Annotated in this window: 47 protein-coding genes and 1 other RNA gene (1 of these 48 cut by a window edge); 19 read left to right on the top strand and 29 right to left on the bottom strand. The window is 67.0% G+C overall.

All coding sequences use genetic code 11. The features are described 5' to 3' along the window. Positions 1-468, top strand: the 3' portion of a protein-coding gene (locus tag PO768_RS07630; RefSeq protein WP_272645572.1) for an alpha/beta hydrolase. The gene continues 213 nt to the left of window position 1, outside the view; 468 of the gene's 681 nt are visible here — the last part of the coding sequence; the start codon falls outside the window, past its left edge; the stop codon is at positions 466-468. On the opposite strand, the gene PO768_RS07625 is transcribed toward PO768_RS07630, so the two are convergent. Continuing rightward, positions 454-1,404, bottom strand: coding sequence for an AraC family transcriptional regulator (locus PO768_RS07625; protein ID WP_272645571.1), 951 nt, complete (start codon positions 1,402-1,404; stop codon positions 454-456). The two genes, PO768_RS07630 and PO768_RS07625, sit on opposite strands and share 15 nt — an antisense overlap. A 135-nt stretch (positions 1,405-1,539) precedes the next feature. Here PO768_RS07625 and PO768_RS07620 point away from each other — a divergent pair, with 135 nt between their 5' ends. Next, positions 1,540-2,610: a porin gene (locus tag PO768_RS07620; RefSeq protein ID WP_272645570.1), complete on the top strand. Its 1,071-nt coding sequence runs from the start codon at positions 1,540-1,542 to the stop codon at positions 2,608-2,610. Here the strand turns inward: PO768_RS07620 and PO768_RS07615 are convergent. Further along, positions 2,598-3,026, bottom strand: a complete 429-nt coding sequence (locus tag PO768_RS07615; protein WP_137943587.1) for a MerR family transcriptional regulator — start codon at positions 3,024-3,026, stop codon at positions 2,598-2,600. The two genes, PO768_RS07620 and PO768_RS07615, sit on opposite strands and share 13 nt — an antisense overlap. Before the next feature lie 61 nt (positions 3,027-3,087). Here PO768_RS07615 and PO768_RS07610 point away from each other — a divergent pair, with 61 nt between their 5' ends. Then, positions 3,088-4,146 (top strand): MBL fold metallo-hydrolase, encoded by a 1,059-nt coding sequence (locus PO768_RS07610; RefSeq protein WP_272645569.1) that lies wholly within the window; start codon positions 3,088-3,090, stop codon positions 4,144-4,146. Between the two features lie 255 nt (positions 4,147-4,401). Here the strand turns inward: PO768_RS07610 and PO768_RS07605 are convergent, their stop codons facing one another. The 6 genes from PO768_RS07605 to PO768_RS07580 are packed head-to-tail and all read right to left on the bottom strand — an operon-like array spanning position 4,402 to position 11,452. Then, positions 4,402-5,238 carry a M48 family metallopeptidase gene (locus tag PO768_RS07605; RefSeq protein WP_272645568.1) on the bottom strand — a complete coding sequence of 279 codons (837 nt, stop codon included), beginning with the start codon at positions 5,236-5,238 and terminating at the stop codon, positions 4,402-4,404. Between the two features lie 13 nt (positions 5,239-5,251). Continuing rightward, positions 5,252-5,872, bottom strand: a complete 621-nt coding sequence (gene gmhB / locus PO768_RS07600; protein WP_272645567.1) for a D-glycero-beta-D-manno-heptose 1,7-bisphosphate 7-phosphatase — start codon at positions 5,870-5,872, stop codon at positions 5,252-5,254. A gap of 46 nt (positions 5,873-5,918) precedes the next feature. Beyond that, positions 5,919-8,102 carry a glycine--tRNA ligase subunit beta gene (gene glyS / locus PO768_RS07595; protein WP_272645566.1) on the bottom strand — a complete coding sequence of 728 codons (2,184 nt, stop codon included), beginning with the start codon at positions 8,100-8,102 and terminating at the stop codon, positions 5,919-5,921. Between the two features lie 3 nt (positions 8,103-8,105). Beyond that, the gene (gene glyQ / locus PO768_RS07590; RefSeq protein ID WP_137943582.1) at positions 8,106-9,044 is read right to left on the bottom strand and encodes a glycine--tRNA ligase subunit alpha; all 939 of its coding nucleotides are present in this window, start codon (positions 9,042-9,044) and stop codon (positions 8,106-8,108) included. 54 nt (positions 9,045-9,098) lie between these two features. Beyond that, on the bottom strand, positions 9,099-10,565 hold the full coding sequence (lnt, locus tag PO768_RS07585; RefSeq protein ID WP_272645565.1) for an apolipoprotein N-acyltransferase: 1,467 nt from the start codon (positions 10,563-10,565) through the stop codon (positions 9,099-9,101). Next, positions 10,565-11,452, bottom strand: a complete 888-nt coding sequence (locus PO768_RS07580) for an HlyC/CorC family transporter (protein WP_262970257.1) — start codon at positions 11,450-11,452, stop codon at positions 10,565-10,567. The genes lnt and PO768_RS07580 overlap by 1 nt, the downstream gene beginning before the upstream one ends. 122 nt (positions 11,453-11,574) lie before the next feature. Here PO768_RS07580 and PO768_RS07575 point away from each other — a divergent pair, with 122 nt between their 5' ends. The 5 genes from PO768_RS07575 to hslU all read left to right on the top strand — a co-directional run bounded on the left by PO768_RS07575 (position 11,575) and on the right by hslU (position 17,249). Beyond that, positions 11,575-12,615, top strand: coding sequence for a CobW family GTP-binding protein (locus PO768_RS07575; protein WP_262970258.1), 1,041 nt, complete (start codon positions 11,575-11,577; stop codon positions 12,613-12,615). A gap of 149 nt (positions 12,616-12,764) precedes the next feature. Beyond that, entirely contained in the window at positions 12,765-13,493 is a 729-nt protein-coding gene (dksA, locus tag PO768_RS07570; RefSeq protein ID WP_272645564.1) for an RNA polymerase-binding protein DksA, read from the top strand. A 42-nt stretch (positions 13,494-13,535) separates the two neighbouring features. Beyond that, positions 13,536-15,329 (top strand): hypothetical protein, encoded by a 1,794-nt coding sequence (locus PO768_RS07565; protein WP_272645563.1) that lies wholly within the window; start codon positions 13,536-13,538, stop codon positions 15,327-15,329. A 61-nt stretch (positions 15,330-15,390) separates the two neighbouring features. Beyond that, positions 15,391-15,942, top strand: coding sequence for an ATP-dependent protease subunit HslV (gene hslV, locus PO768_RS07560; RefSeq protein WP_262970260.1), 552 nt, complete (start codon positions 15,391-15,393; stop codon positions 15,940-15,942). Next, a complete protein-coding gene (hslU, locus tag PO768_RS07555; protein ID WP_269841275.1) occupies positions 15,939-17,249 on the top strand; it encodes an ATP-dependent protease ATPase subunit HslU in 1,311 nt (436 codons plus the stop codon). The genes hslV and hslU overlap by 4 nt, the downstream gene beginning before the upstream one ends. Here the strand turns inward: hslU and PO768_RS07550 are convergent. Next, on the bottom strand, positions 17,246-18,013 hold the full coding sequence (locus PO768_RS07550) for a type III pantothenate kinase (protein WP_272645562.1): 768 nt from the start codon (positions 18,011-18,013) through the stop codon (positions 17,246-17,248). The genes hslU and PO768_RS07550 overlap by 4 nt on opposite strands. Before the next feature lie 142 nt (positions 18,014-18,155). Here PO768_RS07550 and PO768_RS07545 point away from each other — a divergent pair, with 142 nt between their 5' ends. From PO768_RS07545 to PO768_RS07535, 3 genes are all read left to right on the top strand, one after another. Then, positions 18,156-19,694, top strand: coding sequence for a methyl-accepting chemotaxis protein (locus PO768_RS07545; protein ID WP_272645561.1), 1,539 nt, complete (start codon positions 18,156-18,158; stop codon positions 19,692-19,694). 28 nt (positions 19,695-19,722) lie between these two features. Further along, the gene (locus PO768_RS07540) at positions 19,723-21,279 is read left to right on the top strand and encodes a methyl-accepting chemotaxis protein (protein ID WP_272645560.1); all 1,557 of its coding nucleotides are present in this window, start codon (positions 19,723-19,725) and stop codon (positions 21,277-21,279) included. A gap of 145 nt (positions 21,280-21,424) precedes the next feature. Beyond that, the gene (locus PO768_RS07535; protein WP_272645559.1) at positions 21,425-21,679 is read left to right on the top strand and encodes a hypothetical protein; all 255 of its coding nucleotides are present in this window, start codon (positions 21,425-21,427) and stop codon (positions 21,677-21,679) included. Positions 21,680-21,707: 28 nt separating this feature from the next. On the opposite strand, the gene cobA is transcribed toward PO768_RS07535, so the two are convergent. The 8 genes from cobA to PO768_RS07495 all read right to left on the bottom strand — a co-directional run bounded on the left by cobA (position 21,708) and on the right by PO768_RS07495 (position 32,034). After that, entirely contained in the window at positions 21,708-22,496 is a 789-nt protein-coding gene (gene cobA, locus PO768_RS07530) for a uroporphyrinogen-III C-methyltransferase (protein WP_272645558.1), read from the bottom strand. Then, a complete protein-coding gene (locus tag PO768_RS07525) occupies positions 22,493-25,249 on the bottom strand; it encodes a nitrate reductase (RefSeq protein WP_272645557.1) in 2,757 nt (918 codons plus the stop codon). Before PO768_RS07525 ends, cobA begins: the two co-directional genes overlap by 4 nt. 4 nt (positions 25,250-25,253) lie before the next feature. After that, positions 25,254-25,634 (bottom strand): nitrite reductase small subunit NirD, encoded by a 381-nt coding sequence (nirD, locus tag PO768_RS07520; RefSeq protein ID WP_272645556.1) that lies wholly within the window; start codon positions 25,632-25,634, stop codon positions 25,254-25,256. A 3-nt stretch (positions 25,635-25,637) separates the two neighbouring features. After that, positions 25,638-28,079 (bottom strand): nitrite reductase large subunit NirB, encoded by a 2,442-nt coding sequence (nirB, locus tag PO768_RS07515; RefSeq protein WP_272645555.1) that lies wholly within the window; start codon positions 28,077-28,079, stop codon positions 25,638-25,640. Positions 28,080-28,159: 80 nt separating this feature from the next. Next, the gene (locus PO768_RS07510) at positions 28,160-28,972 is read right to left on the bottom strand and encodes an ABC transporter ATP-binding protein (protein ID WP_272645554.1); all 813 of its coding nucleotides are present in this window, start codon (positions 28,970-28,972) and stop codon (positions 28,160-28,162) included. A 13-nt stretch (positions 28,973-28,985) separates the two neighbouring features. Beyond that, positions 28,986-29,894: a nitrate ABC transporter permease gene (gene ntrB / locus PO768_RS07505; protein ID WP_137944831.1), complete on the bottom strand. Its 909-nt coding sequence runs from the start codon at positions 29,892-29,894 to the stop codon at positions 28,986-28,988. Between the two features lie 10 nt (positions 29,895-29,904). Then, positions 29,905-31,125: a CmpA/NrtA family ABC transporter substrate-binding protein gene (locus PO768_RS07500; RefSeq protein ID WP_262970269.1), complete on the bottom strand. Its 1,221-nt coding sequence runs from the start codon at positions 31,123-31,125 to the stop codon at positions 29,905-29,907. A gap of 297 nt (positions 31,126-31,422) precedes the next feature. After that, a complete protein-coding gene (locus tag PO768_RS07495; protein ID WP_272645553.1) occupies positions 31,423-32,034 on the bottom strand; it encodes an ANTAR domain-containing response regulator in 612 nt (203 codons plus the stop codon). 169 nt (positions 32,035-32,203) lie between these two features. Between PO768_RS07495 and icmF the strand changes: the two genes are divergently transcribed. Continuing rightward, the gene (gene icmF, locus PO768_RS07490; protein ID WP_272645552.1) at positions 32,204-35,494 is read left to right on the top strand and encodes a fused isobutyryl-CoA mutase/GTPase IcmF; all 3,291 of its coding nucleotides are present in this window, start codon (positions 32,204-32,206) and stop codon (positions 35,492-35,494) included. Between the two features lie 9 nt (positions 35,495-35,503). Here icmF and PO768_RS07485 read toward each other — a convergent pair whose 3' ends face one another. Genes PO768_RS07485 through PO768_RS07460 form a run of 6 tightly spaced genes read right to left on the bottom strand, consistent with a single transcriptional unit; the run spans position 35,504 to position 45,861 of the window. Further along, a complete protein-coding gene (locus tag PO768_RS07485) occupies positions 35,504-38,557 on the bottom strand; it encodes a type I restriction endonuclease subunit R (protein ID WP_272645551.1) in 3,054 nt (1,017 codons plus the stop codon). Continuing rightward, positions 38,554-39,288 carry a hypothetical protein gene (locus tag PO768_RS07480; protein WP_272645550.1) on the bottom strand — a complete coding sequence of 245 codons (735 nt, stop codon included), beginning with the start codon at positions 39,286-39,288 and terminating at the stop codon, positions 38,554-38,556. The genes PO768_RS07485 and PO768_RS07480 overlap by 4 nt, the downstream gene beginning before the upstream one ends. Further along, on the bottom strand, positions 39,263-40,675 hold the full coding sequence (locus PO768_RS07475) for an AAA family ATPase (protein ID WP_272645549.1): 1,413 nt from the start codon (positions 40,673-40,675) through the stop codon (positions 39,263-39,265). Before PO768_RS07475 ends, PO768_RS07480 begins: the two co-directional genes overlap by 26 nt. A 19-nt stretch (positions 40,676-40,694) precedes the next feature. Then, entirely contained in the window at positions 40,695-41,921 is a 1,227-nt protein-coding gene (locus PO768_RS07470) for a restriction endonuclease subunit S (RefSeq protein WP_272645548.1), read from the bottom strand. Next, positions 41,918-43,876, bottom strand: a complete 1,959-nt coding sequence (locus tag PO768_RS07465; protein WP_272645547.1) for an ATP-binding protein — start codon at positions 43,874-43,876, stop codon at positions 41,918-41,920. Before PO768_RS07465 ends, PO768_RS07470 begins: the two co-directional genes overlap by 4 nt. Continuing rightward, positions 43,873-45,861, bottom strand: coding sequence for a type I restriction-modification system subunit M (locus PO768_RS07460; RefSeq protein ID WP_272645546.1), 1,989 nt, complete (start codon positions 45,859-45,861; stop codon positions 43,873-43,875). Before PO768_RS07460 ends, PO768_RS07465 begins: the two co-directional genes overlap by 4 nt. Before the next feature lie 188 nt (positions 45,862-46,049). Here PO768_RS07460 and PO768_RS07455 point away from each other — a divergent pair, with 188 nt between their 5' ends. The 4 genes from PO768_RS07455 (at position 46,050) to PO768_RS07440 (ending at position 49,651) form a co-directional block, all read left to right on the top strand. Further along, positions 46,050-46,322, top strand: coding sequence for a hypothetical protein (locus PO768_RS07455; protein WP_272645545.1), 273 nt, complete (start codon positions 46,050-46,052; stop codon positions 46,320-46,322). Between the two features lie 12 nt (positions 46,323-46,334). Beyond that, complete coding sequence (locus PO768_RS07450) at positions 46,335-47,003, top strand: glutathione S-transferase family protein (protein ID WP_272645544.1); 669 nt, start codon at positions 46,335-46,337, stop codon at positions 47,001-47,003. Between the two features lie 36 nt (positions 47,004-47,039). After that, positions 47,040-48,038: a metal-dependent hydrolase gene (locus tag PO768_RS07445; protein ID WP_272645543.1), complete on the top strand. Its 999-nt coding sequence runs from the start codon at positions 47,040-47,042 to the stop codon at positions 48,036-48,038. 65 nt (positions 48,039-48,103) lie between these two features. After that, entirely contained in the window at positions 48,104-49,651 is a 1,548-nt protein-coding gene (locus tag PO768_RS07440; RefSeq protein ID WP_171018406.1) for a methyl-accepting chemotaxis protein, read from the top strand. A 13-nt stretch (positions 49,652-49,664) separates the two neighbouring features. Here PO768_RS07440 and PO768_RS07435 read toward each other — a convergent pair. Together PO768_RS07435 and PO768_RS07430 are read right to left on the bottom strand one after the other, a co-directional pair. Next, a non-coding RNA gene (locus PO768_RS07435) (sX9 sRNA) lies at positions 49,665-49,741 on the bottom strand. Between the two features lie 62 nt (positions 49,742-49,803). After that, on the bottom strand, positions 49,804-50,292 hold the full coding sequence (locus tag PO768_RS07430) for a hypothetical protein (protein ID WP_272645542.1): 489 nt from the start codon (positions 50,290-50,292) through the stop codon (positions 49,804-49,806). Between the two features lie 98 nt (positions 50,293-50,390). Here PO768_RS07430 and PO768_RS07425 point away from each other — a divergent pair, with 98 nt between their 5' ends. Both PO768_RS07425 and PO768_RS07420 read left to right on the top strand, forming a co-directional pair. Further along, positions 50,391-50,738, top strand: coding sequence for a rhodanese-like domain-containing protein (locus PO768_RS07425; protein WP_272645541.1), 348 nt, complete (start codon positions 50,391-50,393; stop codon positions 50,736-50,738). Further along, positions 50,735-51,340 (top strand): class I SAM-dependent methyltransferase, encoded by a 606-nt coding sequence (locus tag PO768_RS07420; RefSeq protein WP_272645540.1) that lies wholly within the window; start codon positions 50,735-50,737, stop codon positions 51,338-51,340. Before PO768_RS07425 ends, PO768_RS07420 begins: the two co-directional genes overlap by 4 nt. Before the next feature lie 9 nt (positions 51,341-51,349). Here PO768_RS07420 and PO768_RS07415 read toward each other — a convergent pair whose 3' ends face one another. From PO768_RS07415 to PO768_RS29205, 3 genes are read right to left on the bottom strand one after another with little or no spacing between them, the layout of a single operon-like run. Continuing rightward, entirely contained in the window at positions 51,350-52,450 is a 1,101-nt protein-coding gene (locus PO768_RS07415; protein WP_272645539.1) for a calcium:proton antiporter, read from the bottom strand. Positions 52,451-52,491: 41 nt separating this feature from the next. Further along, positions 52,492-53,574 (bottom strand): porin, encoded by a 1,083-nt coding sequence (locus tag PO768_RS07410; RefSeq protein WP_272645538.1) that lies wholly within the window; start codon positions 53,572-53,574, stop codon positions 52,492-52,494. A 40-nt stretch (positions 53,575-53,614) separates the two neighbouring features. After that, complete coding sequence (locus PO768_RS29205; protein ID WP_336297753.1) at positions 53,615-55,690, bottom strand: 4-oxalomesaconate tautomerase; 2,076 nt, start codon at positions 55,688-55,690, stop codon at positions 53,615-53,617. A gap of 80 nt (positions 55,691-55,770) precedes the next feature. Between PO768_RS29205 and PO768_RS07395 the strand changes: the two genes are divergently transcribed. After that, complete coding sequence (locus tag PO768_RS07395; RefSeq protein WP_266006128.1) at positions 55,771-56,691, top strand: LysR family transcriptional regulator; 921 nt, start codon at positions 55,771-55,773, stop codon at positions 56,689-56,691. Between the two features lie 4 nt (positions 56,692-56,695). Here the strand turns inward: PO768_RS07395 and PO768_RS07390 are convergent. After that, the coding region (locus PO768_RS07390) for a lytic transglycosylase domain-containing protein (protein ID WP_272645537.1) at positions 56,696-57,220 on the bottom strand (525 nt) is incomplete at its 5' end.

Below are 57,220 nucleotides of genomic sequence, written 5' to 3'. Positions count from 1 at the left end.
GCCTGGTACGACATCCGCGGCACGGCGCTGGACCGCCAGGAGGACGAAGCCGGCCTGCGCGCCTCGCAGCAGGCCATAGCAGCCCTAATCGCGCGCGAGATCGAGCGCGGCATCCCGGCCTCGCGCATCGTGCTGATGGGTTTCTCGCAGGGCTGCGCGATGGCCTTGATGACGGGGCTGCGTCACCCGCAGCGCCTGGCCGGCATCATCGGCCTGTCCGGCTATCTGCCGCTGCTGCCCAGCACGGCGGCCGAGCGCCACCCGGCCAATGCCGACCTGCCGATCTTCCTGGCCCACGGCCTGCGGGACCCGGTCGTGCCGCTGGAGCGCGCCCACGCGGCCCGGGCCGAACTGGAGCGCCTGGGCTATGCGCCCGAGTGGCACGACTATCCGATGGAGCACTCGCTGTGCAACGAGGAGGTCTCGGACCTGAACGCCTGGCTGCTGCGGGTGCTAGCCCCGGCCTGAACGGCGCCCCGGCAGCTCGCCATAGCGCTGCCGGTAATAGGCCGCGAAGCGGCCCAGATGGGCAAAGCCGCAGCCCAATGCCACCTCGGTGACGCTGAGCTCCGGGTCGGCCAGCAGGCGTGAGCGCGCCGCCTCCAGACGCAGCTGGCGCAGCACCGCCATCGGCGCCATGCCCAGGGTGCGGTGGCACAGCAGGTTTAGCGAGCGCAGGCCCAGGCCGGCCGCAGCGGCCAGCGCGGCCAGGCTCAGCGGCTCGGCCAGATGGGCGCGCATATGGCGCTGCAGCGCGGCCAGGCGCGCGCCGTCGCTGTCGGCCTCGGCCGGCTCGATCCCGAGCAGGGCGGCCGGGCCGCGATGGGCCTGCACGAACAGGGCGAGCGTGCGCTCGTAGTGGTCCAACCAGCCGGCATCGGCCTGCTCGCCCATGTCCAGCGCGCCCAGCAGGCCCTGCAGCAGCAGGGTCCATTGGGCATTCAATGGCGCCGACCAACCCTGCAGCGGGGCCAGGTCTTGCGCACCGGCGTGGCTGCGCAGCAGCGCGCCGGGCAGTTTCAGGATCAGGCGCTCAGCCCCTGCCGAGCAGCGCAGCCGCACGCGCCGGCGCGGCGCCAGCACGGCGGCCTGGCCGGCGCGCAGCCCCAGCATCCGGCCGTCGACCTCGATCTCGGTATGGCCGCGCAGCACCAGATGCACCAAGGCGAAGTCGTCGAAGGGCACGGAGTCGATCTCGACGGCGGCGCCATAGCGCAGGCCATAGAGCTCCAACTGCGGCGACTGCAGCTTGAACAGGGCCGTGTCGGCCGCGCCGCCGCGCCAGCGCAGATCGTGGGCGCAGAGCTCGCGGGCCATCAGCGCATGGCTGGCCACCCGCGCCGGCGAGCGCAGCACGCAGCGCCGGTACAGCGGCGCCAGATCGAGGGCTGGGGTCGGGAGCATGCGCGTTTATAGGCCAGAGTGGCCGCTGCAAGAACTGGATTTGCCCTAGGGCAGGCGCTGCAAAAAGCGGCTAGCGGCCGCCCTGCTCGCTGCGCAGAATCGGCCGCCATCCCTCCCAACGCAGACACCCACACCATGCATGCACGCCTCGCCCTCATCGCCCTGCTGCTGGCCGCCGGCAATGCGCAGGCGCAGAACGTCACGATCTACGGCATTGCCGACCTGGCGGTCGAGCACCTGACCCGTGTCAACGCCGCCGGCGACTCGATCCAGCGCATGCCCAATCTGAGCGGCTCGGTGCCCTCGCGCCTGGGCCTGCGCGGCAGCGAAGACCTGGGCGGCGGCCTGCGGGCGATCTTCCAGCTCGAAAGCGGCATCGGCATGGACACCGGCGGCCTCGGCAACGGCGGCCGCTTCTGGGGCCGCATGGCTTTTGTCGGCCTCAGTGGCTCCTGGGGGACGCTGAGCCTGGGCCGCATGGCCAATATGACCTTCGCCGCCGCCGGGATCGAAACCCTGGGAGGCAATCTGTACTCGAACGCCTCGCTGGACCCCTATATCCCGAACGCACGCAGCGACAACAGCATCGGCTACCAGGGCCAGTTCGGCGCTTTCAGCCTCGGCGCCACCTACAGCCTGGGCCGCGACACGGTCAACGGCCTTGGCCCGGCGGCCACCAACTGCGCCGGCGAGGCGGCAGACAGCAAGGCCTGCCGGCAATGGACGCTGATGGGCCGCTACGACAGCAAGCAGTATGGTCTGGCCCTGGTGCACGACCGCATGCATGGCGGCCCTGGCGCCACGATGGGCCTGGGCAGCAGCGCCTACACCGACACGCGCAACACCATCAACGGCTATCTGATGCTGGGCCAGACCAAGCTGACGGCCGGTGCGCTGCTGCGCGAACGCCGCACGGGCACGAACTTCGAGTCGACCCTGCTGTTCGCCGGCGTCAGCCACCCGCTGAGCCCGCAGCTGACACTGGACGCCCAGCTGAGCCGGCTCGATGTAAAGAACAGCGCCGACGATGCCCAGCTGCTGGCCTCCCGACTGGTCTACACGCTGTCCAAGCGCAGCGCGGTCTACGCGATGGCCGGCCAGATGCGCAACCGCGGCCGCTCGGCGCGGTCACTGCGCGCCGGCGCCACCGTGGGCCTGGGCCTGACGCAGAGCGGCGTGGCGATGGGCATGCGTCAGGTGTTCTGACGCTTGCTCTCGGCCAACAGCGCTTCGCAGCGCTCCTCGTGCTGGCTGATCTCGGCCAAGGTGACCTCGATATCGTCGAGCTGCTGCTCCAGCTGGCGGCGGTGCTGGCGCAGCACTTCGAGAAAGGCGGTCAGCTGAGGCGCGGCGTCGGACTCGGAGTCATACATGTCCACCAGCTGCTTGACCTCCTGCAGGCTCAGGCCCAGGCGCTTGCCGCGCAGGGTCAGCTTCAGGCGGGTGCGGTCGCGGTGGGTGTAAACGCGGTTGCGACCGTCGCGGCTGGGTTCGAGCAGGCCCATGTCCTCGTAAAAGCGGATCGCGCGCGGCGTGATGTCGAACTCGGCGGCCAGCTCGGTGATGGTGAACAGGCGGCCGGAGCTCTCGGCGGAGGGGGTCGAGCGAGGGGCAAGGCTCATGGCTACACTGGCGCTGAAGGATGACGTTAACGTAAACGGAAGTCTAAGGCACGAGCACACCATGGCGAACCCACGCGAATCCGAACTTTCCTACCCCCTGGGCGACGCCCTGCCCGAGCCCGGCGCGGTGCTGGAGATCGCCCCCGGCGTGCGCTGGTTGCGCATGGGCCTGCCGTTCGCGCTGGACCACATCAATCTCTGGCTGCTGCGCGACGAGATCGATGGTCAGGCCGGCTGGAGCATCGTCGACTGCGGCATCAGCAGCGACGCTACCAAGGCGAACTGGGAACAGGTGTTTGCCAAGCATCTGGACGGCCTGCCGGTGCTGCGGGTGATCGTCACACACTTCCATCCCGACCATATGGGCCTGGCCTATTGGCTGACCGAGAAGTGGAACTGCCGCCTGTGGATCAGCGCCACCGACTTCCATCTGGCGCGCCTGGCCAGCGGCTCGACGGTGGGCATGGGCGGCGAGGCGGCCGCCGCCTTCTTCGCCAGCCACGGCCTGAGCGACCCGGAGGCCCTGGCCAAGATCCGCGGCCGCGCCAGCTACTACCCCAGCATGGTGCCGGCCGTGCCGAGCAGCTTCCGCCGCCTGATGGGCGGTGCCCGGCTGCGCATCGGCGGCCACGACTGGAGCTGCATCGCCGGCTTCGGCCATGCGCCCGAGCACATCAGCCTGCATTGCGAGACGCTGGGCTTGTTGATTTCCGGCGATATGGTGCTGCCGCGCATCTCGACCAATGTCTCGGTGGTCGATGTCGAGCCCGAGGCCGACCCGCTGAGCCTCTATCTGGCCTCGCTGCAGCATATGCTGGACCTGCCCACCGACACCCTGGTGCTGCCTTCGCATGGCAAACCCTTCCGCGGCCTGCATGCCCGCGTGGACCAGCTGCGCGAACACCATGACGAGCGCCTGGCAGAGGTGGCCGAGGCCTGTGCGGCCAAGCCCTGCCATGCGGCCGAGCTGCTCGATGTGCTGTTCAAGCGCAAGCTGGATCTGCACCAGACCACCTTCGCGATGGGCGAGTCGGTCGCGCATCTGAACGCGCTGTGGCTGGCCGGCCTGCTGCTGCGGCGACTCGATGATGATGGCGTGTACCGCTTCTCGGCGGCATGAGGCCTTGGGAGAGTCAGTGGCCGCCGCCGACCGCGTGAGCGGGCGGCGGCGGTCTGATCTTTGACGACGCATCCACTTTTCGGTGCAGCTGCCAGGGTCTACCCAGGAATCCTGGGGTCCGTGGTGCCACCGGGAGAACAGCAAAGACTGACGCCGGACTCAGATGCTTCGTGATGACAGCTTGTGGGACGCAGTGTGCTTGCCCGCCCGTCGCGCCACAAGCCCCCCTGAAGAGGGAGATGCCCGGCAAGGCGCTCAATCGCCCAGTTGGGGAACGGCCTCGTCACGCAGCCGCTCGCGGACCTGCTCATAGTCAGGCACGACCGAGCGCACCACCTCCCAGAAACGCGCGCTGTGGTTCATCTCGCGCAGATGGGCCAGTTCATGGGCGACCACATAGTCGATGATGGCAGGCGCGAAATGGATCAGCCGCCAGTTCAGGCGGATCGCGCCGCTGGCACTGGCGCTGCCCCAGCGGGTCTGGGCCGAGCTCAGGGACAGCCGGGTGTAGCGCACGCCCAGCGCGGCGGCGAAATGGGCGCAGCGTCGCTCGAACAAGGCCCGCGCCTGGCGCTGCAACCAGGCCTGGACCGCGTCGCGCATCTGCTCGGGCGTGACGTTGGACGGCAGGCCCAGATGCAAGACACGACCCTCGGCATCGTAGTGCGCCAGCCCGCCCAGCCGCAGCCGCAGCGGCGCGCCCAGATAGGGCAGGCTGGCGCCATCGGCCCAGACCACACGCGCCGCCTGCAGCCGCTGGGTGCGTTCGCGCTGCTCGACCAGCTTGCGCAGGATCCAGCCCTGCTTGTCGCGCAGCGCCTGCTCGATATCGGCCACGCTGACCCAGCGCGGCGCGCTGACCTTCAGCCCCTCGGCGCTGACGGTGAAGCCGATGCTTCGCCGGCGTGCGCGCCTGAGCTCGTAGCCGACGCTGTGGCCGTCCAGCAGCAGTGCCCGCTGCGAGCGCGCCTGGGGCAGCGTGGCGGCAGGCGCTGTGATGACGGGCGGCGGCGGCGACAGTGACGACTCGGCCTCGAACAGCGAGAGCTGATCCACATGGAGCAGGCTGGCCAGGCGCTTCAGCATCGACATCGCGCTCAGCCGCTCAAGCCAGCGCTCCAGGGCTGGTGTCGGGCGCCATCTGCTCGCCGCGCGCATCGGCCTTGGCGCGACGATCGCGCTGGATCAGGTATTCGGCGAATGCGCCCAGATTCGCATGCACCGTGGTGCCGGGCACCTGGGCCACCAGGGCCGCCAGCTGCGCCTCGTCGAGCGCACCGAGCCGGTCGCTGCGCAGCAGATGCGGAATGCATCCGGCGGCCTGCGCGGTCTGCAGATCGCGCAGCGAGGCACCCACCATATGGACCGTGGCCAGATCGACGCCGAAGCGCGCGCCGATCTGCTGGAGCAGGCCCGGCAGCGGCTTGCGGCAGCTGCAGCCTTCCTCGGGCGTGTGCGGGCAGAAGAAAGCCGCGTCGAGCCGCCCGCCCTTCTCGGCCAGCAGTTGGTTGAGCCGCATATGGATGGTGTTGAGCGAGGCCATGTCCAGCAGACCGCGGCCGATGCCGGGCTGGTTGGTGGCCATCACCGTGTGCCAGCCGGCGTGGTTGAGCCGGGCCACGGCCTCCAGCGCGCCGGGCAGGGGCTGCAGCTCGTCGACCGATTTCACATGGTCGTCGCGGTAATGGTTGATGGTCCCGTCACGGCCCAGGATGACGAGCTTCATGCTGTGGCTGTGGTCGGGTCGCATCGGCATACCTCGTTGGCTGGTGTCAGCTGGCCAGTCGGGACAGATCGGCGACGCGGTTCATCGCCTCGTGCAAGGTCTTCAGCAGGCCCAGCCGGTTGGCACGCAAGGCCGGGTCTTCGGCATTGACCATCACGCCGTCGAAGAAGGCGTCGACCGGGGCCTTCAGCGCTGCCAGTTCGCGCAGCGAGGCGGCGTACTCGCCCTGCTGGAACAGCGCATCGGCCTTGGGCGCGACGCCGTCCAGCGCGGCCGCCAGCTGCTGCTCGGCGGCCTCCTGCAACAGCGCCGCATCAATCCTGGCGTCGACCGCCGTCTCGCTCTTCTTCAGGATATTGCCGATGCGCTTGTTGGCGGCGGCCAGCGAGGCGGCCTCGGGCAGCGCCGCGAAGGCGCGGACGGCCGCCAGGCGCTGGCCCACATCGGCCAGGCGCTGCGGGCGCAGGGCCAGCACGGCGTCGACCTCCTGCGCGCTGTAGCCCTGCTCGCGCAGACTGCCGGCCAGGCGATCAAAGATGAAGTCGGACAGCAAAAGGGGCGTGTCAGGATTGATCGGAATAGGAACCGTGGTGCCGCCCTCTTGCCTTGTCCAGTAAACCGACACCGACCCTTCTGCAAAGCCGAGTTGGTCAGAGCCACCAACAGCCGTGCTCAACATAGCGCCCAAATCTAGCGGCAAATTGGCCTCGACCAGTATGCGAATTACGCCAAGCGCATGACGGCGCAGCGCAAACGGATCCTTGTCGCCGGTGGGCAGCTGGCCGATGCCGAACAGGCCGACCAGGGTCTCCAGCTTGTCAGCCAGGGCGACGATCAAGCCGACATCGTTGCGCGGCAAGGCATCGCCGGCAAAGCGCGGCTTGTAATGGTCCTCAATGGCCACGGCCACCGCTTCATTGAGGCCGTCATGGCGAGCGTAGTAGCCGCCCATGATGCCTTGCAGCTCGGGGAACTCGCCGACCATATCGGTCAGCAGGTCAGCCTTCGCCAGATGGGCGGCTTGATAAACCTCACCATCGTTGCGTCGACCCAATTGCTCGGAAATAGCTTGAGCAATCTTCTCAACGCGCTCACGCCGCTCGCCCTGCGTGCCCAGCTTGCCGTGATAGACCACCTTGGCAAGACCTGGCACCCGCTCGGCCAGGCTCTTCTTGCGGTCCTGGTCGAAGAAGAACTTGGCATCGGCCAGGCGCGGGCGCACGACCCGCTCATTGCCCTGGACCACCGCGCTGGCGTCGGCCGGGCTGATGGCGCTGACGACGAGGAAGTGGTTCGTCAGCTTGCCGGCGGCGTCGAGCAGCGGGAAGTACTTCTGATTGGCCTTCATGGTCAGGATCAGGCATTCCTGAGGCACGGCCAGGAACTCGGGCTCGAACTGGCAGGCCAGCACATGGGGCCGCTCGACCAGGGCCGTGACCTCGTCCAGCAGGTCCTCGTCGTCGATCGGCGTCAGGCCACCGGCGGCGGCCTGCAGCTGGCGCACGATCTCGGCGCGGCGCTCGGCAAAGCCGGCGATCACGGCGCCTTGCTCGCGCATCTGCGCGGCATAGCTGTCGGCGCTTTCAATCGTCAACTCGGGCGCGCTGGCCTCGAAACGATGGCCGCGTGTCGTGCGGCCCGATTGCAGGCCGAGGGCAGAGACAGCCACCAGATCGGCGCCATGCAGGGCGACGATGCCATGGGCCGGGCGCACGAACTTCACATCGGTCCAGCCATCTTTCAGCTGGTAGGTCATGACCTTGGGGATGGGCAGCTTGGCCAGGCTTTCGTCCAGGGCTTTCTGCAGGCCCTCGGCCAGGGTGGCACCGGGTACGAGCTGGTCCAGGAACAGGGCTTCGGTCTTGCCCTTCCCTGACTCATCAGGCAAGCGCTTGAGCAGGGGCAGCACCGAGGCATCGGCGCCGACGCCGGCCAGCTTCTTCAACAGGGCCGGCGTGGCCTGACCCTCGGCCGTCAGCGCCACCGCCACCGGCATCAGCTTCTGCTGCACGGCGCGGTCGGCGGCCTTGGGCGCCACATCCGTCAGGTGCAGGCCGAGGCGGCGCGGCGTGGCGATGGCGGTCGCTTGCGCGCCCTCGCCCACCAGACCCTGGGCCTTGAGGCTGTCCACCAGCACAGCGGCGAAGGCCTCGCCCAGCTTCTTGAGCGCCTTGGGCGGCAGCTCTTCGACAAACAGTTCGATCAGCAGGTTCTTCACAGCAGTCGTCATGGCTCAGGCCGCCTTCTTCTTTTCAATCTGGGCGATGACTTGATCGGCCCATTCCTTCGGTGCCATCGGGAAGCCCAGACGTGCGCGGCTCTCCAGATAGCTCTGCGCCACGGCGCGGGCCAGATTGCGGATGCGGCCGATATAGGCGGCGCGCTCGGTGACGCTGATGGCGCCGCGCGCGTCCAGCAGATTGAAGCTGTGGCCGGCCTTGAGCAGCTGCTCATAGGCGGGCAGCGCCAGCTGCTGCTCCATCAGGTGCTTGGACTGCTTCTCATGCGCGGCGAAGGCGGTCAGCAGGAACTCGACGTCACTGTGCTCGAAGTTGTAGGTCGATTGCTCGACCTCGTTCTGGTGGAAGACATCGCCGTACTTGATGTCCGGCGCACCGTCCTGGCCTTCGACATAGACCAGGTCATAGACCGACTCCACGCCCTGCAGATACATGGCCAGGCGCTCCAGGCCGTAGGTGATCTCGCCGGTGATGGGCTTGCAGTCGATGCCGCCGACCTGCTGGAAATAGGTGAACTGGGTCACCTCCATGCCGTTGAGCCAGACCTCCCAGCCCAGGCCCCAGCAGCCCAGCGTCGGGTTTTCCCAATCGTCCTCGACGAAGCGCACATCGTTCTTCTTCAGATCGAAGCCCAGCGCCTCCAGCGAGCCCAGATAGAGCTCCAGGATATTGGCCGGCGCGGGCTTGAGCACGACCTGGTACTGGTAGTAGTGCTGCAGCCGGTTCGGGTTCTCGCCATAGCGGCCGTCCTTGGGGCGGCGGCTGGGCTGCACATAGGCGGCCTTCCAGGGCTCGGGACCCAGGGCGCGCAAAAAGGTGGCGGTGTGGCTGGTGCCAGCCCCCACCTCCATGTCATAGGGTTGCAGCAGGGCGCAGCCCTGCTTGGACCAGTAGTCTTGCAGGGTCAGGATGATTTGCTGGAAGCTCAGCATGGAGATGTCGGTGTCTGAAGTGATGGAGGGGCAAACAAGCGATCGCCCCGGATTCTACGAGGCGCGGCGGCGCAGCCAGGCCAGCCCCAGGCCGGCCAAGGCCACCACCAGCAAGGGCCAGAGCCCGCAAGCAGCCAGCCAGCGCGCATAAGGCGTGCTGCCGCTGCGGCCCTCGACCGAAGCCTCCAGCACCACGCTGCGCGCCGGCGGCGCGGCAGCGATGATGCGACCGCGATGGTCCAGCACGGCGGTGGCGCCGGTATTGGTCGAGCGGATGAAGGGGCGCTGGAACTCCAGCGCGCGCATCTGCGAGAACTGCAGATGCTGGTCCTGCACCATCAAGGTGCCGAACCAGGCCAGATTGCTGACATTGACCAGCACGGTGGCCGCCTCGGGGCCGACAACGCTGCCGACAAAGTCTTCGCCGAACAGGTCTTCGTAGCAAATCAGCGGCCGCAGGCGCTGGCCGGCCACCGCGAAGGACCGCTGGTGCTGGCCGCGCGCCTGGTCGTCCATCGGAATGCCCATCGCGCGCACAAACCAGTGGAAGCCCGGCGGGATGAACTCGCCGAAGGGCAGCAGATGGCGCTTGCCATAGCTGTAGTTCGCATGCACGCCGATCGCGATCAGCGAGTTGACATAGCCCTCCTGCTCATTGCCCAGGAAGGTGCCCAGCAGCAGCGGCCGGCGCATCGCGCTGCGCTGCAGGCGCTGCAGATAGTCGGGGTCCAGATAGGCCAGCGGCAGCGGCGCGACCGACTCCGGCGTCACGACGATCTGGCCTTGCGAGGCTTCGATCTGCTGCGCCAGGCGGTCCAGGTTGGCCTCCATCAGCGCGCGGTCGAACTTCTGATCCTGCGGCACATTGGGCTGCAGCAGCGAGACGCGCAGGCGGCCGGTGCTCTGGGTGAAGTCATGCGGCAAGACCTGACCCAGGGCCAGCAGACCCAGCACCACGGCGGCCGGCTGCCAGCTGTGCCGGCCCAGCGCGGCAAACGCGGCCGCACCGCCGGCCGCCAGCAGCGTGATGCCGTAGACGCCGATCCACGGCGCCCAGTCGGCCAGCAGGCCGACGCTGTGCGCATAGCCGCTGGCGATCCAGGGGAAGCCGGTGAACAGCGTGGCCCGGCCCAGCTCGGCCAGCAGCCAGCACAGCGCCCAGGTCAGCGCATGCCAGCCGGGGCTGCCACCCTTGCGCAGCCAGGCCGCCAGCGCCAGCGCGCCGGCGTAGTAGAGGCTCAGGAAGGCCGACAGCAGCAGCACCGCCAGCGCCGCCAGCAGCCAGGGGATATGGCCGAACTGGTGCATGCTGATGTGCAGCCACCACAGGCCGGAGGCCAGCCAGCTTATGCCGAAGGCCGCCCCCAGCGCCGCCGCGCGGCGCGGGCTGGCGCTCCAGGACAGATGGGCCAGCCAGGCCAGCGCCAGGATCTGCAGCCACCAGGCTTCCAGCGGGGCGAACGAGGCGGTGTGCAGCACACCGGCCGCCGCAGCGGCCAGCATCGCGTAGCGGCCCCGCATCAGCCGTCCAGGCTCTCGACGGGCGCGCGCGTGACCTTGAACCAGCGCACCGAGCCGCCGCGCGTCAGCATCACGGCAAAGCGCAGACCGCCGATATCGACCGCCTCGCCGCGCCGCGGCACGCGGCCGTGCTCATGGGCGACCAGGCCGCCGATGGTGTCGAACTCGGCCTCGGGCAGGGTCACGGTGAAGGCCTCGTTGACGGCCGCGATCTCGGCGTCGCCGGCGACGCGCTGGCTGCCGTCGGCCAGGGTGTAGATGCTGGACTCGCCGTCCTTGTCGTCGAATTCGTCCTCGATCTCGCCGACGATCTCCTCCAGCACATCCTCGATCGTGATCAGGCCGGCGGTGTTGCCGAACTCGTCGATCACGATGGCCAGATGGTTGCGGTTGGAGCGGAAGTCGCGCAGCAGCTCGTTGAGGCCCTTGCTCTCGGGCACGAACACGGTCGGCCGCAGCAGCGCGCGCAGATTCAGTTCGGGCGAGCGCTGCATCTTCAGCAGGTCCTTGGCCAGCAGGATGCCGATGATGTTGTCGCGCTGGCCCTCGAAGACCGGGAAGCGCGAATGCCCGCCGCGTATCACCAGGCCCAGCAGTTCATCATAGGGCGCCTCGATGTCCAGCAGGTCCATGCGCGGCGCGGCCACCATCACATCACCGGCGCTGAGCTCGGCCATGCGCAGCACGCCTTCCAGCATCTGGCGCGATTCGGGCTCGATCAGCTCGCGCTGCTCGGCATCGGCCAGCGTCTCTATCAGTTCGCTCTTGGAGTCGGGCCCGGGGTGGAGGAACTCCAGCAGGCGTATCAGCAGGCCACGCGGCTCGGCTGCGGCAGTGGATTTGTGGCCCCCTCGATGAGAGGGCCGACTAGGCTGAGGCTCGGACACAGGTGCGTCGGGCAGTTGCAAGGCCCACAGAATAACCCATTGACATTGCACCCCTCTTGCACCACAGTCAGCCGCCCCCATATCCGGGGCTGCTTCCTCACTGCCCTCAGCGCGCCATCACCATGTCCCAAGGTCTCATCCCCGCCACCATACTGACCGGTTTTCTGGGCTCTGGAAAAACCACCCTGCTCAAGCGCATCCTGTCCGAGGCGCATGGCCAGAAGATCGCCGTGATCGAGAACGAGTTCGGCGAGGAGAACATCGACACCGACATCCTGGTGGCCGAGACGACCGAGCAGATCATCCAGATGAGCAATGGCTGCGTCTGCTGCACGATCCGCGAGGATCTGCGCACCACGCTGAGCGATCTGGCCGAGAAGCGCCGCAAGGGCGAGCTGGATTTCGAGCGCGTGGTCATCGAGACCACCGGCCTGGCCGACCCGGGCCCGGTGGCGCAGACCTTCTTCATGGATGACGAGATCGCCGAGAGCTATCTGCTCGACTCGATCCTGACCCTGGTCGACGCCAAGCATGCCGAGGAGCAGCTGAACAGCCGCCAGGAGGCACGCCGCCAGATCGGCTTCGCCGACCAGATCTTCATCAGCAAGTCCGACCTGGTCGAGCCGGCCGCGGTCGAGGCGTTGACGCACCGCATCAAGCATATGAACCCGCGCGCGCCGGTGCAGACCGCCCATTTCGGCGAGGTGGCGCTGGCCCAGGTCTTTGATCTGCGTGGCTTCAACCTGAATGCCAAGCTGGAGATCGACCCCGGGTTCCTGACGGTCGACGAGCACGACCACGATCACCACCATCATGACCACGCGCATGACGAGCATTGCGATCACCCGCACCACCATGCGCATGACGACGATGTGAAGTCTTTTGTGTTCCGCTCCGACAAGCCCTTCAACCCCGCCAAGCTGGAAGATTTCCTGGGCGCCATCGTGCAGGTCTACGGCCCCAAGATGCTGCGCTACAAGGGCGTGCTGAATATGAAAGGCACCGACAAGAAGGTGATCTTCCAGGGCGTGCACCAGCTGATGGGCTCGGACCTAGGCCCGAAATGGCTGCCGGGCGAGAAAAAGACGAGCAAAATGGTTTTCATCGGCATCGACCTGCCCAAGGACATCCTGATGCAAGGGCTGGAAGGTTGCCTGGCCTGAGCTCCCGAGGAGGTGTCAGCATGCTGGGGATTCATCGTGGCTACAATGCGCCCCGCCCGACCCCGGCGACATCGCCCCAGGAAAGCTGGTCAGCTTTGCCATCTAGCCCTTCAGAGCAGGTATAAAGCCCAGCAGTGAGGAGATTCAACGTGAGCAAGACCCCGGCCCCGAAACCCACCCCGACCCCTGCCCCGGCAGACGACGGGCGGCCGACCGTCAAGGCTGGCAAAAGCAGCCACAGCGGCAGCAGCGCGAAGGCCAAGGCCGCCGCACTGGATTCCTCCTCCTCCGCCTCGGTAGCCACACTCGAGGCGGCAGCACCACCCCTCGGCAGCAGCCGGTTTGCAGATCGTTTTGCGCCCCCGAAGCCGCCGACGCGACAAATGAGTACGCCCGTGATTGAAAGTCCCAAGAGCGCCGCCAAGGCCGACCCCAAACTCGTCAACGCCTGGAAGACCAAGGCCGGTCATGAACTGACCGACGCCGAGGTCATGGCCATGCCCGAAGCCGAGTACATGAACGACAAGCAGATCGAGTTCTTCCGCGCCAAGCTGACGGCGCTGAAGGACGGCGTGCTGTCGAACGCCGGCGAGACCACCGAGCATCTGCGCGAAGACACCTCCATCGTCCCCGATCCGGCCGACCGCGCCACCATCGAGGAAGAGCACGCGCTGGAGTTGCGCACCCGCGACCGCGAGCGCAAGCTGCTGAAGAAGATCATGCAATCGCTGGCACGCCTGGATACCGGCGAGTACGGCTATTGCGACGAGACCGGTGAGCCCATCGGCCTGGGCCGGCTGATCGCCCGCCCGACCGCCAATCTGTCCCTGGAAGCCCAGCAGCGGCGTGAGCTGAAGCAGAAGATGTTCGGGGACTGAGCCCGTCCTGTCCTCTCACCACCCAGCCAAGGTCCGGCGCGCATGACAGAACCGAAAGACGGCGAGAGTTTCTTCCGCAAGGTCGCGCGCTTTGTGGCCAACCCGACGACCGACTGGGCGGAGATCAACTCGCGCCAGGACGACCCGGAGGGCGATCTCGCCAAGGCCGAGTTGCGCGCGATGGTGGAGCGCAAGCGCCGCAATGATTTCGTGCGCAAGCGCGAGCTCGACATGCTGCGCCGCGTGCGCCGCGAAGGGCTCAGCCCCGAGCAGCTCGCCGCCCTGGGCAGCAGCAGCTCGCGCATCGACGAGATCGAGCGCAGCAGCGACCTGAACTCCAAGATCGACCTGGGCGTCAAGGCCAAGATCGACGAGATCGAGCAGCAGATGGTCGGCGAGAGCTTCGCGCCGACCCAGATCGCCGGCAACCATCCGCCGGGCTTTTTCGAGACCAGCACCCGGCCGGTGCATTTCTCCGCCACCACGACCACCGCGCCGCCGCCGGCGCGCGTCAGCCAGTTCGCGACGCCCGAGGAGGTCGAGCGACTCGAATCGGTGCCGCCGCCGGCCGCTGCCGTGATGGGCGCGGGCCTGCCGCCGCTGTCCGATGCCAAGCCCAGCGTGCTGCCCTCGCTGCAGCCGCTGAGCTTCAGCAATGACAGCCGCTCCTTCGCGCTGCCGCCCAGCGCGGCGCCAGCGCCGCTGAGTTTCCGCGCGGTCGAGCCGGTAGCCGTGGCGGTCAACGAGATGGTGCACGACCCCGAGCTCGACGAGATGGTGATCGCCTTCGCGAACGCCGACTACGCGAGCTGCGAGCAGGGCCTGACGGCCCTGATCAAGCCCGGTGGGTCGCGCCATCAGCATGCCGAAACCTGGCTGGTCGCCTTCGATCTCTACCGGGCCACCGCCCAGCAGGCCAAGTTCGAGTCGCTGGCGCTGGACTATGTGCATCTGTTCGGCCTGTCGCCGCCGCAGTGGTTCTCGCTGCCCAAGCTGGTGGCCGAAGGGCTCAGCAAGGAACGTGCGCCCATGGGCTCGGCGGGCGGCGTCTGCTGGGCCGCCCCCGAGTATCTGGATGCCGAGTCGGTGGCTCAGCTGCAAAAGCGCTGCGAAAACCTGCCCATGCCCTGGGTGCTGGACTGGGCCGCGCTGCGTCGCCTCGACACCGAGGGCTGCGCCAGGCTGCGCGAGCTGTTCAGGCGCTGGGCCGGCCAGCAGGTCGATATGCGCTGGCTGGCCGGCGATCAATTCCTGCAACAGCTGCGCGAGCTGGCGCCGGTCGGCGCCCGCGATGTCGACCCGGCCATCTGGATGCTGCGCCTGGAAACCTTGCGCCTGGTCAACCGGCCCGACCAGTTCGACGAGGCCGCGATCGACTACTGCGTGACCTACGAAGTCTCGCCGCCATCCTGGGAGCGTGCGGTCTGCCGCGTGCGGGTCAGCGGACTGACCCTGTCCACCAGCAGCCCGCCCAGCAGCAATGCCCATCCCGATTCGGTCGCGGTGACCACCAGCTTCCTCGAATCGACCATCACCGAACAGGCCCGCATGCCCTCGGCCGTGCAGCTGGAGCTGTCCGGCCAGCTCAGCGGCGACATCAGCGAGACCCTGCAGCTGATGACGGCCGAGCTGGGCGCGGCCACGCTGGTGACCATCGCCTGCCCCAAGCTGATCAGGCTGGACTTCATGGCGGCCGGCGATCTGCTGAACTGGGTGCTGAGCCGGCGCAGCGAGAACCGCGCGGTGGTGTTCAGCGAGGCGCACCGCCTGGTCGCGCTGTTCTTCGGCGCGATGGGGATCAACGAGCACGCCAAGGTCAAGGTCCGCCAGGCCTGATCTCGCCCTTTGCCCGGGCCTGGTGTTGAACCCGGCCCCGGCGCCCCTATCTGGAGTCCTTATGGACCAACAACAACATCCCGTTTATCACGGCACGACCATCGTCAGCGTGCGCCGCGGCAATCAGGTCGCCATCGGCGGCGACGGCCAGGTGACCCTGGGCCATATCATCGTCAAGGCCAGCGCCCGCAAGGTGCGCAAGTTGCACCACGACAAGGTGCTGGCCGGTTTTGCCGGCGCCACCGCCGACGCTTTCACGCTGTTCGAGCGCTTCGAGGCCAAGCTGGAGAAACACCAGGGTCATCTGGTGCGCGCCGCCGTCGAGCTGACGCGCGACTGGCGCACCGACCGCGTGCTGCGCCGGCTGGAGGCCATGCTGGCCGTGGCCGACCGCACGGCCTCGCTGATCATCACCGGCAACGGCGATGTGCTGGAACCCGAGCAGGGCATCGTCGCGATCGGCTCGGGCGGCGCCTATGCCCAGGCCGCCGCCAAGGCCTTGCTGAACCACAGCGAGCTGAGCGCCGCCGACATCGTCAAGCAGTCGCTGGTGATCGCCGGCGAGATCTGCATCTACACCAATCTGAATCACACGATAGAGATCCTGGAATGAGCAGCATGACCCCCCAGGAGATCGTCTCCGAACTGGACCGCCACATCGTCGGCCAGAACGCCGCCAAGCGCGCCGTCGCGATCGCGATGCGCAACCGCTGGCGCCGCCAGCAGGTCGACGAGAAGCTGCGTGGCGAGATCACGCCCAAGAACATCCTGATGATCGGCCCCACCGGCGTCGGCAAGACCGAGATCGCGCGCCGCCTGGCCAAGCTGGCCGATGCACCCTTCATCAAGGTCGAGGCCACCAAGTTCACCGAGGTTGGTTATGTCGGCAAGGATGTGGACTCCATCATCCGCGACCTGGTGGACATGGCGATCAAGCAGGAGCGCGAGCTGCAGATGCGGCGCCAGCGCACCCGCGCCGAGGACGCCGCCGAGGACCGCGTGCTGGACATCCTGGTGCCCGGCAGCGAGCCGGACAACAGCACCCGCCAGGTGATGCGCAAGCGCCTGCGCGAAGGGCTGATGGACGACAAGGACATCGAGGTCGACCTGCTCGACGCCAAGCCGACGATGGAGATCCTCGGGCCTATGGGCGGCCAGGGCATGGAAGAGATGGCCGAGCAGCTCAAGGGCATGTTCTCGCAGCTGGGGGCCGGCAAGCGCAAGACTCGCAAGCTCAAGATCGCCGAGGCGATCAAGCTGCTGGTCGAGGAAGAGGCCGCCAAGCTGCTCAATGAGGACGAGATCAAGGCCGCCGCCCTCAGCAAGGCGCAGGAGAACGGCATCGTCTTCATCGACGAGATCGACAAGGTGGCCAGCCGCGCCGAGCATGGCGGCGCCGATGTCTCGCGCCAGGGCGTGCAGCGCGACCTGCTGCCCCTGGTCGAGGGCACGACGGTCAACACCAAGTACGGCATGGTCAAGACCGACCACATCCTCTTCATCGCCTCCGGCGCCTTCCACCTGAGCAAGCCCAGCGACCTGATCCCCGAGCTGCAGGGCCGCTTCCCGATCCGCGTTGAGCTTGGGTCGCTGTCGGTGGAGGACTTCGAGGCCATCCTGAAAAGCACCCATGCCAGCCTGGTCAAGCAGTACCAGGCGCTGCTGGCCACCGAAGGGCTGACGCTGGAGCTCAGCGACGACGGCATTCGCCGCCTCGCCCAGATCGCCTACGAGGTCAACGAACGCACCGAAAACATCGGCGCGCGCCGCCTGGCCACCGTGATGGAGCGCCTGCTCGACGAGATCAGCTTCGATGCCCACAAGCTCGCCGGCCAGACCGTCACGTTGGACGGCGCGGCGGTGGACGCCAAGCTGGGCGAGCTGGCGCGTAACGAGGACCTGAGCCGCTTCATTCTCTAAAGCGCCAGCCTATGCGCCTGCAGCGTCAGGATCCCGTCGAAGATCAGGCTTTCGATCAGCTCATGCGCGATGTCCAGCGCCGGTGAGACCTTCCAGCCGGCGCCGCCGGTCATCAGGGTCAGCGGGTCGTGGCCGGCACGTTGCTTCAGGTGGCGGTGCATGCGTTCGATGGCGCCGGTGATGGCGTAGTTGCCGCCGCTGGTCAGCGCGTCCGAGGTATTGGTCGGGAACTCGCGCACCTCGCCGGTCGGCACGCGCAGGCCGGCCGTGCCACCCTCCAGCGCGCGCAGCATGATGCCGTGGCCGGGCAGGATCAGGCCGCCGAGGAAGTGGCCCTCGGCGTCGATCGCATCCACCGTGACGGCCGTGCCCACCATCACCACCAGCGCGGCCCGGGCCGGGCCGCGCGCCAGCACATGGTGGCGGCCGCCGATCAGCGCGACGAAACGGTCGGTGCCGAGGCGGCCGGGGTGGTCATAGCCGTTCGTGATACCGCCCGCATGGGCCGATGACACGACCCAGCGCGGCTCGATATCCCACAGCTCCAGCTGCTCCTCGACCCGGCGGCGCACCGCGTCGCCGGCCACATTGCAGCCCAGCACGCTGTGCGGCTGCGGCAGCTCGCGCCATTCGGCCTCGGCCAGCCGGTCGATATTCTCCAGGAACACCGCGCCATGGGCCAGCAGCACCGCGCCGGGCTGGGGCGAGGCGTAGAGCGCCCACTTGAGACGGGTGTTGCCGATGTCGATGGCCAGAAAGCTCATGGCGGAATGGGAGGGGTTGGTCCGGTGCAGGCGCCAGCCTAACAGAGCGCATAGTGCTCAAGATCTGAACAGGGGCGCCGATAAGCACCGATAGGGCATGGCCTTGCCGTGGCCCCGGACAACAACAAGGAGACTGTGCCGCATGAAGTCCCTCTCGATCGCTACCAAGCTGTGGCTGCCCGTCATCGCGCTGGCGGCCACGGTGCTGCTGATGACGGTGGCCTCGGCCACCCGCACCGCCAAGCTGCAGGCCCAGGCCCAGCAGACCCAGCAGGCCCAGCAACGCAAGTTCGAGCTGGCGCTGCGCTGGCGCGGGCTGACCGAGGCCAATGCCGCCCGCGCTGCGGCGGGGCTGCTGAGCAGCGACGGCGCCGTGGCCACCACCTTCAAGCCCCAGATCGATGCCACCACGGCCACGATCTCCGAGATGCAGAAGGAGCTGGAGGCCCTGGCCACCTCGGATGAGGAGAAAGCCGCGATGGCCCGCATCGCCGACACCCGCAAGGCCTATATCGCGAGCCGCAACGAGGCCGGCAAGCTCAAGACCGAGGGCCAGGCCGAGGCCTCGGTGGCGGCGCTGCAGGGCAAGATGCTGCCGGCCATCGCGACCTATCTGGACGCCCAGGCCGACTTCGTCAAGCTGCAGCAGCAGCGCTCCGACGCGCTGCGCGAGCAGGCCGGCGCCGAGCGCATGCGCACGGTCTGGATCGTCGCGCTGGTGATGGGCCTGATCGTGCTGGGCCTGGCGATCGCGACCTTCTATCTGGTGCGCTCGATCTCGACGCCGCTGCGCGAGCTGGTCGGCCAGGCCGAGCGAATCGGCCAGGGGGACCTGAGCCAGCGCATCGCCGCGCAGCCGCGGGCCGACGAGATCGGCGATCTGCAGCGCGCGCTGGGTGCGATGCGCGAGGCGCTGAACCGCGTCGTCGGCGAGGTGCGCCACAGCGCTGACAGCATCCAGACCGCCAGCCGCGAGATCGCCACCGGCAACACCGACCTGAGCCAGCGCACCGAGCAGACCGCGTCGAATCTGCAGCAGGCCGCCAGCTCGATGAGCCAGCTGACCGGCACCGTGCGCCAGAGCGCCGACGCCGCCAGCACCGCCAACCAGCTGGCCCACAGCGCCGCCCAGGTGGCGCAGCGCGGCGGCACCGTGGTCGGCCAGGTGGTGGCCACGATGGACGAGATCAATAGCAGCTCGAAGAAGATTGCCGACATCATCGGCGTGATCGACGGCATCGCGTTTCAGACCAATATCCTCGCCCTGAATGCGGCCGTCGAAGCGGCCCGGGCCGGCGAGCAGGGCCGCGGTTTCGCGGTGGTGGCCAGCGAGGTGCGTTCGCTCGCGCAGCGCAGCGCCGAGGCCGCACGCGAGATCAAAGGCCTGATCGGCAGCAGTGTCGACAAGGTCGAGACCGGCGCCCGCCTGGTGCAGGACGCCGGCAGCACGATGGACGAGATCGTCGCCAGTGTGAAGCGCGTCACCGACATCATTGCCGAGATCAGCGCCAGCACCGTCGAGCAGAGCCAGGGCCTTGGCACGGTCAATGCTTCGGTGGGTCAGCTCGATCAGATGACGCAGCAGACCGCCGCGCTGGTGGAAGAACGCGCGGCGGCGGCCGAGTCGCTGAGCGAGCAGGCGCTGAAGCTGGCCGAGCTGGTCAGCAGTTTCAAGCTCTGAACTTTTCCCGCTTTCAAAGGTCCCCTCGATGTTGCGCAATTTCAAGATCCGCCCCCGCCTGCTGCTGGGTTTCGGCCTGCTGGTGCTGATGACCGCCCTGCTGGTGGCCATCGGCGGCTTCGGCATGCATGTGGCCCAGCAAGGCCTGGCCGGCATCACCCAGCAGCTGATCCCGGTCAACAACGCCACCGTGGCGGCGCGCAGCAAGCTGCTGGAAAGCCAGGCCGCCACCGCGACCATGGTGGCCTCGATCTTCCAGGACACCGAGACCAAGGCCGCGAAGGCTGCCTGGGACAAGGCCCAGCAGGGGCTGGATCAGGCGATGGCGGACTTTGGCAAGCTCGCCGCCACGCAGCAGTCGCAGGACAATCTGCAGCGCTTTCGTGGCCATATCGACATCTATCGCAAGGCGGTCGCGCCGGTGGCCGCTCAGCTGCTGGCCAGCGGCTATGCCGACGCCCAGGAAGCCCAGGCGGCGATGAAGGCTGCCGATGCCGGCTATCAGCCGGCCGCCGCGATGCTGGCCGATATCGAGGCCACTTTGAACAAGACCGCCGAGGCGGTGTTCAGCAAGGTCGACGGCATGGTGCAGAGCATCTTTGTCGGCTTTCTGCTGGCCTTTGCGGTCTTTGTCGCAGTGGCCCTGCTGCTGGCCTGGCGCATCGCGCTGTCCATCGTCGCGCCGCTGACCGAGGCGCAGCAGGTGGCCAGCCGCATCGCCGCCGGCGACCTCGGGCGCGCACCGGCCGCCCAGGGCCGCGATGAAGCCAGCGCGATGATGACGGCCCTGGGCCAGATGCAGCAGTCGCTGGCCGATATCGTCGGCCAGGTGCGCCAGGCCTCGGAGAGCATCCAGGTGGCCAGCAGCGAGGTGGCCAGCGGCAATCTGGACCTGTCGACCCGCACCGAGCACACCGCCTCGAATCTGCAGCAAAGCGCCAGCGCGATGAGCGAGCTCAGCGGCACCATCGGCCACAGCGCCAGCGCCGCCGCCACCGCCAAGCAACTGGCCGGCAGCGCCGCCGAGGTCGCGCAGCGCGGCGGCGCCGTGGTCGGCCAGGTGGTCGCAACGATGGACGACATCAACAGCAGCTCGAAGAAGATATCCGACATCATCGGCGTGATCGACGGCATCGCCTTCCAGACCAATATCCTCGCTTTGAATGCGGCGGTCGAAGCGGCCCGCGCTGGCGAACAGGGCCGCGGTTTCGCGGTGGTGGCCGCCGAGGTGCGCAGCCTGGCCCAGCGCAGCGCCCAGGCCGCACGCGAGATCAAGGGCCTGATCGGGGCCAGCGTCGACAAGGTCGAGACCGGCGCCCGGCTGGTGCAGGACGCCGGCAGCACGATGGACGAGATCGTCTCCAGCGTCGGCCGGGTCAGCGACATCATCAGCGAGATCAGCAGCGCCGCCAGCGAGCAAAGCGGCGGCATCGCCCGCATCAGCGGCGCGGTCGGCGAGCTCGACCAGATGACGCAGCAGAACGCGGCCCTGGTCGAAGAAAGCGCCGCCGCCGCCGCCTCACTGCAGGATCAGGCGGTGAAGCTGGCGGGCTTGATGAGCAGGTTCAGGTTGGGATCAGGCTGAGGCAACCCATCTCCCGTCACGGCCTTGACGGATGGGGGAAGTACCGAAATCAGGGCAAATCCCGAGTACAAAACTCGCGGCTGGTGCCCATCCCCTGCGGCGCGACAGCTATGCTCGCGCGTCGACATAGACAGGGAGCTAAAAAATGAAATTGATCTATTCGTCTGCAGCCCTGCTGCTCTTGTCCGCCTGTGCGGGCACATCGCCGCCATCGCAGACAGAAACGCCAGCGGTCGTCGCGGAGGCCAAGCCTGTGTGCTTCGAGGACGCTCCGACCGGAACACGCTTCACCCGCACCAAGTGCGTGTCCACAGCGCAGGACAAGGCGCGCCAAGACGCGGGACGGCAGGCGGCAGACGAGCTGAGCCAGATTCGTCGGATGCCCAAGGACATGAAGTAGCGCGGCCGCCGGGCAAGCGCTGCGACTGTCAGGCGCGGACCTGTACGGCCGGGCCGGGCGGATTTACCACGCTGGCATTCGCCAGCGCCGCCACCTCCCCGATCACCAGAATCGCCGGGCTGCCCAGCCCTTGCGCGAGTATCGTTTCGACCAGCCCGTCCAGGCTCGTCAGCGCCTGGCGCTGCCGCTCGGTGTGCGCTGCAGCAATCACTGCGGCCGGCATGTCGCCGCGCAGGCGGGCCGCGCGCAGCTGGGCCACGATGTCGGCGCAGCGGGCCACGCCCATATAGATCACCAGGGTCAGGCCGCTCCTGGCCAGCGCCGCCCAGTCGGGCGCGCGGCCGCCGTCGCCGCTGCCCTCAGCGCTATGGCCAGTCACCAGGGCCACGCCCGGCGTGCAGCGCCGGTCGGTCACCGGGATGCCGATGCTGGCCGGCCCGGCCAGGCCGGCGGTCAGGCCGTTAACGATCTCGACCTCCAGGCCGGCGGCGCGCAAGGCGTCGACCTCCTCGCCGCCACGGCCGAAGACGAAAGGATCGCCGCCCTTCAGTCGAACCACGCGCGCGCCGCTGCGTGCCTCGCGGATCATCAGCTCGTGGATGAAGCGCTGCTCGGTCGACACGCAGCCGCCCCGCTTGCCGACCTTCAGCACCCGGGTGTGAGGCTGCAGCAGCGCCAGCACGCGGGCATCGACCAGATCGTCGACCAGCACGACATCGGCCGCCTGCAGGCGCTTGAGCGCCTTGACGGTCAGCAGCTCGGGGTCGCCGGGGCCGGCTCCGACAAGGGCGATGGGATTGCTTGGGGTGGTGTTCATGCTGTCAGCTCGCAAGGGGTGGCATCGACCAGCCGGCGCAGGGCCGGCAGGCAGGAACCGCATTGGGTGCCGCAGCGCAGCGCGCCCTGCAGGGCGCGCAGACGCTCGGCCGGATCGGCGCCGGCGCATTGCGCCAGCTGGCCCCGGATGCGGGCTTCGGAGACATCGAAACAGTTGCAGACCTGCGGGCTGCGCGGGGCCAGGTCTTGCGCCGGGCCGGCCTCGGGGGCCAGCAGGCGGCGGCCATGCGGCGCCACCGCAGCGGCCTCGCGCCACAGCGCCTGCAGCCAGGCGCCCTCGCCCGCCTCCCCGACGCGTAGCAGCCCATGCAGGGTCTGGCCGTCGTCATCGAGCTTGAGCAGGCGGGTGCGGCCGCGCCGCGTGTCGGCATAGCGCAGCACCGACGCGCCCCGCAGGCCCAGCGCGGCGGCGAAGCACTCGATCAGCGGCGGTGCCAGCGGTGCGGCACTGGCGCCCTCGAAACTCCAGCCCTGGCGCCCCTCGGGGCCAGCGACCGGGACACAGTGCCCATAGTCCAGCTCGCCCAGCAGCGCGCGCAGCGCGGCGCCGGCCTGATCGTCCCAGACTGCAGCAGAGAGCCGCCAGGGCAGCTCCAGGCGCTGGATGTCGACCGCAGCGAACTTCAGCTCGGGCTGGCGCGAGTCGGGGCAGAAAGCCGGCTGAGTGATGGCATTGATGCCCAGCAAGGCCCGGCCCTCGGCGTCGCGGCCGGAGACGAACTCCTGGCCCCAGCTCATCGCCACATAGGCCTGGGCCGGCGCGATCGCGGCATCGCCCAGCAGCGGCAGGGTCAGCGCGCCACGGGCCGAGCGCACGCGCACCAGATCGCCGTTCTTGAGGCCGCGTCGCGGCATGTCCTGCGGGTTCATGCGCAGCACCGGTGTGCCCTCGTGCCCGAACAGCCGGGGCACAACGCCGCTGCGGCTCATGCCGTGCCACTGGTCGCGCAGACGGCCAGTGCTCAGCACAAAGGGATGTTTGGCATCGGCGCGCTCGTGCGCCGGCTTGAAGGGCTGGCTGATGAAGCGGGCACGGCCGTCGGACGTGGCAAAGCGCCGGTCCTGGTAGAGCCGCGCCTGGCCTACGCCGGCGCCCTCGGGGAAGGGCCATTGCTGCGGGCCGGCGCTATCCAGCAGACCGTAGCTGAGGCCGGTGATGTCGAGGTCACGACCGCGCGTGGCCTCGCGGTGCTCCAGCCACAGCTGTTCGGGCCGCTCGTAGCCAAAGCGGCGCGGCGCGCCCAGGCGTTTTTCCAGCAGCTGGGCGACGTCCCGCACGATTTCCCAGTCGGCGTGTGCGCTGCCGGGCGGTGGCACTGCGGCGCGCACCCGGCTGATGCGGCGCTCGCTGTTCGTTACCGTGCCCTCCTTCTCGCCCCAAGTGGCGGCCGGCAGCAGCACATCGGCATAGGCGGCCGTGGCAGTGTCGGCAAAAGCCTCCTGCAGTATCAGCAGCTCGCAGCGCTCAAGCGCTCGGCGCACCAGGGCCTGCTCTGGCAGTGACTGGGCCGGGTTGGTGCAGGCTATCCACAAGGCCTTGATCTCGCCGCGCGCGGCGGCCTCGAACAGCTCTATGGCGGTCTTACCGGGCGTCTCGGGCAGCGCGTCGACCTGCCAGAGCCTGGCGATCTCGGCCCGGTGGGCCGCGTTGGCGGGATCGCGGTGGCCGGGCAGCAAGGTGGCCATGCCGCCGGTCTCGCGCCCGCCCATCGCATTGGGCTGGCCGGTCAGCGAGAAGGGGCCGGCGCCGGGCCGGCCGATCTGGCCGGTGGCCAGATGCAGATTGATCAGCGCGGTGTTCTTGGCCGTGCCGCTGGTGCTCTGGTTCAGGCCCATGCAATAGAGCGACAGACTGGCCGGCGACTGGGCGAACCACTGCGCGGCCTGCAGCAGATCGGCTTCCTGGATGCCGCAGATTCTGGCGGCGGCGGCGGGCGTCATCGCCCGCACCAGGGCCTTGAGCTCGGCAAAGCCTTCGGTATGGGCGGCGATGAAGCCCTGGTCTATCCAACCCTCCCAGATGCAGGCATGCAGCAGGCCCTGGAACAGCGCGACATCGCTGCCCGGCTGGATCTGCAGATGCAGGTCGGCGAACTCGGCGCTCTCGGTGCGCCGCGGGTCGACGACGATGATCTTCATCTGCGGCCGCTTCAGCCGCGCATCCTCGATGCGGCGAAACAGGATGGGGTGGGCCCAGGCCGGGTTGGCGCCGGCGATGAAGAGGCAGTCGCTCTGCTCCAGGTCTTCGTAGCAGGCCGGTGGCGCGTCGGCGCCCAGGCTTTGCTTGTAGCCGACCACGGCCGAACTCATGCACAGGCGCGAGTTGCTGTCGATATTGTTGGTGCCGATCAGCGCGCGGGCCAGCTTGTTGAAGGCGTGGTAGTCCTCGGTCAGCAGCTGGCCGGAGATGTAGAAGCCGATCGCATCGGGGCCGTGTTCGGCGCGGATCGCGGCAAGCCGCTCGGCAATATGCGTATTGACCTGAGCCCAGCCGACGGCCTCGGCCGCCGCCCCTCGCGCGGCGCGCAGGGCCGGCTGCAAGAGGCGCCGGGTCTGCAGCACCATGGGCGTCGCGGTCAGGTGCAGGGTCGACCCCTTGCTGCACAGGCGGCCGAAGTTGGCCGGGTGATCGGGATCGCCGCGCACGCCGGTGATCTGCGTGCCCTGGCTCTCGATGATCACGCCGCAGCCGACGCCGCAGTAGGGACAGGTGCTGCGCGTCTCTTGCCTCATGATCTCAGCAGGCCCGTGTGCAGGGGCCGGCCTTGACCGGCGCCAGTTCGATGGCCAGCGTGTCCAGCTCGGCCCGGTTCAGCAGGACCTGGCCCCCTTCGATGCGGACGCTGAAGCGGGGCGTGCTGCCCTCGTCGGGCTCGCGCGCGCAACCGGTGTCCAGCGCAATGGTCCAGTTGTGCAGCGGGCAGGCCACGGCCTTGCCGAACACGATGCCCTGGCTCAGCGGCCCGGCCTTGTGCGGGCAGCGGTCCAGCAGAGCGTAGACCTGATCGTCGGCGGTGCGGAACAGCGCCACTTGCGGCCCCTGGGCGCGCTGCACGCGGCGCGAGCCCAGCACCGGGATGTCGGTCACGGCACAGATTTCTTTCCAGATGTCGCTCATCGCTCAAGCTCCTTGCAGCGCGTCGAACTGACGCAGATCGACCTTGGCCTTGTCGAAGTCGAACCAGGGGTCGGGCTCGCCATCGAGCGCGTGCTGCAGCTCGGCCCACAGCGTGCGGCGCAGTTCGTGGTCGTCGAGGATCTTGGCCTTCACATAGTCCAGGCCCACGCGGCTGACGTAATGCACGGTGCGCTCCAGATACCAACCCTCCTTGCGGTAGAGCTGCATGAAGGCGCCGGTGTACTCCAGCACCTCGGCGGCGGTCTTGAGCTTGGTGAAGAAGTGCGCCACCTCGGTCTTGATGCCGCCGTTGCCGGCCACATACATCTCCCAGCCGGAGTCCACGCCGATGATGCCGACGTCCTTGATGCCCGCCTCGGCACAGTTGCGCGGGCAGCCCGACACCGCGAACTTGACCTTGTGCGGCGCATACATGCGCCACATCGCGCGCTCCAGATCCTTGCCCATCTGCGTCGAGTCCTGCGTGCCCATGCGGCACCACTCGGAGCCCACGCAGGTCTTCACGGTGCGCAGCGCCTTCGCATAGGCGTGGCCCGAGGGCATGCCGATGTCCTTCCAGACATGGACCAGGTCTTCCTTCTTCACGCCCAGCAGGTCGATGCGCTGGCCGCCGGTGACCTTGACGGTGGGGATCTGGTACTTGTCCACCGCGTCGGCGATGCGGCGCAGCTCCGAGCTCGTCGTCTCGCCGCCCCACATGCGCGGGATCACCGAGTACGTGCCGTCCTTCTGGATATTGGCGTGGGCGCGCTCGTTGATGAAGCGGCTTTGCGGATCGTCCTGGGCCTCCTTGGGCCAGGACGAGATCAGGTAGTAGTTCAGCGCCGGTCGGCAGCTCGAACAGCCGTTGGGTGTCTTCCAGGCCAGCGCCTTGTAGACGGCGTCGAGACTGGTCAGGTGCTGGTCAAAGATCGCATCGCGCACGTCCTGGTGGCTCAGCTCGGTGCAGCCGCAGATCGCCTTCTTCTTCGGCGTGGCCGAGTAGTCGCCGCCGGCGGTGAACATCAGCAGCTGTTCGACCAGGCCGGTGCAGGAGCCGCAGGAGGCGCTGGCTTTCGTGTGCTTGCGCACCTCCTCCAGTGTGAACAGGCCCTTGTCCTTGATGGCCTTGCAGATCGTCCCCTTGGTGACACCGTTGCAGCCGCAAACTTCGTCGGTGTCAGCCATGGCCATCGCTTTGCTGACGCCCTGGTGGCCCACATCACCGATATTGCTCTCGCCGAACATCAGCTTGTCGCGGATGTCGTGGATCTTGCGGCCCTCGCGCAGCAGCTTGAAATACCAGCTGCCGTCGACCGTGTCGCCGTAGAGGCAGGCGCCGACCAGCTTGTCGTCCTTGATCACCAGCTTCTTGTAGACGCCGGCGAAGGGGTCGCTCATCACGACCTCCTCGAAGCCCTCGCCCCCCATGAAATCGCCGGCAGAAAACAGATCGATGCCGGTGACCTTGAGCTTGGTCGATGTCTGGCTGCCCAGATAGCGGCCGATGCCGAACTGGGCCAGATGCGTGGCGCAGACCTTGCCCTGCTCGAACAGCGGCGCGACCAGGCCATAGGCGATGCCGCGATGCGCCGCGCATTCGCCGACCGAGTAGATGCGCGGATCGGTCACCGTCTGCATCGTGTCGCTGACGACGATGCCGCGGCTGCAGTGGATGCCGGCGGACTCGGCCAGCGCGGTATTGGGTCGGATGCCGGCGGCCATCACGACCAGGTCGGCCGGGATCTCCTGGCCGTCCTTGAACTGCACGGCCATCACCCGGCCGTCCTTGCCGCCGATCAGCGCTTTCGTCTGCGCGCCCAGCATGAACCTCAGGCCGCGCGCCTGCAGCGACTTGCGCAGCAGCTCGCCGGCCTGGTCGTCGAGCTGGCGCTCCATCAGCCAGTCGCCGATATGCACGACAGTGACCTGCATGCCGCGCAGCATCAGGCCGTTGGCCGCCTCCAGGCCCAGGAGGCCGCCACCGATCACGACGGCGTGCTGGTACTTGGTCGCCGCGTCAATCATCTCGTTGGTGTCGGCGATATCGCGGTAGGCGATCACGCCATCCAGCTCCTTGCCGGGCACCGGCAGGATGAAGGGGCTGGAGCCGGTGGCGATCAGCAGGCGGTCGTACTCGGCTTCGGTGCCATCCTCGGCGATCACCTTGCGGCGGATGCGATCGATCTGCGTGACGGTCTTGCCCAGGTGCAGGGTGATGCCCTGCTCGGCATACCAGGACAGCGGATTCAGGATGATCTCGGCTATCGTCTGTTCGCCGGCCAGCACCGGGCTCAAGAGGATGCGGTTGTAGTTGGGATGCGGCTCGGCACCGAACACCGTGATGTCATAGAGATCGGGGGCGATCTTCAGCAGCTCTTCCAGCGTGCGCACACCGGCCATGCCGTTGCCCACCATCACCAGCTTCAATTTCTTGTCGTTCATCATCACAGCAGCTCCAGGCTGAGCGCCGCCCCGCCCAGCCCCAACGGAGCTAGCGAGCAGCAGGCACCACGAAAAATCAATCAGGCGGCTTTTTTCTCGACCGGCGCGGCGTGGCGCGTGTAGAGGAAGTCGATCACCGCCTTGCGCGCATGCACATAGACCGGGTCCTCGACCAGCTCGACCCGGCTGCGCGGGCGCGGGATGTCGACGGCATAGATCTCGCCGATGGTGGCAGCGGGCCCATTGGTCATCATCACGATGCGGTCGGAGAGCAGCACGGCCTCGTCGACATCGTGCGTGACCATCACCACGGTGCTGTGCGTGCGCGCGACGATCTTCAAGAGCTCGTCCTGCAGATGGGCGCGGGTCAGCGCATCAAGCGCGCCGAAGGGCTCGTCCATCAAGAGCACCTTGGGCTCCATCGCCAGCGCGCGGGCGATGCCGACGCGCTGCTTCATGCCGCCCGAAATCTCGTGCGGACGCTTGAACATCGCATGGCCCATGCCCACCAGGTCCAGCGCCGCATCGGTGCGCTCCGCGAGCTGACGCTTCAGCTCGCGGCCGCCGAACACCGACTCGACGCCCAGATAGACGGTCTCGAAGCAGGTCAGCCAGGGCAGCAGCGAATGGTTCTGGAACACCACCGCGCGCTCCGGGCCGGGCTCGGTGATCTCGCGGTTGTCGCACAGCAGCACGCCGGACGTGGGCCGCAGCAGGCCGGCGATCAGGTTCAGCAAGGTGCTCTTGCCGCAGCCCGAATGGCCGATCAAGGTGATGAACTCGCCCTTCTGGACCTGCAGATGGATGTCGCGCAGCGCGTGGAACTGGCCCTTGCGGGTGTTGAACACCATCTCGGCCGACTGTACTTCGATAAAGGCCTTGTTTGCACTCATGATGTCGGCTCCGTCAGTCGTTGTAGGAGAAGTGCTTGGCCACCGCCATCAGCAGCCATTCGAGGGCCAGGCCGACGATGCCGATCACGAAGATCGCGATGATGATGTGCTGGACATTGAGGTTGTTCCATTCGTCCCAGACCCAGAAGCCGATGCCGACACCGCCGGTCAGCATCTCGGCCGCGACGATCACCAGCCAGGCCGTGCCGACCGAGAGGCGCACGCCGGTGAGCATGTAGGGCAGCACGGCAGGGAACAGGATCTTGCTGATGATCTTCCACTCGCTGAGCTTGAGCACCCGCGCGACGTTCAGATAGTCCTCGGGCACCCGCTGCACACCCACCGCGGTGTTGACCACCATCGGCCAGATCGAGCAGATGAAGATGGTCCAGATCGCGGCCGGGTTGGCGCTCTTGAAGACCAGGAGGCCGATCGGCAGCCAGGCCAGCGGCGAGACCGGCTTGAGCAGGCTGATCAGCGGCGAGCACATGCGGTTGGCGAACTCGAAGCGGCCGATGATGAAGCCCAGCGGGATGCCTACCGCCGCGGCCAGGCCGAAGCCTACCGCCACGCGCTGCAGCGAGAACAGAATGTTCCAGCCTATGCCCTGGTCGTTCGGCCCATTGCTGTAGAAGGGGTCGGCGAACAGCTTGACGGCGGCAGCGAAGGTAGCGCCGGGCGTCGGGAAGCTGCCGCCTTTTTGCGTCAGCAGCCCCCAGATGCCTATCAACAGCGCCAGGCCCAGTACCGGTGGCAGCACGCGCATCCACAGGCTGTTCATGTCGAGGTGGCGGCGCGGCCTGGGAGCGGGCGCAACAACGCCCGCAGCCAGCACCGTCGGTGCGTCGGGCGTCGGCAGCGACACCGAGATCGGGCCGCTGCTGCTGGCCTCGCTCGGCGAATGAAAAACGGCACTGACCATGGGGAGCTCCTTAGGCTTTGACGCGGAATCCATCGGCATACTTGGCGGGGTCCTTGCCGTCCCAGACCACACCGTCGATCAGCTTGGAGCTGCGCATCAACTCCTTGGGCACGCTGATCTTCAGCTGGCTGGCGGCCTGCTTGTAGAGCTCCACCTGGTTGATCTGCTTGGCCACGCCCAGATAGTCCGGGTGCTCCTTGATCAGGCCCCAGCGCTTGTGCTGGGTCAGGAACCACATGCCGTCGGACAGCCAGGGGAAGTTCACCGCGCCGTCGTTGAAGAACTTCATGTGGTTGGGGTCGTCCCAGGTCTTGCCCAGGCCGTTCTGGTAGCGGCCCAGGATGCGCTGGTTGATCGCGTCGACGCCGGTGTTGACATAGCTCTTCTCGGCGATGGTGTCGGCCATCTTCAGCTTGTTCTGCAGGCCGGCATCGATCCAGCGGCTGGCCTCCAGCACGGCCATGATGACGGCGCGCGCGGTGTTCGGGTATTTCTTGACGAAGTCGCCAGTGGTGCCCAGCACCTTCTCGGGGTGATCCTTCCAGATGTCCTGCGTGGTCACCGCGGTGATGCCGATGCCGTCGACGATAGCGCGGTGGCCCCAGGGCTCGCCGACGCAATAGCCGTCCATATTGCCGACCCGCATATTCGCCACCATCTGCGGCGGCGGCACGGTGATGACCTTTGCATCCTTCATCGGATTGATGCCGACGCTGGCCAGCCAGTAGTACAGCCACATCGCGTGAGTACCGGTCGGAAAGGTCTGCGCGAAGGTGTACTCGCGCTTCTCCTTGCCCATCAGCGAGGCCAGGCTGGCGCCGTCGACCGCGCCCTTATCGGCCAGCTTCTTCGACAAGGTGATCGCCTGGCCGTTGTTGTTCAGCGTCATCAGCACGGCCATGTCTTTCTTCGGCCCGCTGACACCCAGGTGCACGCCATAGATCAGGCCGTAGAGCACATGGGCCATGTCGAGCTCGCCGTTGACCAGCTTGTCGCGCACACCGGCCCAGGAGGCTTCCTTGGTCGGAATGATCTTGATGCCGTATTTCTTGTCGAAGCCCAGCACCGAGGCCATCACCACCGAGGCGCAGTCGGTCAGCGGGATGAAGCCGATGCGCACCTCCTCCTTCTCCGGCTTGTCGGAGCCGGCCGCCCAAACCTGGGGGCTCAGACTGCCGACGGCCGCTGCCGCCGCACCGCCCACCAGGAGCTTGCGTCGCTCTTCACTCATGAGCCCACCATCCTTCGACGTATTGCTGAAACGCATTGAGAAGACCTCCGAGACAAACCAGAAATGGAAAAAGGCGCCACGATCACCTGCCACCCGTGCAACGAGCGGAGGAGATCGGACGCCTTTGTCCTAGAACCTTGTTGAGAGCGAGGCCCACGCCGTTGCGGGCCTCGTGGTCTGTCTAGCAGGAGCCGTGCCAGCGGCATGCCCAGGCAGCAACGCAAGCGGCTGCGCGAAAAGCGCACCGATTGCCGGCGCGATGCGCCAGCCTGGTGCGATCGGGCCTCATGTCGGGCCTCATGTGGGGCGCAGCAGGTTCTGGGCACCGATGACACGCTCCGCGACTTCGACCAGCGGCACGCCGCGATCCATCGCCAGGCGGCGCAGGCGCTTGTAGGCGGCGTCCTCGTCCAGGCCCGTCTCGCTCATCAGAATGCCTTTGGCACGCTCGATCAGCTTGCGCGCGCTGAGCTGGGCCTGGGCCTTGTCGAGTTGCTGGCGCAACGCCAGGTCCTGCTCGAAGCGGGCGATCGCCACCTGCAGCACCGGCGCCAGGCGGTCCGGGCGCAGCCCCGCCACCACATAGGCGCTGACCCCGGCCTTCAGCGCCCGACGCATCGGGTCGTCGCTACCGTCCTCGGAGAACACCACCACCGGCCGCGGCATCTGCGCATTCAAGGTGGCCAGGTTCTCCATCGTGTCGCGCGTCGGCGACTCGCTGTCGACGATCACCACATCGGGCTTGAGCCGCAGCACGCAGTCATGGATCAAGGTCGCCGAATCGATCACGCCGACGACATCGCAGCCCTGCCGTGCCAGCTCCTGCTGGATCAGATCGACCCGGTGCGCGCCGTCATCGATCAGCAGCACGCGCAGGCCAGGGGTAGGAGTGTCGGACGCGGGGCTCATGGCGGATGGGGTGGATATTGCTGCGCTGCAATATCTGTGCCGCGAGCGCCACAGCAAGTTAACGTTTACGTAAACGTCAATCAAGCCCTAGAATCCGCCCACCCATGCTGCTAAAACGCGGGGAAGAAGCCCGGCCCGGCCGAGCCAGCACCGCGCAGGAGACATCCAGATGACCGATCTGTCCGCCGAGTACAAGGCCCTGGCCGAGTACCGCCCCACGCACAAGGTGCGCTTCGTCACCGCCGCCAGCCTGTTCGACGGCCACGACGCCGCGATCAACATCATGCGGCGCATCCTGCAGAGCATGGGCGCCGAGGTGATCCACCTGGGCCACAACCGCTCGGTCGACGAGGTCGTCAACGCGGCGCTGCAGGAAGATGCGCAGGGCATCGCGATCAGCTCCTACCAGGGCGGCCATGTCGAGTATTTCAAGTACATGGTCGAACTGCTGAAGGCGCGCGGCGGCGAGCATATCCAGGTCTTCGGCGGCGGCGGCGGCGTCATCGTGCCGGCCGAGATCCGCGATCTGGCCGCCCACGGCGTGCGCATCTTCAGCCCTGAAGACGGCCAGCGCATGGGCCTGGCCGGCATGATCGGCGAGATGGTGATGAAGAGCGACCAGGACTTCACGGTCCATGCGCCGAAGTCGCTGTCCGCGATCCAGGGCCATGGCGAGGGCGCCTGGCGCGCGCTGGCCCAGCTGATCACCGCGCTGGAAAACGGCAAGGCCGATGCGGCCATCGTGGCCGAACTGCAGGCCGCAGCCAAGACCATCAAGACCCCGGTGCTGGGCATCACCGGCACCGGCGGCGCCGGCAAGAGCAGCCTGACCGACGAGTTGATACGCCGCCTGCGCCTGGACCAGGGCGATGCGCTGCGCGTGGCCGTGATCTCGATCGACCCCTCACGCCGCAAGAGCGGCGGCGCGCTGCTGGGCGACCGCATCCGGATGAACGCGATCTCGCCGTGGAGCCAAGGCCCGCGCGTGTTCATGCGTTCGCTCGCGACGCGCGACTTCGGTTCCGAGATTTCCAAAGCCCTGCCCGATGTCGTCGCTGCGGCCAAGCTGGCCGGCTTCGATCTGGTGATCGTCGAGACCTCGGGCATCGGCCAGGGCGACGCGGCCATCGTGCCCCATGTCGATGTGCCCATGTATGTGATGACGCCGGAGTTCGGCGCGGCCAGCCAGCTCGAGAAGATCGATATGCTGGACTTCGCCGAGTTCGTCGCGATCAACAAATTCGACCGCAAGGGCTCGCTGGACGCGCTGCGCGATGTCGCCAAGCAGGTGCAGCGCAACAAAGAGGCCTGGGGCAAGAAGCCCGACGAGATGCCGGTCTTCGGCACCATGGCCAGCCGCTTCAACGACGACGGCGTCACCGCGCTGTACCAGGCGCTCAAGGGCCGACTGGCCGAGCTGGGCCTGCAGTTCGGCGAGGCCAGATTGCCCATCGTCGATACCCGCCACAGCACCCACCAGACCCCCATCGTGCCGGCCGCCCGCTCGCGCTATCTGGCCGAGATCGCCGACACGGTGCGCGGCTACAAGAAGGCCGCCCGCGAACAGGCTCGCATCGCCCGTGAGGCCCAGCAGCTGCGCGCCTCGATGGCGATGCTGAAGGCCGCCAACCCGGACAAGCACCGCGCGATGGATGCCTTGAACGAGCTGGCCGAGAAGCGCGAGACCGCGCTAGACAAGGCCGCCGCCCAGCTGATCGCGCAGTGGCCGGACATGCAGAAGGCTTACGCGGGCGACGAATACGTCGTCAAGATCCGCGACAAGGAGATCCGCACCGCGCTGGTCTCGACCAGCCTGTCCGGCACCAAGATCCGCAAGGTCGTGCTGCCGACTTATGAAGACCATGGCGAGCTGCTGAAGTGGCTGCTGCTGGAGAACGTGCCCGGCAGCTTCCCCTACACCGCCGGCGTGTTCGCCTTCAAGCGCGAGGGCGAGGACCCGACCCGCATGTTTGCCGGCGAGGGCGATGCCTTCCGCACCAATCGCCGCTTCAAGCTGGTGTCCGAGGGCATGCCCGCCAAGCGCCTGTCGACCGCCTTCGACTCGGTGACCCTGTACGGCGCCGACCCCGATCCGCGCCCCGACATCTACGGCAAGGTCGGCAACTCCGGCGTCTCTATCGCGACCTTGGACGATATGAAGGTGCTGTACGACGGCTTCGACCTCTGCAGCCCGACGACCTCGGTCTCGATGACGATCAATGGGCCTGCGCCGTCTATCCTGGCGATGTTCATGAACACCGCGATCGACCAGAACCTCGCCAAGTTCCGGACCGACAACGGCCGCGAGCCCACCGCCGACGAGGCCGCCAAGATCAAGGACTGGGTGCTGGCCAATGTGCGCGGCACGGTGCAGGCCGACATCCTGAAGGAAGACCAGGGCCAGAACACCTGCATCTTCTCGACCGAGTTCTCGCTGAAAGTGATGGGCGATATCGCCGAGTACTTCGTCCACCACAACGTCCGCAATTTCTACTCGGTCTCGATCAGCGGTTACCACATCGCCGAGGCCGGCGCCAACCCGATCAGCCAGCTGGCGCTGACCCTGTCGAACGGCCTGACCTTTGTCGAGGCCTATCTGGCGCGCGGCATGCACATCGACGACTTCGCGCCGAACCTGAGCTTCTTCTTCAGCAATGGCATGGACCCCGAGTACACGGTGCTGGGCCGGGTCGCGCGCCGCATCTGGGCCGTCGCGATGCGCGACAAATACGGCGCCAACGAGCGCTCGCAAAAGCTCAAGTACCACATCCAGACGAGCGGCCGCTCCCTGCACGCGCAGGAGATCGCCTTCAACGACATCCGCACCACCTTGCAGGCACTGATCGCGATTTACGACAACTGCAACAGCCTGCACACTAATGCCTACGACGAGGCGATCACGACGCCCACCGAGGAAAGCGTGCGCCGCGCGATGGCGATCCAGCTGGTGATCAATCGCGAGTGGGGCCTGGCCAAGAACGAGAACCCCAGCCAGGGCGCTTTCATCATCGAGGAGCTGACCGAGCTGGTCGAGGAAGCGGTGCTGGCCGAGTTCGAGAAGATCGCCGAGCGCGGCGGCGTGCTCGGCGCTATGGAGACCGGCTACCAGCGCAGCAAGATCCAGGAAGAGAGCATGCATTACGAGATGCTCAAGCACACCGGCGAGTACCCCATCATCGGCGTCAACACCTTCCGCAACCCGCATGGCGAGACCGTGCCAGAGACCATCGAGCTGGCCCGCTCGACCGACGAAGAGAAGCAGTCGCAGCTGGCGCGCCTAGCCGACTTCCACGCCCGCAACGCTGGTACGGCGCCGGCCATGCTGGCCCGCCTGCAGCAGGCCGTGATCGAGAACCGCAATGTCTTCGAGGTGCTGATAGAGGCCGTGCGCGTCTGCTCGCTGGGCCAGATCACCAGCGCGCTGTTCGAGGTGGGCGGGCAGTACCGGCGGAGTATGTGAGCTGATCTATCAGGGCGGGTCGGTGCGGCCCTCAGGTCCGCGCCGCAAACGCCCGTAGACGGCGCGCGACACCCACTCCGCCACCACGCTCTTGAAATCACGCTCGTTCATGAAGCGAGCGAAGATGCCCTCGTTCTGCTCCATGCGCTCGATGAACAAGGTGTCAAGCAAGCCGGCAAACAGCAGCGCGAACTTGTCTTCCGGGTTGGCCAGCGCAGCCTCGTGCAGACCTGCATCGCTCACAGCCGCTTCGATGATCTGATCGAAAAAGAGTTGATCGGCATCGGTGAAGTCGGTGCCGAAGCGATCATTCATCACATCGATCAAGCGCGACAGCGGCAGCTCGGCATCCCGCGCCAGTCCACTGCCCACCGCACGCGGCCCATGCAGGGGCAACGCGTCCTCGCCGCCCCGCAAGCTGATCGATCCTTCGCTGATCTTCTGCAGCCGGTAATAGGCCAGCCGCACCTCGTCGTCAAAGCTGTAGGCCGGCCCGGCGCCACGCGTCGGCAGCTTGGGCGACAGCAGACGCACGAAGGTGTGGAGCCGCTCCAGATCGGAATCCTGATACGGAATCACCTGGGACAGGAAGGCATAGAGATTGCGAAACGCTGCCAGCTTGCCGCGCCACAGTTCCGCCGCCTCTTCGTCCTGCGCCAGCAGCGCGCGGAAGCGGTCCACCGCCGGATCCAGCGCTGCATTCATGGCCTGGTGATCGGCCGGGCTCTGGCGCTCTCGGGGCTTGAAGTAGACGGCGATGAACCGGTCCACCTCGTCCTGTAGATAGATGCCCGAGGCGTCCAGTTCCGCCTTGATCACATACATCTGATGCGGCTGGGCTTCTTCGCCCTGCTGAGCGCCGTCGTAGAACTGCTTGAACGCGGCGCGTATGTCCTCGCGCTCATTGACGAAGTCCAGCACGAAGGTGTCCTCCTTCAGCGGGTGCATACGATTGAGGCGAGACAGGGTCTGCACCGCCTGGATGCCGGCCAGGCGCTTGTCCACATACATGGTGTGCAGCAAGGGCTGGTCAAAGCCGGTCTGGTACTTCTCGGCCACCAGCAGCACCTGGTAGTCGGTGCTGTCGAACTGCTCGGGCAGCTCGGCCTCTTTGATGCCCTGGTTCATGCCCACCTCGGTGAACACCTGGCCCGGCAGTTCTTCGTCCTGCACCTCGCCCGAGAAGGCCACCAGGGTCTTGATCCAAGCATAGCCCTTGGCCCGCAGATAGGCATCGAAGGCCCGCTTGTAGCGCACGGCCTCCAGGCGCGAGCCCGTCACAACCATGGCCTTGGCCTTGCCGCCCAGGCGGTGGCGTGTGGCCGCATTGAAATGCTCGACCATCACCTCGGTCTTCTGGGCGATGTTGTAGGGGTGCAGCCGCATGAAGCGGGCCAGCGCCTTGGCCGCCTGCTTGCGCTCCACATGGGGGTCATCCTCGCCGGACTTCACCAGCTGGTAGTAGGTGGCGTAGGTCGTGTAATGCGCCAGCACATCCATGATGAAGCCCTCTTCGATGGCCTGCCTCATGGTGTAACGGTGAAAAGCCTGGCCGCCGGACTCGCGGCCGAACACCGCCAGCGTCTTGTGCTTGGGCGTGGCGGTGAAGGCAAAGAAGCTGATGTTGGCCTGGCTGCCGCGCTTGGCCATGCTGCGGTACAGCGCCGCCAGGTCTGGCACGCCCTCTTCCACCGCATAACGCGCCGCCTGCTCGCGCAGCACCTGCCCACCCAGCACCTCCTTCAGGTCGGTGGCGCTCTCGCCGGACTGCGAGCTGTGCGCCTCGTCGATGATCACCGCGCAGCGCTTGGTGGGCAGCACGCCACTCTCGCCATCTGCTCCGCGCTCTTCGGCCATCTTCACCAGCTGGCGTGCGACGAAGGGGAATTTCTGCAAGGTCGAAATGACGATGGGCACGCCGTTCGTCAGCGCCTCGGCCAACTGGCGCGAGTCGTCGTCGATCTTCTGCACCACGCCCTGGCGGTGCTCGAACTGGTAAATCGTGTCCTGCAGCTGCCGGTCCAGCACGCGCCGGTCGGTGATCACGATCACCGTGTCGAACACCTTGGCGTCGGCCGCGTCATGCAGCGAGGCCAGTCGGTGCGCCAGCCAAGCAATCGTGTTGCTCTTGCCGCTGCCGGCCGAGTGCTCCACCAGGTAGTTGTGGCCCGGACCTTCAGCTTTCGCAGCAGCCTCCAGCGCACGCACCGCCTGCCACTGGTGAAAGCGCGGAAACACCAGGGTCTCCTTGCGCAGCCGGCGCCCGTCCTCGCCGCGCTTGTCTTCCACCTGCAGGTGCATGAAGCGCGCCAGGATGTCCAGCCAGGCCTCGCGCTGCCAGACCTCCTGCCACAGATAGGCCGTGCGCAGCTGCTCGCCCGCCGGGTCGGGCGGGTTGCCCGCGCCGCCGGCATGGCCGCGATTGAGAGGCAAGAACTGCGTGGCACTGCCGGCCAGCCGCGTGGTCATGAAAACCTGTTCGGTATCGACCGCAAAATGCACCAGCGCCCGGCGCTTGAACTCGAACAGCGGTTCGCGGTGGTCGCGGTCCTGCCGGTACTGGCGCTTGGCGTCTTCCACCGTCTGCCCCGTCATCGGGTTCTTCAGCTCCGCCGTAGCCACCGGCAGGCCGTTCAGGCTCAGCACCAGGTCCAGCTCATTGCTGTTCTGCCGGCTGTAGCGCAGCTGCCGTGTCACGCCCAGCCGGTTCGCCGCGTACTGCGCCGCCAGCTCCGGGTTCATGCCATGGGCCGGCTGAAAGAAGGCCATGCGCAGCGTGCGCCCCTGGCATTTGAAGCCATTGCGCAGCACCGCCAGCGTGCCGTGCGTGTCCAACCAATGGACCAGGTCCTTGAGCACCAGGGCTTCGGTCTGGCCGCCGTTCAGCGACTCCAGGCGGGCCCATTCCTTGGGCTGGGTAGCTCGGATAAACGCGAGGGCCTCTTTGGGGAATAGGTGGTGGGTGAGGTCGTAGCCAGACTTGTTCAGCAGCTGCCAGCCGTTGCTGAGCAGCGAACTTTCTATGGCCGATTCGAACGACGCTTCGTCATACCGCTCGTTCATGCAGCCCCCACATTTGCTCGACCTTCAAGTTTTGCCAAGTGCGACAACGCTGCCGCCCGCAATGGCACACAGAACTCCCTGTACTTGCCGCTGCCATCACGGTAAGGCCAAGCTGCAATCAACTGCCGCACTTTGGCGGGTGACTTCAACGGTTGGGGCGAGCGCGGATGTAAGCCCATTTCCAAGATAGCCCGCTTCCGCAGCTCCATCAGGCGACTGTCATCCAAACCAATTGCCTTGATTGTTTCGCCTGCTGCCAGATCTGCCGCATTCGCCGGCGCGATCTCGCCATTCAGGCCGAAGGAAAATCGCGTCTCGCAATCCGCATCCAGTGGAGATACAAACCCGGCTGCGCCAGCATCGGGCCACCATTTGTCTTTTTTGACCGCACCATATCCGGGTGGCGCCGGTGAATTGGGTGCGGGGAAGCAGGCGACCAAGTTGTACCAGGCGACGTCTTCTCTGCTCAATGCCACATTCGCCAGCTCGCGCTGCGCGTCTTCGGCTCGACATGTACGCTGTGGCTTCAGGTGCTCAATATGCGCCGCTTTCAGGTCAATGCGTTTCAGCGTGTAGGCGCAGAGGTGCCCTTGTTCAGCAAGCAACGCTTCCAGCACTTTCTCGACGGGAAAGCCACCCCTGCCGTACACCAGGTTCTGCGGCACCGTGGCGTTCTCAGTCCGCCAGTCAGTCACCGCTTGGCATTCATTGCCCTTCTGAATCTGTTTCATCGCCCAAGATCTCCCATCGATCGATTGCTGCGTTGGCACCGATCAGTTCCTTGTCATCACCAAACTCCGCGCGCAATGCTGTCACCTGCTTGCGGGCTTCACGAAGTTCACCGCTCTCCATCAAACGGTCAATGTCGTCGAGGCCCGCCTGCAGCCGCACATTTCTCTCCGGCGTATCCATGACGTGGCGAAGAATCCAGCCGCTGTCACGCCCAAGTGATTCATCCAAAACCTCAGTCTTGCCTCCCTCGTGCAGCAATATGGCCCGGCCCGCAGGCGTTTCACCAATGACCTGTGGGGAGTGACTGGTTGCGATGAACTGCAGTTGAGGAAACGCTGCGGGCAGGTCCGCTGCAATGCGACGCTGCCATTGCGGGTGAAGGTGTAGATCAATTTCGTCCAACAAGACGACGCCATCGCCTTGCTTCACTGGATCCTTCTCACCCTCGTTGAGGGTCGCTAACCTGATCGCAATGTCAGCACCGATGGCCGCCAAACTGCGCTCACCATCTGACAACCAGCCAACAGGAATATCCCTGGCCTCGTCAACGAGTTGCTCTTCCCCTCGGTCGTTGATCCTCGAAACCTTCACGGTGCGCGTCACGCGCATGTCCTTACCGTCCACCCGCCAGTCTTGAACCTCTGGCAGCAAGGTAGCGAGCGCACTTCGCACAGCGTCCAGTTGTTGGGCGTATCGCTCCGATGGGTCTCCTTGAGCTTCTGCATCCGCAATCAAGGCTTCGCGTCCGCGCCACCATTCGGCAAGCCCCGAGATGGCCAACCCGCGCTCAGCGTCAAATGCGGCCTCATATGCAGGCACTTTGGCCGTCGCCTTAGGAACGCGGTGCGTCGCGATGGCCCGGCGCACGGAAAGGAAGAGAACAAGTGGCAACGGGCGTCGAGCCTTGAACTTCTTGTCCGGCTCGGGGAAAAGCCGGGCACCGACTTCCGGACGCTCACTGGTTTGCCCTCGAAGAGTCCCTTCCAATCGCACGTCGCCTGCCTCGGGCCGTTCACCGCGCCGGAGACTGGGCAGTTCTTCTACATCGCGTATGTCCTTGAGCCCGCCTGCGCTGGCGTCGCGAAGCTGTTCGCGTTGCTCAGACATGGTGAGCTGAAAGTCTGTTCCATGAATGGAGAACTCCATCTCAACGACTGAAAAATCGCGCCCCACGGTGATGTCCTCGGGCTTGATCGCAATATCCCTGAACGGGCTCGCTGGAGTCGTTTCTTGCACAGCCTTCGCCAGCAAAATTCTCATCGCCTCCAACAAGGAGGTCTTGCCTGCCCCGTTGATACCGACCAGCAGGTTAAAGCCCGGCTGGAGCCGAAATTTAGCCAGGCCGAGCCCTCTGAAGCTGTTGATCGTGATCGTGCGTATCAGCATCTTCCCTCCTACCTAATCCTCATGCATGACCACTGACGGCGCGCGCAATCAGAGCTGTACGCCGCTCTTCCAGCAAAGCAACCGTGTCCTTGGTGGCATTGCTCAAACCGTCCATGTGTTGGACTTGATCGGCAATGGTTCGCGCTATCTGCGTCTGTTCCGACAGCGGCGGGACTGGCATCCAAGCCTCGAACAAGCCCTCGGGGTAAAGCCGCATCCGCGAGGACCAAACACCTTTTGAATAACGCGTGATTTCGGCAACGAACATCGGAGTCCGCACCAGATAGTCCAGGTAGTCGGGGTCAAAGGCTTGAACGGGCCGGTAGACGTTGTAGGCCGGGCTCACGATGCCTTCCTGGCGTGCAACTCCCATGGCCCCCATCCATGCCCAGAGCGTGTTGATGACCAAATCACCAGCGCGGCAGCGCTTGTAGCCCTCATTGCTTTCGGCGAGAAACATATTCACCTCTTTCTCGGCGCGTGTGGTCACGCCGGTGAGGTGAGACACCGTCAAGAGCTCCTCCGAACCGTCTTCAGATCGCTCGTCAATTTCTGTGAACAGCCAGCGCGTTCTCTCGGTACGCCAGTGCGTCGGCATGTACCCCAGCCAGTCAATGTTCGACTCGCGCATCCGCACTTCCGGATTCAGCCCACGCGTGACGGCGTTGGCGACGAGTGCTCGACGCTTTTCCGTCAATAGATCCAACATGCTCTGCTTAGCCTCGATCAACGCGCTGATGTGATCGGCTTGTGTTGACAGGGCCCGTTCGATTTCGCACTGCTCAGCCAATGGCGGCACATAGATCTCGATATTGCCTATGTCTGCCCAGTCGGCGCGCGGCATCTTTGACCCGAAGGTGGTGGTATCGACCTCGCGAATGAAGTCGGGCGCCAGCAGGGCTCGACACAGGTAGTCGCTGCGAATGCAATCCTTGGGTCTGAGGACCAGCGCCTCGGTGGTGCAAGCGCCGGCAAAGGTGGCAACCCAGGCCTTGGCCAGATAGGGCCGCAACTTGCCGAAGAGCACATCACCGGGCTCAAAGAGATTGACCGTGCTCGTTCCGTCAGCGAGCTCGTCGCCTTCCAAGCCCTGAACACTCAAAAGCTTGCCGGTTCGTGACTGGATGTTCTCCAGGCCAACATAGGGCGAGCCTTCAGGGCGCGATTCGGCTCGTGCGCCGACAAGCGTCGCGGCGTACTTGAGCTTCAGCATGTGTCGTTCTTGGCTGGCCTCTTCGCTGCTCATTCCACCCCCTTCACCGCCCGATACGCCTGCCCCGGATCATTCGGTTCTTCGGGCCGTGTCATCACCAGCCGGCCGTCGCGCATCAGCGGGCGCAGGTAGTTGTTGCGCACATAGCGGGCGTGGCGGCGCAGCAGCATGGCCAGTTCTTCGGCCTGCCAGGCGCGCAGGCGGCACAGGTCCACCACGGCGTCGCACACCTCGCCGGGTGGGTGGCGCTGACCAAAGGCGCCGATGCGGGCGGCCAAGGCCCCGGGAATCTCGTCCAGGAGGACCTTGCGGCGCGCATCGTCCTCGGGCGTGGACTGGGTAGACAAGGGGATCTCGGGGTTGGTAGACAAGCCGGCGAGGTTGGTAGACAAGCCCTGGGGGTTGGTAGATAAGGCGACCGACTTGCTAGATAAGCCCCGGGGGTTGCTAGACAAGGCGTCATCGGCCCCATCTGCCGCAGCCCGCTCACCCAGGCCCAGCCGCTCAGCCGGCACATAGTAAGTGGCCGAACCACGGCCTTTTTGCTGCAGCAGGCCGGCGTCGCGCAGGCGGCGCAGGGCGGCACTGGCGGCCAGGGTGTCCACCTTGCTGAGGGCACGGTAAGCGGCGTTGTCGATGGCACCGGCTTCGCGCACCACGATCAGGGCCTTGGCTTCGTCGCTGCTGAGCTGCGCATCCCTGAACTGGGCCAGCCAGGCGATGTCGTCGGCGCCCAGGAAATGGTGAAAAAAATAGCGGGCCACGAACTGGTCATTGCCGCGGTCGGACTCGAACAGCGGTGGGGTCAGGCCGGCGCGCTCCATGGTCTCGCGCATCACGCGGATGCCACTGCCCTTGGTTTCGGCAAAGCGGGTCTCGTGCAGCACGGCTGCGATGCGCGGGTTGCGCGGCTCACTGCCGGGCTCGCCCAGATGCTCGGGCGACTTGAGCGAGAAACCGGGGTTGCGGATCTCCAGCCGGTTGGCGTAGCGGATGATCTGCACCGGTGCATGGCTGCGGTAGCTGCGGTGCATCAGCGCGTTGACCAGGGCCTCGCGGATCACGCGCTGCGGGATGACGGGTTTGTCCTGGCGCTGCAGGTCGCCTTCCTTGAGGTCGAAGCCCTTGGGCAGATCGTCCAGCACGGCGGCCTGGGCACGGCGGATCAGGCGGAAGAGCGGGTCACGCAGCTCCACCGTGTCGAAGCGTCGCTCGGGGTCGGGCACCCATTCGCGGCCGGGCACGCGGATGTAGTCCACCCGCGTCATCGGGAAGCAGCGGCGCAGGGCTTGCGGCTTGCCAAACAGCATCAGGCCGGCCACCGTGGGGCGCCAGACGCCCTGGCCGTCAGCGGCGATGCAGCCCAGAGAGCGCAACAGCTCTTCGTCGCTCCAGCGCAGTTCCTCGGCGTCGCGGTTGGCCTCGGCGCGGGCCTGGCGGTAGTCGGCCAGGGCTTCGGGAGCCAGGTCGTCCAAGCCCGCATCCGGCACCAGGCCGGCGTCGAAGCTGTCGCGCTGCCGGCCCTGGTAGAACACGGCGAGGTCGTCTTCGGTGCAGCGCTGGTCGATGCTGCCCACGCGGCGAAGTGCACCGCGCGGCAGGCCCTGGGCCTTGAAGAAAATGGGCTTGTCCTGCGACGGCGCCTCAGGCACGAAGGCAACGATCACGGCTTGGCCATTGATCTGCTCGGTGCTGAGCTCGATGCGCAAGGGCACATTGAAGCTCTCGCGACACTGCGTGGCCAGGTCGGCGCAGAGCTTGTCAGGCAGGGGCACACCCTCGACCTCGTAGCTGGGGAACAGCGCCATCTCCTCGCGCACCACGCCCAGCAGCAGCCAGCCGCCGCCCAGGCCAGGCTCATTGGCGAAGGCGCAGACGGTTTCCAGCAGCGACTTGCCGGCTTCGCTGGCGCGCTTGGCCTCGATGCGCTCGGTTTCGTCGAGGAGGTTCAGGCTCTGCAAAAGTTCGAGCGCGCTGGCTGTGCTCACGGGCGTGCCTCCGCCGTCACCTCGGCCAGTAGACGCAGGATCTCGGCCTCGGCTTTCTTCAGATCGGCATCGATGGCCTCCAGCGGGCGCGGCGGCGTGAACTTGTAGAAGTGGCGGTTGAAGTTGATCTCGTACCCGATCTTGGTCTTGTCGTGCGCCACCCACGCGTCGGGCACATGGGGCAGGACCTCGCGCTCGAAATAGGCCTGCACGTCTACCTTCAGCGGCACGTTCTCGAAGTCCCTCAAAGCCGCATCGGGCTCGAACTCGACGCGCTTGCCACTGCGCTTGAGCACCACGGGCTCGGCAGCCGGGTCGATCTCGGTGAAGGCATCGCGGAAGGCCTTGGACTGGCCAGCGCGCCACTTGCTGCCGCGCTCCAGCAAGACGGCCTGTACGGCATCCCAGGCGGCATTCCAATCGTCAATGGGCTCGCGGCCCAGCACCTTGTCGATGGCCTGCAAGTCGTCCAGCAGGTCGGGGCAGGCATCTAAGAAACGTTCCTTGCGCTCCAGGTTGATTTGGAAGCGCAAGCGCAGCGGGCGTTCGATGGTGAGACGGCGATAGCCGAAGTCTTCCTTGTCGAACAACTTGCAGGTCTCGCCCGGCTGCATGGCGCCGTACTCGCACACGATGTCCTGGATGTGGGCCTCAGAGAACTCGCGGCGCTTGTCGCCCAGGCTGCGGCGCAGCGGCTGCCAGCGCTCGCGGGCATCGATCAGCTGGATCTTGTCGCGCCGTTGAGCTTCCTTGCGGTTGCTGACGATCCAGATGTAGGTGCCGATGCCGGTGTTGTAGAACATCTGCTCGGGCATAGCGACGATGGCTTCCAGCCAATCGTTCTCAATCACCCATCTGCGGATCTCGCTCTCGCCCGAGCCCGCGCCGCCGGTGAACAAGGGGGAGCCGTTAAAGACGATGGCCAGGCGGGAACCGCCAATGCCAGACTTCGAATCCACCGGCTCGCGTTTGCTAAGCATGTGCTGCAAGAACAGCAAGGCGCCATCGTTGACACGCGGCGTACCGGCCTCGAAACGCCCGTCCTTGCCTAGCTTCTCGTGCTCGCGAACGACTTCCTTTTGCTGGCGCTTCCAGTCCACGCCAAAGGGCGGATTGGCCAGAAAGTAATCGAAACGCTCTCCCTTGAACTGGTCATCAACCAGGGTGTCGCCAAAGCGAATCGTGGAGGTTTCAGGGTCCTTGGGGTCGCTGCGCATCAGCAGGTCGGATGCGGCGACAGCATAGGAGCGTTTGTTGAAATCCTGACCATATACATACAGCTTGGCGCCGGCCTGGTGCTCATGCAGATAGCGCCGCGCCTCGGACAACATGCCGCCGGTGCCGCAGGTCGGGTCCAGCATCTTGCGCACAGTGCCAGGAGTGCGCAGCAGCTCGTCGTCATGCATGAACAGCAGGCTGACCATCAGGCGGATGACCTCGCGCGGTGTGAAGTGGTCGCCCGCTGTCTCGTTGGCCTGCTCATTGAATCGGCGGATCAAGTCCTCGAACAACTGGCCCATCTCGATGTTGTCCACCACATTCGGGTGCAGGTCCACCTCGCAGAACTTGCGTACCACCAGGAACAGGATGTTGTGCTCATGCAGCCGCTGGATCTCATCGCCGAAGCTGAAGCTCTCGAAGATGCGCCGGACGTTCTCGGAGAAGCCGTTGATGTACGTCTGCAAGTGCAGATGCACATGATCCGGATCGCCCAGCAGGCGCTCGAATGACAAAGGCGAGTGGTTGTGAAAGCGCTGGCCCGATTCCTTGTTCAAGACTGCATCCAGAGCTTCGCCCTCAAGTTTTCCGCCCAGCTTGGCATGCCGAGCCAACACGGCCTGCTTGGTGGGTTCGAGCACGCAATCGAAGCGCCGCAGTACCACCAAGGGGAGCATCACACGCTCGTACTGAGGCGGGCGGTAGGGACCACGCAACAAGTCGGCGATGGCCCAGATAAAGTTCGACAGGTCTTGGCTTTGGCTCATCAGGATCGGCGATTGGCAGGATTTCTCGTTCTTGTCATTGATGCAGGCAACAAGCGTCGGAGAGTGATTATCCTGCCCTTGCGCCTACAAGAGCAGCAGGGCGATGCCTCATGCGTTTCTTGAGGTGGTAGTCTTGCCTCCTCAGTAGCAACGCGGCGCGAGGAGACCCCATGGGCCAAGGCTTCGGAATGGAAACACCCGCCAAGCACCATCCCGGCACGCTGCGCCAGGCGGCCCGCTATCTGGTGGTGATCGAGTCCGGCGGCGTGATGCTGGCGCGGTTGTTTCTGGAGACGCGCGAGCAGATCGCCGAGTTCGATGCCAGCACCGAGGAAATGGCCTCGATGATCAGCGGTGCCGCCGCGACCCAGGGCGCCGGCGGCGCGGAATGGGACCGCGCGCTGGCCGGCCACAGCGGCGACGAGCGCGCGGCCGCCAAGGTCTACAGCCTCGCCATCTAGGGACTCCGGCCCTTGCTGACCCTCTACCACTGCCTCAGCGCCCGTTCCTTCCGCCCGCTGTGGGCGCTCGAAGAGCTGGGCCTGAACTACCAGCTGATCGTCCTGCCCTTCCCGCCCCGCGTGCACGACAAGGGCTATCTGGCCCTGAACCCGCTGGGCACCGTGCCGCTGCTGCTGGACGGCGAGACGCGCCTGACCGAGTCGGCCGCGATCTGCCAATACCTGGCCGCAAGACATGACCCCGGCGGCCTCGATGTGAGCACGGCCGAGGCCGACTACGGCGCCTATCTGAACCTGCTGCATTTCGGCGAAGCCACCCTGACCTTCCCGCAGACCCTGCTGCTGCGCTACCGCTTCTTCGAGCCGGCCGAGCGCCGCCAGCCCCAGGTGGCCGAGGACTACGCCAAATGGTTTCTGGCCCGGCTGCGCACGCTGCAGCCGCGCCTGGCCGCGCAGGACTGGCTCTGCGCCGGCCGCTTCACGGCCGCCGACATCTCGGTAGGCTATGCGCTGCTGCTGGCCCGCCATCTGGGGCTGGATGCGCAGTTCACGCCGGCCGTGGCCGCCTACTGGGCGCGGCTGCAGCAGCGCGACGGCTGGCGCCGCGCGCTGGCCGTGCAGACCGAGGCCGCCCAGGCCCAGGGCATCTCGCCCATCGCCGCGCCCGATATCCGCCCCTAGGACAGGTCAAGCCAGAAGCGTCCAGAATCCGCCCCCATGGATTCACTCTCGCAAATCGCGCTGGGCGCCGCCGTCGGCGTCGCGGTGATGGGCCGGCGCACGGCCTTGTGGAAGTCGGCGCTATGGGGCGCCGTCTGCGGCACCCTGCCCGATCTCGATGCCTTCATCGACCACGGCGATGCGCTCAGCAATATGGTGCTGCACCGGGGCAACAGCCATGCGCTGTTCTGGCTGAGCCTGGCCGCCGCGCCGATCGCGGCCGGCATCGCCGCGCTGCAGCGCGAGCGCGCGCTGTTCGGGCGCTGGCTGCTGGCGGTCTGGCTGGCCCTGATCACGCATCCGCTGCTCGACTACATGACGATTTACGGCACCCAGCTGCTGCGCCCCTTCAGCAGCGAGCCGCTGGGCCTGGGCAGCATCTTCATCATCGACCCGCTCTACACGCTGCCGCTGCTGATCGGCACCGGCGCGGCCCTGGCCGGCGGCGCGCGGGCGCTGCGCTGGAACGCGGCCGGCCTGCTGCTGTCGACCGCCTATCTGGGCTGGTGCGCGCTGGTCCAGCAGCATGTCGAGCAACTGGCGCGCCAGAGCCTGGCCGGCCAGCCGGTGCAGCGCCTGCTGGTCACGCCCAGCCCCTTCAACACGGTGCTGTGGCGCATCGTCGCGATCACGCCCGCTGGCTATCGCGAAGGCTTCTACTCGCTGCTGGATGCCAGACCGACGATACGTTTCGACAGCTTTGACCGCGGGGAGGCGCTCTACGAGGCCTTGAAGACCCACCCGCCGGTCGCGACCCTGGCCGCCTTCAGCGACGGCTTCTTCAAGCTGGAGCGCAAGGCCGACCAGGTGCTGATCACCGATCTGCGCATGGGCCAGGAACCGCACTACATCTTCAGCTTCGCCGTCGCCGAGCAGCACTCCCCGCTGCAGCCGCTGGACCGTCCGCAGCAGCTGGGCTCGCGCGGTGACCTGCGGGCCGGGCTGGCCTGGCTGTGGCGACGCCTGCGCGGCGAGGACATCGCGCCGCCGCGCTGAAATTTCTCCCTGGCATGCATCCTGCTGATGCAGAATCAGCGCGACAAAGCGCCAGGGAGCATGCAATGGAACTGCTGCGTAATCTGCGTATCGGCCGGCGTCTGGGCCTGGCTTTCGGACTGGTCCTGCTCTTGCTGGCCGTCGTCAGCTGGGTCGGCGTGCAAGGCAGCACGCGCGTCTTTGCCGACCTGAAGACCATTTACGAGGACCGCACGATCCCGCTCAAGCAGATCGGCGAGGTCGACGGGCTGATGCTGCGCAACCGCATCCTGGTGATGGAGATGCTGCGCGACCCGGCCGCGCTGCCGGCGCTGGACAGCCAGCTGCAGGCCAATATCGCCCAGGTCAGCAAGACCTGGAAAGCCTATATGGACAGCTATCTGACGCCGCAGGAAAAACAGCTGGCCGAGGCCTTCACCCAGGTGCGCGGCAGCTATGTGCGCGATGGCCTGCTGGCCGCCCGTGACGCGCTGAAGGCCGGCGAACTCGCGCGCGCCCAGGCCCTGTACGGCGAGCGCATCGTGCCGCTGGGCCAGCAGGCCAAGGACGGCATCGACGCGCTGATCAAGCTGCAGATCGAGGTGGCCGCCGCCAGCTACAGCCAGGCTCAAGCCACCCGCGACAGCGTGCGTGCCTGGAGCCTCGGTGTCAGCCTGGTCGCGGCGCTGATCGCGGTGGTGGCCGGCCTGATGAGCACCCGCTCGATCACCGGCCCGATGCGGGAGGCGGTCAGCTTCGCGCAGACCGTGGCCAGCGGTGATCTGCGCGCGGCGGCGGCCGTCCAGGGCCGTGACGAGGCGACCCAGCTGATGACGGCGCTGAACCAGATGAACGGCTCGCTGGTGCAGATCGTCTCCCAGGTGCGCGACAGCAGCGAGAGCATCGCCACCGGCTCGCGCGAGATTGCCAGCGGCAGCATCGACCTGTCCCAGCGCACCGAGGAGCAGGCCAGCAATCTGCAGCAGACCGCCGCCTCGATGGAGGAACTCTCCAGCACGGTGCGCAACAACGCCGACACCGCCGCTCAGGCCAATGCGCTGGCCTCGGCCGCCGCAGCGGCCGCCGGCCAGGGCGGCACGGTGGTGGCCCAGGTGGTCAACACCATGCAAGGCATTGCCGAGGCCTCCAAGCGCATTGCCGACATCATCGGCACCATCGACGGCATCGCCTTCCAGACCAATATCCTGGCCTTGAACGCGGCGGTCGAGGCGGCGCGGGCCGGCGAGCAGGGCCGCGGCTTCGCGGTCGTCGCCGCCGAGGTGCGCGCGCTGGCCCAACGCTCGGCCCAGGCGGCCCGCGAGATCAAGGTGCTGATCAATGACAGCGTCAGCCAGGTCGAGTCGGGCTCGCGCCTGGCCGATGACGCCGGCAGCGCGATGGGCGGCATCGTCGACCAGGTGCGCCAGGTCAGCCAGCTGATCGCCGAGATCGCCGGCGCCAGCAGCGAGCAGAGCAAGGGCATCGGCCAGATCGGCGACGCCGTCAACCAGCTCGATCAGGTCACGCAGCAGAACGCCGCCCTGGTCGAGGAAAGCACCGCCGCCGCCGAAAGCCTGCAGCACCAGGCCGCCGAGCTGGCGCGGCTGGTCGGGGTGTTCCAGCTGGCACGTTGAGCAGGGCCTCAGAGGCTGAGAATTTTCCGTAGCGAGCCGTTGCCAGGCTAGGCGGACGGAGCGCAGGAACCGGAACGTACTTGGGTACGTGAGGATTCCGAGCACCGCCCAACGACGCATGGCGGCGGCGCAGTAGAAAAATCCTCAGACTCTCAGCCCGGCTTCTGGAACTCCGCCGCGATCCAGGCGCTGGCGCTGGCGCGGCTGAGCTTGAAGCTGGGGCGCACCTTGACCTCGGCCAGCTGCGTGCCCATCTCGTCATGCGCGCTCAGCAGCGCATAGGGCTCGTCCTCGTCGGGCACGATGTCCAGCCGCACCTCGATCTGGGCGCTGTCGGTCGTGATCCGCAGGCTCTGATGCAACTGGGCATGCAGCTGCTGTTCATGGCGGCGCAAGACCTCGGAGGCGGTCTTCACCAGGGTGTTGAAGGCGTTGACGTCCAGCGGCTTGGGGTTCTTCTTGTCGCGCCCCATGGTCCAGGGTCCGACCAGGGCCGGCTCGCTCTGGCCCGCCAGGATCATCGCGACGGCCCAGCCCTCATCGTCCTCGTTCTTGATCACGCGGGCGGTCCAGCGGGCATCCTGCCACAGGCGCGGCTCCTGGATGGCGGGGCGTTCATCGGAAATGGGATCGTCGGACATGGCGTGACTCGGGCAAGCTGGGCGCGCAGCATAACGCCTGCTCGCCTTCGTCACGCCAACGGTGTAAAAGGAGGGCCTCAGTTCCCGAGGAGACCACCATGACCTGGTTTTCACAACTCCTGCCGGTCGAGCCGCCGCCGGACATCGTCCCGCCGGCCCGAGAGATGCCCACCGATGCCTTGCTGATTGATGTGCGCTCCTACAGTGAATACATGTCCGGCCACCTGCCGGGCGCACGCTGCATCCCGCTGCCGCAACTGGCCGAGCAGATCGCCCATCTGGCCCCGGATCGGGACGAGCCCATCATCCTGTACTGCGCCTCCGGTGCACGCTCCGAGCAGGCCCTGGGCCTGCTGCAGCAGCAGGGCTATACCGAGGCCTACAACGGCGGTGCCGCCGTGCAGCTGGCCGAGCGCCTGCGACGCCCGCTGGAGCGGGGCCTGTGAGCACGCTGGCGCAGTACCGCCGACGAGCCCCCTTCTACGATCTGGAGCTGGCGCCCTTCGAGCCCTTGCGCCGCAGCGCGATCGCCAGCCTTGAGCTGCGGCCCGGCCAGCGCGTGCTGGACCTGGGCTGCGGCACCGGCCTGAGCCTGGCGGGCCTGCTGCAGCAGGTCGGGCCGCGCGGCCACGTGATCGCCATCGAACAATGCCCGGAGATGCTGGAGCGGGCGCGCCAGCGCGTCGCCGCTCACGGCTGGCGCAATGTCTCGCTGCTGGCCGCCGGCGTGGCCGAGGCGCCGCTGAGCGGCCGCTGCGACGCCGCACTCTTCCATTTCACCCACGACATCCTGCAGCAGCCGCAGGCGCTGCAGCATGTGGCCGCGCACCTGAAGCCCGGCGCGGCGCTCGCGGCCACCGGCCTGGTGTGGGCGCCGCCCTGGGCGGTGCTCAGCAATCTCTTCGTGCTCGGCGCGGCCCTGCATTCGATGGCCTCGCTGGCCGGCCTGGACCGGCCCTGGGCCGGGCTGCTGGAGCTGAGCGGCGAGCTGGACCTGCGCTACCACTGCCTGGGCGCGGTCTACCAGGCCACCGGCCGCATGCCCTGACCCCCTCGCTCAGGGCACGACCGCGAGGAACAGGAACACCGCGAACAGCACCAGGTGCACCGCGCCCTGCAGCACCGTCGCGCGGCCGGCGCCCAGGGTCAGCGTGCCGACGACAAAGGTCAGCAACAGCAGCACCATGCTGACCGGCTCCAGCCCCAGCACCAGCGCATGGGGGAAGAACAGCGAGAGCACGGCCACCGCCGGAATCGTCAGCCCGATGCTGGCCAGACCCGAGCCCAGCGCCAGGTTCAGGCTGGTCTGCAGCCGGTTGTGCATCGCCGCGCGCACCGCTGCCAGCGTCTCTGGGGCCAACACCAGCAGGGCCACGATCACACCCACCAGCGCGCTGGGCGCGCCGATGCTGCGCACCGCGTTCTCTATGCTGGGCGCCAGCAGCTTGGCCAGGCCGACGACGCCGACCAGGCAGACCATCAGCAGCGCCAGGCTGGCCAGCGCGATCTTGTTGCCGGGCGGCGCGGCATGGGTGTGGTGGTCGTCCACCCCCTCGGCCGGCAGGAAGTAGTCGCGATGCCGCACCGCCTGCACGAACACAAAGGCCGCGTACAGCACCAGCGAGACGACGCCGGCAAACATCAGCTGGCTCTGCGAGAAGGTGGGGCCGCGTGTGCTGGTCGTGAAGGCCGGCAGCACCAGGGTCAGGGTCGACAGCGCGGCCAGCACCGCCAGCGTCGGGCTGGTGCCCTCGATGCGGAAGGCCAGCACCCGGTGGCGCATGCCGCCGACCAGGATGCACAGCCCGACCACGCCATTGCAGACGATCATGATGGCCGAGAACACCGTGTCGCGCGCCAGCGCATTGGCGCTCTCGCCGCCGGCCAGCATCAGCGAGACGATCAGCGCCACCTCGATGATGGTGACCGCCACCGCCAGCACCAGAGAGCCATAGGGCTCGCCGACGCGGTGGGCCACCACCTCGGCATGGTGAACGGCCGCCAGCACCGCCGCGATCAAGCACAGCGACACCAGTGCGATCAGCAGCCCCGACAAGGCCGCACCACCCAGCAACAGCAACAGGGCCACCGCCACCAGCGGCGACAGCAGACTCCACAGCGGCAGGACGAAGGGGAGTTTCTTCAGTGGATTTGGCATGGGTCAAGCATAAAGGCAAGACCGCGCCCCCTCGGCGCCACTCAGAAGCTGTGACGCATCCCGAGCTCCACGCCGCTGGACTTGCCGCCGCCGGCCAGGCCGCTGGCTCCGCCCGGTATCACATAGCTGGAGGCCCCCTGGTTGTCGATGCGCGCCAGCGTGCCGTAGAGCGCGCTGCGCTTGGACAGCTCGTGCACATAGCCCAGGCCCAGCTGGCGAGCCCCGTTCGCGCCGATGGCGCTGCTGCCAACCCGCCCGGCAAGATCGACCTCGTGCCAGCTCAGCTTCAGCTGCCCGGCCGCGCCGACGGGCAGCCAGGCGCCCAGCAACCAATGGGTCTGGCGTGCCGCGCCCAGCTCGAAGCGGCGCCAGGCGGCCGACAGCTTCAGCGGGCCGAAGTCATAGCTGCCGCCCAGGGCCAGATCGTCGAGCCGGTCCGCGCCGGTCAGATTGTTCTCGCTGCGGGTCAGCGCGGCGGCGATATTGAAGGTTTTGCTCGCATAGCCCAGGCGCGCACCGAACAGCTTGTGCTGGCCGGCGGCCGCCGTGCCGCCCTCGCCGGCCGCGGCCATCAGCCCGCCCTCCCAGCCGTCCAGGCCGCCGGGCAGCAGGTACTGGAGAGCATTGCTGGAACGCACCGTGGTGTTGGCGCCCGAGCCGAAGGCCGCGCGCAGCGGTCCCACCGGCGTCGCCGAGATGAAGTTGTTGGCGCCGGCCACGCCGACATAGCTGAAGGGGTCGTAGCGGCTCCAGTTGCTGTAGCTGGGCACGAAGTCGCGGCCGGCACGCAGCTCGCCCCATTGCTTGCTGCTCAGGCTGACGGTGGCGCGGCGGTCCCAGAACATCGTGCTGTTGGCGGGCGTGCCGCTGTCCAGCAGGATGCCGTGCTCCAGATGGAAGCCGGCCGCGAGGCCGCTACCCAGGTCTTCGCTGCTGCGGATGATGATGCGGCTGGTCGAGTTGCTGCCGCTGACCAGGGAGCTGACCCCGCCCCGGCCCTGGTTGCTGACATGGCGCACTGCCGCGTCGGCGATGCCACCCAGGGTCACGTTCTGCGCGCCGGCCGCCAGCGCGGCGCAGGCGCCGAGCACGGCCACCATAGTTGCCTTGATATTGTTTTGCATGCCTATCTGTCTCCTGTTGTTATCGGGGCTTGATCGGGGCTCAGTCGGCGCTCAGCTTGGCCTGCACGACGACGCGCTTCCACTTGGCCAGCTCGCTCTTGACCAGGGCGCCGAACTGCTCGGGCGTGCTGGTTTCGACATCGGCGCCGTGGTCCTCGATGCGCTTGATCGTGTCCTTGTCGGCCAGCACCTGGTTGAGGGCCTTGTTGAGCTGCTCGACGATGGGCCTGGGCGTCTTGGCCGGCGCGAAGAAGCCGTACCACTGCTGCACCTCGACCCCGTCGATGCCGGCCTCCTTCAGCGTCGGCACCTCGGGCAGGGCGGCCAGGCGCTTCGGACCGGCGACGGCCAGCGCGCGCAGCTTGCCGGACTTGACATGGGGGTATGCGGTGAAGACGCTGGGGAACATGAACTGGGTCTGGCCGGCCACCGTGTCGGTGACCGCCGGGGCCGAGCCCTTGTAAGGCACGCCGGCCATCGAAACGCCGGCATTGAGCTTGAAGAGCTCGGCGGCGAAATGCGGCGCCGTGCCATTGCCGGCCGAGGCGTAGAAGTAGGCCTCGGGCTTGGCCTTCAGCTGGGCCAGCATGTCCTTGACGTCCTTGATCGGCAGCTTGGGATTGGCCACCAGCAGGGTCGGCGAGTAGCCGACCAGGCCTATCGGTTCGAAGTCGGCCACCGGGTCGTAGCGCAGCTTCTGCAGCACCGGGTTCATGCCGTGGGTGGCGATATAGCCGAAGAACAGGGTGTAGCCGTCCGGCGTCGCGCGGGCCACATACGCGCTGGCAATCGAGCCGGTGGCGCCGGCGCGGTTGTCGATGATGATGGTCTGGCCCAGCAGCGTGCCGAGCTTTTGCGCGATGCTGCGCGCCATCGCATCGTTGCCGCCGCCGGCCGCGGTCGGCACGACGATGGTGATGGTCTTGTCCGGATAGGCCTGGGCGGCGGGCGCCGCCGTCACCAGGGCGCTGGCCAGGGTCGCCGCCAGGACCGGGGCGATTGCTTGCTTGAACATCGGGTCGTCTCCTTGTGTAGGTCTTGAAAAAACATAGTCCGGGATGTGCAGCTGGCCCTGCAGGATCTTGCGGGCCGTGCGCAGCAGGGCCGCGCGCCGGATCTGGGCCTGCTCGCCGCTGCCGGCCAGCTCGACCTCGACCTCGATGCGGCCCTGCGGATGCAGCACCGCGATGCCGCGGCTGCCGCTGCGCTGCAGCGCGCCGCTGGCCACCGTGCCGGGCAGCGCGAAGGCGGCGGCCACACCGATGGCGCCAGTCACCGCATGCGAGGCATGGCAGCGGCGCGGCGTGAAGTAGCGCGAGCGGATGCTGTGCTCGTCGTCGCCGGGGCTGACGATCACCGGCTTCGGGATCACGCTGGCCGATACATCGCCCAGCCCCATCAGCTCGCCGGCGGCGCGGCGCAGCGCCTCCAGGCGCTCCAGCAGCGGCAGGTCTGCGTCCAGCTCGGCGGGCGACTCGCGCCCGCTCAGGCCCAGGTCGGCGGCGCGCACCAGCATCAGCGGCATCGCCGCGTCGATGCAGCTCATCTCGATGCCGCCGATCCGGTCGATGCGGCGACCGCTCGGGAACACCGCGCCGGTCACCGCCCCCCAGGCGTCCAGGAACTCCAGCTTGATCGGTGCGGCCGTGCCGGCCACGCCGTCGATGCTGGTCAGGCCCTCATAGCGGATGCGGCGCTGCGGCGTCTGCACCGTCACATCGATGCGCGAGCGGGTGTTGACATTGAAGACCCGCACCGTGGTCTCACCCTCATCGGCCTCGATCAGGCCCTGCTCCAGCGCGAAGGGCACGACGCCGGCCAGCATGTTTCCGCAGTTGGGCCGGGTGTCGACCGAGCGCTGGCCGACGCCAACCTGGGCGAACAGATAGTCGAGCGCGCAGCCCGGCTCGCGGGAGCGCGAGACGATGGCCACCTTGCTGGTCAGCGAGCTGCCGCCGCCGACGCCGTCGACCTGCAGCAGATCGGACGCGCCGATCGCGCCGATCAGCGCCTGGTCGCGCAGGTCCTCGTCTTCGGGCAGCCATTCGCGCAGGAAGAAAGGGCCGCGCGAGGTGCCGGCTCGCATCAGGACGCAGGGAAGGGTCAGGGCTTGCATGGGACGGATCTTGGGCGATCCACTCATGCATGTGAATTGCATAGTTATGATCGATTGATCCACTCAACGCATCAGCACATATGGCGATCAATTTCGACCTGAACGATCTGCTGGCCTTTCGCGCGGTGGCCGAGCTGGGCAACTTCCGGCGCGCGGCCGAGGCCGTGCACATCTCGCAGCCGGCCTTCAGCCGCCGCATCGACAAGCTGGAGCAGGCGCTGGGCGTCAAGCTGCTGGACCGCACGACGCGCCGTGTCAGCCTGACCGCGGTGGGCCGCGATTTCGCCCGCAAGGTGCAGCAGCTGCTCGACGAGCTGGACAACACCTTGCTGGGCATACGCGGGGTCTCGGCCACCCGCATGGGCGAGGTCAGCATCGCCTGCGTGCCGTCCACCGTCTACTACTACCTCTCGCGCGTGATCGGCCGCTACCGCGAGCGCTATCCGAAGATACGGCTCAAGGTCTTCGACGCCGGCGCCGGTGCGGTGTTGGACGCGGTGGCACGCGGCGAGGTCGATTTCGGCCTGAACTTCATCGGCAGCCAGGAGCCCGATATCGAGTTCCATGCGCTGCTGGAGGAGCGCTTCGTCGCCGCCTGCCGGCGCGACCATCCGCTGGCCCGCAAGCGCCAGGTGGCCTGGCACGAACTGGCCGCCTACGACTACATCGCGGTGGCCAAGAACTCGGGCAACCGGCTGCTGCTGGACCAGGCGCTGGCCGGTGTGGCCGGCCTGCCGGAGGCCGTCTACGAGACCCAGCATGTGACCACCACGCTGGGCCTGGTCGAGGCCGGGCTGGGCGTGGCGGCGGTGCCCTCGCTGGCGATGCCGGACAAAAGCCATCCGCTGCTGGTCAGCGTGCCCCTGGTGGAGCCGGCCGTGAGCCGCCATGTCGGGCTGATACGGCGCAAGGGCCGCAGCCTGTCACCGGCGGCCCAGCAGCTCTATGACTTTTTCGTCGAGATGAAGCTCAAGCCGGCCGCGCGCAAGAAGGCGGGCTGAGGGCTCAGCCGGGCGCGCGGCGCGAGCCCAGCACCGGCGAGGGCGCGGTCACGCTCGGGTCGAAGGGGTGGCTGCGCTGGCCGCCGATCGCGGCCAGGATGCGCCGCACATACATCCGCGTCTCGGCATAGGGCGGCACGCCGCGGTAGCGGTCCACCGCGCCCTCGCCGGCGTTGTAGGCCGCCAGAACCAGGGACAGATCGCCCTCGAAATAGGCCAGCAGCCAGCGCAGATAGGCCATGCCGCCGCGGATGTTCTGCACCGGGTCGGTGATCTTCCTGACCTTGAAGCGGGCCGCCGTGTCGGGGATCAGCTGCATCAGGCCCTGGGCCTTCTTCGGTGATTCGGCCAGCGGGTCGAAGTTCGATTCGGTGGCCATCACCGCCAGCACCAAGTGCGGGGCCAGCTGGTAGTCGGGTGCCACCAGCGTGACGAAGCGCACGATCGGTTCGGGCGCATTGGCCGGCGGCGGCGGCGGGGGTGGCGGCGGCAGGCGGGTGCCGGGCTTCAGCGGCGCCGGGTCGGTGTC

Source organism: Paucibacter sp. XJ19-41 (genome assembly GCF_028462495.1).
In the GTDB taxonomy this organism is placed as follows: Bacteria; Pseudomonadota; Gammaproteobacteria; order Burkholderiales; family Burkholderiaceae_C; genus Roseateles_E.
This window is presented reverse-complemented; position numbering and strand designations above follow the sequence as displayed.

Excerpts from the sequence above, each read along its gene's own strand:
- PO768_RS07625 (WP_272645571.1), bottom strand. The coding sequence starts at position 1,404 with ATGCTCCCGACCCCAGCCCTCGATCTGGCGCCGCTGTACCGGCGCTGC.
- PO768_RS07620 (WP_272645570.1), top strand. The coding sequence starts at position 1,540 with ATGCATGCACGCCTCGCCCTCATCGCCCTGCTGCTGGCCGCCGGCAAT.
- PO768_RS07615 (WP_137943587.1), bottom strand. The coding sequence starts at position 3,026 with ATGAGCCTTGCCCCTCGCTCGACCCCCTCCGCCGAGAGCTCCGGCCGC.
- PO768_RS07610 (WP_272645569.1), top strand. The coding sequence starts at position 3,088 with ATGGCGAACCCACGCGAATCCGAACTTTCCTACCCCCTGGGCGACGCC.
- PO768_RS07605 (WP_272645568.1), bottom strand. The coding sequence starts at position 5,238 with ATGTCGATGCTGAAGCGCCTGGCCAGCCTGCTCCATGTGGATCAGCTC.
- gmhB (WP_272645567.1), bottom strand. The coding sequence starts at position 5,872 with ATGAAGCTCGTCATCCTGGGCCGTGACGGGACCATCAACCATTACCGC.
- glyS (WP_272645566.1), bottom strand. The coding sequence starts at position 8,102 with ATGACGACTGCTGTGAAGAACCTGCTGATCGAACTGTTTGTCGAAGAG.
- glyQ (WP_137943582.1), bottom strand. The coding sequence starts at position 9,044 with ATGCTGAGCTTCCAGCAAATCATCCTGACCCTGCAAGACTACTGGTCC.
- lnt (WP_272645565.1), bottom strand. The coding sequence starts at position 10,565 with ATGCGGGGCCGCTACGCGATGCTGGCCGCTGCGGCGGCCGGTGTGCTG.
- PO768_RS07575 (WP_262970258.1), top strand. The coding sequence starts at position 11,575 with ATGTCCCAAGGTCTCATCCCCGCCACCATACTGACCGGTTTTCTGGGC.
- PO768_RS07565 (WP_272645563.1), top strand. The coding sequence starts at position 13,536 with ATGACAGAACCGAAAGACGGCGAGAGTTTCTTCCGCAAGGTCGCGCGC.
- hslV (WP_262970260.1), top strand. The coding sequence starts at position 15,391 with ATGGACCAACAACAACATCCCGTTTATCACGGCACGACCATCGTCAGC.
- hslU (WP_269841275.1), top strand. The coding sequence starts at position 15,939 with ATGAGCAGCATGACCCCCCAGGAGATCGTCTCCGAACTGGACCGCCAC.
- PO768_RS07550 (WP_272645562.1), bottom strand. The coding sequence starts at position 18,013 with ATGAGCTTTCTGGCCATCGACATCGGCAACACCCGTCTCAAGTGGGCG.
- PO768_RS07545 (WP_272645561.1), top strand. The coding sequence starts at position 18,156 with ATGAAGTCCCTCTCGATCGCTACCAAGCTGTGGCTGCCCGTCATCGCG.
- PO768_RS07540 (WP_272645560.1), top strand. The coding sequence starts at position 19,723 with ATGTTGCGCAATTTCAAGATCCGCCCCCGCCTGCTGCTGGGTTTCGGC.
- PO768_RS07535 (WP_272645559.1), top strand. The coding sequence starts at position 21,425 with ATGAAATTGATCTATTCGTCTGCAGCCCTGCTGCTCTTGTCCGCCTGT.
- cobA (WP_272645558.1), bottom strand. The coding sequence starts at position 22,496 with ATGAACACCACCCCAAGCAATCCCATCGCCCTTGTCGGAGCCGGCCCC.
- PO768_RS07525 (WP_272645557.1), bottom strand. The coding sequence starts at position 25,249 with ATGAGGCAAGAGACGCGCAGCACCTGTCCCTACTGCGGCGTCGGCTGC.
- nirD (WP_272645556.1), bottom strand. The coding sequence starts at position 25,634 with ATGAGCGACATCTGGAAAGAAATCTGTGCCGTGACCGACATCCCGGTG.
- nirB (WP_272645555.1), bottom strand. The coding sequence starts at position 28,079 with ATGAACGACAAGAAATTGAAGCTGGTGATGGTGGGCAACGGCATGGCC.
- PO768_RS07510 (WP_272645554.1), bottom strand. The coding sequence starts at position 28,972 with ATGAGTGCAAACAAGGCCTTTATCGAAGTACAGTCGGCCGAGATGGTG.
- ntrB (WP_137944831.1), bottom strand. The coding sequence starts at position 29,894 with ATGGTCAGTGCCGTTTTTCATTCGCCGAGCGAGGCCAGCAGCAGCGGC.
- PO768_RS07500 (WP_262970269.1), bottom strand. The coding sequence starts at position 31,125 with ATGAGTGAAGAGCGACGCAAGCTCCTGGTGGGCGGTGCGGCGGCAGCG.
- PO768_RS07495 (WP_272645553.1), bottom strand. The coding sequence starts at position 32,034 with ATGAGCCCCGCGTCCGACACTCCTACCCCTGGCCTGCGCGTGCTGCTG.
- icmF (WP_272645552.1), top strand. The coding sequence starts at position 32,204 with ATGACCGATCTGTCCGCCGAGTACAAGGCCCTGGCCGAGTACCGCCCC.
- PO768_RS07485 (WP_272645551.1), bottom strand. The coding sequence starts at position 38,557 with ATGAACGAGCGGTATGACGAAGCGTCGTTCGAATCGGCCATAGAAAGT.
- PO768_RS07480 (WP_272645550.1), bottom strand. The coding sequence starts at position 39,288 with ATGAAACAGATTCAGAAGGGCAATGAATGCCAAGCGGTGACTGACTGG.
- PO768_RS07475 (WP_272645549.1), bottom strand. The coding sequence starts at position 40,675 with ATGCTGATACGCACGATCACGATCAACAGCTTCAGAGGGCTCGGCCTG.
- PO768_RS07470 (WP_272645548.1), bottom strand. The coding sequence starts at position 41,921 with ATGAGCAGCGAAGAGGCCAGCCAAGAACGACACATGCTGAAGCTCAAG.
- PO768_RS07460 (WP_272645546.1), bottom strand. The coding sequence starts at position 45,861 with ATGAGCCAAAGCCAAGACCTGTCGAACTTTATCTGGGCCATCGCCGAC.
- PO768_RS07455 (WP_272645545.1), top strand. The coding sequence starts at position 46,050 with ATGGAAACACCCGCCAAGCACCATCCCGGCACGCTGCGCCAGGCGGCC.
- PO768_RS07445 (WP_272645543.1), top strand. The coding sequence starts at position 47,040 with ATGGATTCACTCTCGCAAATCGCGCTGGGCGCCGCCGTCGGCGTCGCG.
- PO768_RS07440 (WP_171018406.1), top strand. The coding sequence starts at position 48,104 with ATGGAACTGCTGCGTAATCTGCGTATCGGCCGGCGTCTGGGCCTGGCT.
- PO768_RS07430 (WP_272645542.1), bottom strand. The coding sequence starts at position 50,292 with ATGTCCGACGATCCCATTTCCGATGAACGCCCCGCCATCCAGGAGCCG.
- PO768_RS07425 (WP_272645541.1), top strand. The coding sequence starts at position 50,391 with ATGACCTGGTTTTCACAACTCCTGCCGGTCGAGCCGCCGCCGGACATC.
- PO768_RS07415 (WP_272645539.1), bottom strand. The coding sequence starts at position 52,450 with ATGCCAAATCCACTGAAGAAACTCCCCTTCGTCCTGCCGCTGTGGAGT.
- PO768_RS07410 (WP_272645538.1), bottom strand. The coding sequence starts at position 53,574 with ATGCAAAACAATATCAAGGCAACTATGGTGGCCGTGCTCGGCGCCTGC.
- PO768_RS29205 (WP_336297753.1), bottom strand. The coding sequence starts at position 55,690 with ATGCAAGCCCTGACCCTTCCCTGCGTCCTGATGCGAGCCGGCACCTCG.
- PO768_RS07395 (WP_266006128.1), top strand. The coding sequence starts at position 55,771 with ATGGCGATCAATTTCGACCTGAACGATCTGCTGGCCTTTCGCGCGGTG.